The organism is Cellulomonas sp. Root137 (genome assembly GCF_001426725.1).
Lineage (GTDB): Bacteria > Actinomycetota > Actinomycetes > Actinomycetales > Cellulomonadaceae > Cellulomonas.
In genome coordinates, this window is the sequence record NZ_LMFG01000002.1 from 223929 (window position 1) to 280733 (window position 56805).

The following is a 56805-nucleotide window of genomic DNA, read 5'->3' on the forward strand; positions in this document are numbered from 1 at the left end:
GTCCAGCGGGTGGCCTCGGCCGTCGCGAGCGTCGACATGTACTCGGCGAACGACTCGTTCAGCCACAGGTCGTCCCACCAGCGCATGGTCACCAGGTCGCCGAACCACATGTGCGCCAGCTCGTGCAGGATCGTCACCGCGCGGCGCTCGATCGTGGCGTCGGGCACCTTGGACCGGAACACGTACGACTCGAGGAACGTGACCGCTCCCGCGTTCTCCATCGCGCCCGCGTTGAACTCCGGGACGAAGAGCTGGTCGTACTTGGCGAACGGGTACGCGACGCCGAACGCCCGCTCGTAGAAGTCGAACCCGGCGCGCGTGAGGTCGACGATGTTGTCGGTGTCCAGGTGCTCGGCCAGCGAGCCGCGGCAGTAGACGCCCAGGGGGATGGTGCGTCCGTCCTGGCTCGTGAGCTCGCGGTGCTCCGCGTGGTACGGGCCGGCGATGACCGCGGTGATGTACGACGAGATCCGCGGGGTCGTCTCGAACGTCCAGGTCGCGGTGCCCTTGTCGACGCCGCCGTTGCGGTTCACGCCGTCCTCGACGACCTGCGGCACGCCGACCTGCGGGTAGTTGGACACGACGGTCCAGTGCGCTGGGGCGGTCACGGTGAACGTGAAGGTGGCCTTGAGGTCGGGCTGCTCGAACACGGCGAACACGCGCCGGGAGTCGGCGACCTCGAACTGCGAGTACAGGTAGACCTCGTCGTCCACGGGGTCGACGAAGCGGTGCAGGCCCTCGCCGGTGTTCATGTACGCGGCGTCGGCGACGACCAGCAGCTCGTTGCTCGCCGCGAGGTCGTCCAGGCGGATCCGCGAGTCGTCGACGACGTCGGCGACGACCAGCGACCGGCCGTTCAGGGTGACCTCGTGCACGGTCGGTGCGATGAGGTCGATGAAGGTGCTCGCCCCGGGCGTGGCGGTGAACCGCACGCGGGTCCGGGAGGCGAACGTCGTCGGGCTGGTCGTGAGGTCGAGCTCGACCTCGTACGACTCGGTGGCGACGACGGAGGCGCGCTCGCGCGCCTCGGCACGGGTGAGGTTCTCTCCAGGCACGCAGGTACTCCTCGGGAGTCGATCGGTGGGGCTCTTGGCCGGGTCGATCATCGCACGCAGAGGTGTGCGGCCTAGGGTCGTGGCGTGCACGCGACCTACGACGCTGTCATCGTCGGCGGGGGCCACAACGGCCTGACCGCCGCCGCCTACCTGGCTCGCGCGGGACGGACGGTCCTGCTGCTCGAGCGCGCGGACCACGTGGGTGGGGCCACGCTCTCCGCGCGGGCGTTCCCGGGGGTGGACGCGAACGTGTCGCGCTACTCCTACCTGGTCTCGCTCATGCCCCGACAGGTGCGCGACGAGCTCGGGCTCCGGGTCGAGCTCCGTCGCCGCCGGATCTCGTCCTACACCCCGCAGGGCGACCGGGGACTCCTCGTGGACACGGCCGACGACGACGCCACCGCCGCCTCGTTCGCCGACGTCGGCGCCGGCGGTGACGTCGCCGCGTGGCGCGCGTTCGGCGCACGTACCGGCGCCCTCGCCGCGCGGCTCTTCCCGACGATGACCCAGCCGCTGCTGTCCGCCGCGGACGCGCGCCGCCTGCTGGGCGACGACGACTGGCGCGACCTGGTCGACCGCCCGATCGGCGAGCTGGTGGACGCGACGTTCTCCTCCGACCTGGTCCGCGGGGTCGTGCTCACCGACGCGCTGATCGGCACGTTCGCCCGCGCCCACGAGACCGGCGGCAGGCCGAACCGGTGCTTCCTCTATCACGTGATCGGCGGCGGGACCGGCGACTGGGACGTGCCGGTCGGGGGCATGGGCGCAGTCGCGGGGGCGCTCGAGACAGCTGCGCGACAGGCGGGTGCCGAGCTTCTGACCTCAGCCGATGTCACCGCGATCGAGCCCGGCGACGCCGAGGTCGCGTGGACGGACGCGGACGGCGGCGAGCACCGCGTGGGTGCGCGGCACGTGCTGGCCGCGTGCGCGCCGGCCGTCCTCGACCGGCTGCTCGGGCGAGCCCCGGCCGAGGCGCCCGAGGGGGCGCAGCTGAAGCTGAACATGCTGCTCACGCGGCTGCCGCGGCTGCGCTCCGGCATCGACCCGCGCACCGCGTTCGCCGGCACGTTCCACGTCCGCGAGTCGGCGACCGAGCTGGAGACCGCGTACCGGCAGGCCGCCGCCGGTCGCATCCCCGACGTGCCGCCGGTCGAGACCTACTGCCACTCGTTGACCGACGACTCGATCCTCGGGCCCGGGCTGCGCGCGACCGGCCACCAGACGCTCACCGCCTTCGGCCTGCACATGCCCGCCCGGCTGTTCGTCGGGGACCCCGACACGGCACGGGCCGCGGCGCTCGCGGCCACCCTGCGCTCGATGGACAGCGTGCTCGCGGAGCCCCTCGAGGACTGCCTCGCTCACGACGAGGACGGGCGGCCGTGCCTCGAGGTGCGCAGCCCCGTCGACCTCGAGGCCGAGGTCGGGTTGCCCGGCGGGCACATCTTCCACCGCGACCTCGCCTGGCCCTGGGCGGAGCGCGACGACGAGGTGGGCACCTGGGGGGTCGAGACGGCCGACCGGCGCGTCCTGCTCGCCGGGGCGGGTGCGCGGCGTGGGGGTGGCGTCAGCGGAATCCCTGGTCGCGCGGCTGCCATGGCGGTCCTCGGCACGGTCTGAGGGAATAGCCGGGCGCGCCCCTATGGTTGCGCGAGGCATCGACCACCCCGGAGGACACCTGTGACGAGCACGCCCACCGCCCGACCCGTCGTCGACTTCTGGTTCGACCCCGCGTGCCCCTGGGCGTGGATGACGTCACGCTGGATGGACGAGGTGAGCGCGATCCGCGACGTCGACGTCCGCTGGCACGTGATGAGCCTGTCGGTGCTCAACGAGAAGCGTGAGCTCCCGGACACGTACCGCGAGCTCATGGACGACTCGTGGGGAGCGGTGCGCGTGATCATCGCCGCGGCGCGCGACCACGGGGACGCCGTCATCAAGCCGCTCTACGACGCGATGGGCACCCGCCGCCACCCGGGCGGACGGCGCGACACGGAGGCGATCATCACCGAGTCGCTCGCCGAGGTCGGCCTGCCCGCCGAGCTGGCCGACGTGGCCGGCACGGAGGACGTGGACGCCCTGCTGCGCGAGTCGCACGGCGAGGGGATCACCCTGGTCGGCGACGACGTCGGCACCCCTGTCGTGGCGATCGACGGGGTCGGGTTCTTCGGTCCGGTCATCACGCCCGCGCCCACCGGCGAGGCCGCCGGGCGGCTGTTCGACGGGCTCGCCCTGATGACCTCCGTGCCCGGCTTCTACGAGCTCAAGCGCTCGCGGACGGCAGGCCCCGCGTTCTGACTGTGTGGCGGGCCGCGCGGCGCGCGCGATTGGCCCGTCCGGTTCGTCCCGTGTGATCCTGGTCGTCGGCCCGCCCCGCGACCGGGCACGGGCGAGACCACCTCGGGAACGGAGCAGCATGGCCACGGCACGCAACGTCCGGCTCTTCGTCATCGTCGACGTCGTGCTCGTCGTCCTGGTGATCGTGCTGGCGATCGTGTTCTTCAGCGGCGGCGGCGGAGGCGGCGACGCCTCCGACGGCGGGGCCCCGGGCGCGACCGCGTCGAGCACGCCGTCCGACAGCTCGTCGGCGACGTCCGCCGAGCCGCTCGCGTTCGCGTCCCCGACCGGCAACATCGCGTGCACCATGTCCGTCGACGGCGTCACGTGCACCATCGCCAGCTACACCTACGCGCCCCCGGTCGTGGCCGGCTGCACGGAGGTGACCGGCCACGTGCTCGTGCTCAACGCGGACGGCGTCGCGTTCAGCTGCGTGGACGGCCCGCCCCCCGCGGTCGCGGGCGACGACGTGCCTGTGCTCGAGTACGGGTCGTCGACGAGCGTGGGTGACTACACCTGCCGCAGCGCCACCGACGGGGTCCAGTGCATCGACGCGTCCGGGGCCGGCTTCCAGCTGGCGCGTGCCAGCTGGTCCGAGCTGCCCGCCTGACGACGGGCAGCCCGGCCGAGCGTCACCAGATGCGGACGCGGTCCTCCGGGGCCAGGTACAGCGCGTCGCCCGGCTGCACGTCGTAGGCCGCGTAGAACTCGTCCACGTTGCGCACCACGCCGTTGCAGCGGAACTCGTTCGGCGAGTGCGGGTCCGTGGCGAGCCGGCGGATCATCTCCTCGTCGCGGCCCTTGGACTGCCACACCTGCGCCCACCCGAGCAGCACCCGCTGGACGCCGGCCAGCCCGTCGATCACGGGCGCGTCCTCCAGCGGGGCGCCGAGCGAGATGCGGTAGGCGGTGAACGCGATCGACAGGCCGCCCAGGTCGCCGATGTTCTCGCCGATGGTCAGCTCGCCGTTGACGTGGTGCGCACCGTCCAGCTGCACCGGGGAGAACTCGTTGTACTGGTCGATCAGGGCCTTCGTGCGCGTCTCGAACTCGGCGCGGTCGTCGGCCGTCCACCAGTCCTCGAGGCGTCCGTCGCCGTCGTACTTGGACCCCTGGTCGTCGAAGCCGTGGCCGATCTCGTGGCCGATCACGGCACCGATCCCGCCGTAGTTGACCGCGTCGTCGGCGTCGGCGTCGAAGAACGGCGGCTGCAGGATCGCGGCCGGGAAGACGATCTCGTTCATGCCGGGGTTGTAGTAGGCGTTGACCGTCTGCGGGGTCATGAACCACTCGTCGCGGTCGATCGGCTTGCCGATCTTGCCCAGCTCCCGGTCCTGCTCGAACGCGTACGCGCGGCGCACGTTGCCCAGCAGGTCGTCGGGCGCGACCTCGAGCGAGGAGTAGTCGCGCCACGTCGCGGGGTAGCCGATCTTCGGGGTGAACGCGTCGAGCTTGGCCAGGGCCTTCGCGCGCGTCTCCTCGCCCATCCACTCGAGCTGCGAGATCGACTCGCGGTACGCGGCGACCAGGTTGGCGACGAGCTCCTCCATCCGCTCCTTGTGCGCGGGCGGGAAGTGCCGGTCGACGTAGACCTTGCCGACGGCCTCGCCGAGGACGCCCTGGACCAGCGACACCCCGCGCTTCCACCGGTCGCGCAGCTCCTGCGCGCCGGTCAGAGTGCGGCCGTAGAAGTCGAAGTTGGCCTCGACCAGCTCGTCGGACAGGTAGGGCGCACGGTCGGAGATGACGTGGAACGTGAGCCACGCCTGCCAGTCCTCGAGCGGCTCGCTCTGCCACAGGGCGGCGAACGCCTCGGCGAACGACGGCTCGCGCACCACCAGCTGGTCGAACGCGCCGGCGGGGGCGCCGAGGGCGATCACCCACGAGTGCCAGTCGAAGCCCGGTGCGCGCTCGGCCAGCTCGGTCAGCGACAGGGCGTTGTACGTGAGGTCGGCGTCCCGGTCCTTGACCACGTCCCAGTGGCCGGCGGCGAGCTTGGTCTCCAGGGCCACGATCCGTCCGGCCAGCTCGTCGGCCTGCGCGTCGTCGGCAGCCGCGCCACCGAGCGTGAGCATGCGCGCGACGTGCGGGCGGTAGGCCGCGAGCACGGCCGCGTACTGCTCGTCGCGGTAGTAGGCCTCGTCGGGCAGACCCAGACCGCTCTGCACCAGGTGCACGGCGTACTTCGTCGGCTCCTTGGCGTCGTTGTCCACGTAGAACTGCACCGCGCCACCGGCTCCGGTGCGCTGCAGGGCACCCAGCGCGCCGGTCAGCTCCGCCTGGGTCGTGGCGGCCTCCACCAGGGCGAGGTCCGTGCGCAGCGGGGCGGTGCCCGCGGCGGCGACGGCGTCGGTGTCCATGAACGACGCGTACACCGCGCCGACCTTGGCCTCGACGGAGTCGGCCGCGCCACCGGCCGCAGCCGTGGCGCCCGCGTCCGCGATGATGTCGCGCACCTGCTCCTCGGCCCGGTCGTGCAGGGCGCGGAACGAGCCGTCCATGGCCCGGTCGGCGGGGATCTCGTGGCTGGCGAGCCAGCGGCCGTTCACGTGGGCGTAGAGGTCGTCCTGAGGACGGACGTCGGGGTCGAGGGCGGTGAGGTCGATGCCACTGCGCGTCATGGGCACAGCCTACGGACGGGTTGCCGACCGACGAGATCGGTTATGCCGAGGGCGGACCGGGACCTCCGTGCGGTGCGGCAGGATGGGCCTATGCGTATCCATGTCGCCTCCGACCACGCCGGTTACGAGCTCAAGGTCGCGCTCGTCGAGCACCTGCGCGCTGCCGGCCACGACGTCGTCGACCACGGCGCCGACACGTACGACGCCCTCGACGACTACCCGCCGTTCTGCTTCGCGGCGGGGGAGGCCGTCGTCGCCGAGCCGGGCAGCCTGGGCGTCGTCATCGGTGGCTCCGGGAACGGCGAGCAGATCGCCGCCAACAAGGTCACCGGCGTGCGAGCCGCCCTCGCGTGGAACCTGGCGACCGCGCAGCTGGGCCGCCAGCACAACGACGCGAACGTCGTGGCGATCGGCGCCCGGCAGCACTCCGTCGACGAGGCGCTCGCGCTGGTGGACGCGTTCGTGGCCGAGCCGTTCAGCCACGACCCGCGCCACCAGCGCCGGATCGACCTGCTCGCGGACTACGAAGCCGCCCGCTAGCTCACCAGACGTAGTTGCACATCGGCGCGACGGACCACAGGAACGCGGCTGCCGCGGGCTGCAGAGCGCCGGGCGTCACCTCGGCCACCAGTCCCGCGCGGGCCAGAGCCGCGAGCGACCGGCCCCCGAGGTAGGCGGCACCGAGCTCCCGCACGTCGAGCCGCAGGTCGGCCGGATCGTCGGTCCGCGTGACCTCCGCCGGGTACGCGCCGTCGTCCTGCCGGGTACCGGTCGTCAGGCGCCACCGGCCGGCGTTGGCGGGCAGGCGCGTGTCGGTCACGTCGAGCACCACGTCGACCGGTGCGGCGTACCGACGCCCCGCGAGCGCGACGGGGAGGTCGAGCAGGCGGACCCAGAGGTTGTCGTTGACCTTGGGCACCACGGCGCGCGGGTTCTCCAGCAGGAGGAGCAGCGAGTCGTCGACGGGGAGCATCGGTCCCTCGACGGTCGCGGTGAGGTCGAGGTCGAGCAGGAACGACCACAGGCGGTGCGTGGAGGCCGCGTCGAGCGCGACGGCCTCGCGGACCTTGACGATCCCGGCGGGGCCGCCCTCCGCCCAGTTCTCCTTGCGCCGGAACAGCGCGAAGGCCCGCGCGCTCCCGGAGGCGTCGCGGACGGTCGCGATGCGCAGCGGCTCGGCGCCCTCGCGCCACGCGGGCGGGTCGACGAGCACGCGCGTGCGCCACACCTCGGTGTCGCGGGTGATCCAGCCGGGCCGCCCCGCGCCGGCCGCGCGGTGGACCTCGTCGACGAGCGCGCTGTGCAGCGCGACGTCGGCTGTCGCGAGCGTGACCGTGAGCTCCTCGGAGCCGGGGACGTCCCGCAGTGCTGCGCCACGCCCGATCTTCACGCGGACGTCGTCGGCGGCCGAGCCGTACCCGTACCGCCCGTAGATCGTGTGCTCCGCGGCGAACAGCGCGGACACGGGCTCGCCGCGGTCCAGCGACCGAGCGAAGTGCGAGTCGATCATCGCGGTGAGCAGGCCGCGGCGACGCTGGTCCGGTCGGGCACCCACCCAGGTGAGACCCGAGCACGCGATCGACGTCCCGGGCACGGGCATGTCGTGCGCGTACGACGCGTGGACGGCGGCGAGACCCCCGTCGGGGTCCTCGACGGCCTGCGCGCGGTCCCACGCGAAGGTGATCGGCACGATCGCGTCGGTCTCCGCGTTCGAGTCGAAGGCGAAGGCCAGGCGGTCGACCTCGAGGAACTCGTCCTTGCGGTCCTCGGGCACGTCGACGAGGCGGTATCCGGCGGGCAGGGGGCTCATGCCACCCATCGTCCGGCACCGCACGCCTCCGGAGCACCCCCATTTCCCGGTGCGGCGCTCGGGCAATGACCTGCGGATACGCTCACCGGGTGCGGGGGACGCGGCAGGCGCCGGAACGGGGGCTCTACTCGCGCGCCTCGCTCGCAGCGCGCCGCTGGAGCGGACGCTCGCAGGTGGTCATCGTGGCGGTGCTCGTGCTCTGCGCCGCACTCCTGGTGGTCGGCATCCTGCGGCAGCCCGAGTGGTTTCCGCCCTCCGCCTTCCTGCTCCTGATCGTCGTGGCGGTGTTCCTGCTGCGGCTGCGCCAGCTCGCGGTGCTCGGCGCGGTGGTGATGGCGTGCACCTGGGGCCTGTGGGTGTGGGGCGCGCCGACGGTGATCCCGGGTGTCCTCGTGGTCGTCACGGTCGCGGTGATCGCCAGCATCGCGTTCGCGCGAGGGCGTGAACGGCTCGGTCTGCAGGGTGCGCCCGGTGATCTCATGCTGGTCGACCTGCGCGACCGCCTGGCCGCCCACGGGCGCGTGCCGCCGCTGCCCGCCGGGTGGCACGTGGACAGCGAGTTCCGCTCGGCGCACGCCGACGGGTTCTCCGGCGACTTCATGGTGGCGGGCTCGCGATCGGGCAGCTCGGCGCTCGAGATCGTCCTGGTGGACGTGTCCGGCAAGGGGCTGGACGCGGGCGTCCGCTCGCTGCAGCTGTCCGGCGCGTTCGGCGGACTGCTGGGTGCGATGCCCCGGGAGGAGTTCCTCGGAGCCGCCAACCAGTACCTGCTCGACCAGGCGTGGGACGAGGGGTTCGCCACGGCGATCCACGTCGCGATCGACATGACCACCGGCGACTTCTGGGTCTCCTCGGCGGGTCACCCGCCTGCCGTCCAGCTGCACGCCGGGTCGGGTCGGCTCGCACTGCTCGACACGGTCGGCAGCCCTGCGCTCGGGGTCGTCCCCGACATCCGCAGCGAGGCGCGGGCCGGCCGGCTGGACCGCGGCGACGTCCTCATGCTCTACACCGACGGCGTGGTCGAGGTGCGGGGCGGGGACCTCGACCAGGGGATCGACCGGCTCATGGGGGTGGCCGACCGCGTGCTCAGCCCAGGTCGCGGCTCCGCGGCGGCGGTGCTCGCGGGGGTGCGGGCCGGTGACGACGACGACCGCGCCGTGGTCCTGGTCCGCCGCGACTGACCGGTCCTCAGGGCTGGATCGCCTGCGCCAGCCAGTCGGCGTAGCCCGCGCGCCCGCCGTCCGGGCGCAGGTGGATGTCGTCGCCGTACAGCCAGCCACGGTTGGCCGTCGCCAGGGTGTTCCAGTCGAGGACGCGGACGTTCGGGTACTCCGGCCCGACCCGGGCGAAGAGCTCGTTGTCGAACGCGGCCCACGTGCGCGGGACGTGGACGTTCACCAGGAACACCCGCCGGTCCGCGGTGAGGTCCAGCAGCGCCCGCAGGGTCGCCTCGTCGATCGGTCCGTTGGTCCCGCCGTGCACGATCACCGTGTGGCCGAGGGTGCCCGCGGCCGCGGCGGCACGGACCAGGTCGACCATCACGGCGAACTGCCGGGAGACCTCGGCATCCACCGCGATGCCCCGGGCGGCGAGCTCCTCCGCGGCGCCCAGCATCACGGAGTCGCCGAAGCCGGAGGCGCCCCCGACCGTCTCGACGGGCGGGGGCGGCACGGCGGGCGCGACGGGGGTGGTGGTGCTCGGCGTCGGGACCGGGGTGGCTGTCGCGCGGGGCGTCGACGACGCCGGACGGGTCGACGTGACCGCGGGCGCCGCGGCCGGCTCCCACCGGGCGGTCGAGGACGTCGCGGGCACCTGCGCCAGGGCAGCGGTGGCGACCCCGCCGACGACCACCATCCCGACGACGGCCGCGACCACCCGGAGCACGGCACGCGGTCGGTCCGGGCCGGCCGCGCGCACGCGGGCGACCACCCGACCGATCGCGCCCCGGCGCACCGGCAGCTCGACGCACCGGTAGGACAGCTCGGCGATCATGAGCACTGCCGCGAGGCGCAACGGGGTCGCCGCCCACGGCTCCAGCGCTATGTCGACGCCCGGGCGCGTGAGCATGAAGACCGGCCAGTGCCACAGGTAGATCCCGTAGGACCGCTCACCGAGCCAGCGCCACGGCTGCCGGGACAGCGCGCGTCCGAGCAGTCCGGCCGGGTCGGCAACCGCGCCGACCAGGACGGCCGCCAGCAGCGAGAACGCGAGGAACCCTCCGCGGTAGAGGGCGTTGCTGAACTCGTCCACCCAGACGAACGCCGCGAGCACGCCGAGCAGCGCGGCGGCGCCGAGCACGTCGGTGACGCCCGCCTCGAACCGCCGCACCGAGCTGCCGCGCTCGCGCACCCACGAGCCGGCGTGCCGCCACGTCCGCCACGGGGTCCAGACCGCCGCCATGGCCGCGCCCACCAGCAGGCCCATCGAGTGGGTGTCGGTGCCGAAGTACGCGCGGCTCGGGTCGTTGGGCACGGGGGAGGACGTGCGGACGGCGATCACGACCATCGCCGCGGTGGACAGCAGCGCCAGGACGGCGGCGAGCTGCCCCACCCGTGCGCGGCCCGCCCGCAGCGCCAGCAGCGCGACCAGCGGGAACACCAGGTAGAACTGCTCCTCGATGGCCAGCGACCACAGGTGCTGGAGCAGCGGCGGACGACTGGTCAGCTCGAAGTACGACCGGTCCGCGACCACCTGCCACCAGTTCGACACGTACCCCGCGGCCGCGAGGATGTCCCCACGCAGCTCGCGCGCCTCGCTGGGCATCGCGACGGCGACACCGGCCATCGCGACCAGCAGGAGCCCGAGCGCGGGCAGCAGCCGCCGCGCGCGCCGGGCGTAGAACCGCCGGAACGAGAACCGCCCGGTCAGCTCCACCTCGTCGAGGACCAGCGTGGTGATGAGGAAGCCGGACAGGACGAAGAACACGTCCACGCCGAGGAACCCGCCGCGCATCCACGGCGCGCCGAGGTGGTAGACCACGACGCCGGCGACGGCGATCGCACGGACACCGTCCAGGCCGCCCAGGTGCGGCAGCCGCGTGAACGGCACCACGGCTGTCACCCGGGGTGCCGTGCGCGTCCCGACGAGCGCCGAGCGCTGGACGGTGACGGTCATGGATCTCCCGGGTCGGTGCGGCGCGCGGTCGACGCGCGGCGCCTCCCGTGCGGCCAGGCTAGGTCGGCCGGGACGGCGGGCAGCCGTGGACACGCGGGAGGCCGTTCAGTCGTCGGGGAACCAGATCGCGCGGCGCAGGGCGACGCGGGTGCCGTCGGCGCTCAGCGGGGTGTCCTCGTCCCGCAGCAGGGCCAGCGCGCGCGTGGCGTGCCGGGCCGGCGGGCTGCCCGCGGCGTTGACCACCCGCCACCAGGGCACCCCCGAGCCGGCGTGGCTCATGACCTGGCCCACCTGGCGCGGGCCACCGCGACGGACACCGTCCCGCGCCTCGAGCAGGTCACCGACGACCTCGGCGATCGTCCCGTACGTCATGGCGCGGCCTGGGGGGATGGTGGCCACGAGGTCGAGCACGGCCTCCGCGTAGTCGTCGTCCACCGGCGGTGCTCAGCCCAGTGCGCGCTTGGAGCTGATGACCCCGGTGTCGAAGCCCGCCAGGTGCAGCCCGCCGTGGAACCGGGCGTGCTCGATCTTCACGCACCGGTCCATGACGACCGTCAGCCCCGCGGCCTCCCCGTGCCGGGCGACGTCCTCGTGCCACGAGCCGAGCTGGAGCCAGAGCGCCTTGGCACCGACGGCGATCGTCTCGTCCAGGACGGTCGGCAGGTCGTCGTGGCGGCGGAACACGTCCACCAGGTCGGGGACCACCGGCAGCGACTCGAGCGACGGGTACACCGGCCGGCCGAGGATCTCGTCGGCGCGCGGGTTGACGAAGTACACGTCGTACGGGGAGCTGGACAGGAGGTAGGTGGCGACGAAGAAGCTAGCGCGAGCGGGGTTGTTCGACGCCCCGACGATCGCGATGGACTTCGTCGAGTGCAGCAGCGCGAGGCGCTCGGGCGCGCTCGGTCCCTGCCAGGTGCGCGTGCTCATGCGGCGACCCCCGTCCGGGTCCGTCCGGTGGCGCTGGTGAGCGCTTGGTCGAGGTCCCAGAGGATGTCCTCGGCGTCCTCGAGCCCGACGCTGATCCGCACCAGGTCGGCGGGCACACCGGCCGCGGCCAGCTGCTCCGCGTTCAGCTGCTGGTGGGTGGTGGATCCCGGGTGGATGACGAGCGTGCGGGCGTCGCCGACGTTGGCCAGGTGGCTGGCCAGCTGCAGGGCCTCGATGAACGCGCGGCCGATGGTGCGGCCGTCCTTGTCGTCCGTCGCTCGCAGGCCGAACGCGAACACCGCGCCGGGGCCGAGCGGCAGGTAGTGGTTCGCGCGCTCGTGGTGCGGGTGGCTGGGCAGTCCGGCCCAGTTGACGTACGAGACGCGGGGGTCGGCCTCGAGCCACTCGGCGACCACCCGGGTGTTCGCCAGGTGCGCGTCCAGCCGCTGGGGGAGCGTCTCGACGCCCTGGAGCAGCTGGAACGCGGACTGGGGGCTCAGCGCCGGGCCGATGTCGCGCAGCTGCTCCGAGCGGAGCTTGGTGAGGAACCCGTACTCCCCGAAGTTCTCCCACCAGCGCACCCCGCCGTAGGACGCCACCGGCTCGGTCATCTGCGGGAAGCGGCCGCTTCCCCAGTCGAACCGCCCCGACTCGATGACGATGCCGCCGAGCGTGGTGCCGTGGCCGCCGAGGAACTTGGTCACCGAGTGGATGACGATGTCCGCGCCGTGCTCGATCGGGCGGACCAGGTAGGGCGTGGCCAGCGTGGCGTCGACGACGAACGGGATGCCGGCGGCGTGCGCGACCTCGGCCAGCCCGGCCAGGTCCGCGATCTCGCCGGACGGGTTCGCGATGACCTCGGCGTACAGCACCTTGGTCTCGGGCCGGATGGCCGCGGCGTAGTCGGCGGGGTCGGTGCCGGGCACGAACGTGGTGTCGACCCCGAACCGGCGCAGCGTCACGTCGAGCGCGGTGACCGTGCCGCCGTACAGCTGCGACGACGCGACGATGTGGTCCCCGGCGCCGACGAGCGCGGCGAAGGTGATGAACTCCGCGGACATGCCCGACGCGGTGGCGACCGCACCGATCCCGCCCTCGAGCGAGGCGATCCGCTCCTCGAGCGCGGCGACCGTCGGGTTCCCGATCCGGGAGTAGATGTTCCCGTACTTCTGGAGCGCGAACAGGTTGGCGGCGTCGGCGGTGTCCTGGAACACGAACGACGTCGTCTGGTAGATCGGCACCGCGCGCGCACCGGTGGTCGCGTCGGGGATCCCGCCGGCGTGCAGCGCCCGCGTGCGGAAGCCGAAGCGGTGGTCGGGGCTGGTCATGCGGTCTCCTCGGAGGCGCTGGTGCGGGCGGCTGGCAGCACGGTACGCCGTGCGGTGAGTGCGGCGATCTCGTCGACCGCCCAGGGGTTCTGCAGCGAGGTGACGTCGCCCAGCACGCTGCCGTCGAGGATCTGCGCGAGCAGCCGGCGCATGATCTTGCCCGACCGCGTCTTGGGCAGGTCCGGCACCAGGAGCACGTGCTTGGGCTTGGCGACGGGCCCGATCTCGTGGGCCACCTGCGCGCGCAGCTCCTCGCGCAGCGCGTCCGTCGCGGCGAGCCACGCGTCGAGGTCGTCGACAGGTCCCGGTGCCGACGAGGGCACGACGAATGCCGCGACGGCCTGCCCGGTGACGCCGTCGTGCACGCCCGCGACCCCGGCCTCGCCCACCGCGGGATGGGCGACGAGCGCGGACTCGATCTCGATGGTCGAGAGGCGGTGCCCGGACACGTTGACGACGTCGTCCAGGCGGCCGAGCAGCCAGATGTACCTGTCGGCGTCGTACGACGCGCCGTCGCCGGCGAGGAAGTACCCGCCGTGCTCGCCGTGCCCGGCGAACCGCCGCCAGTACGCGTCGAGGTAGCGCTGCGGGTCGCCCCAGATCGTGCGGGCCATCCCGGGCCACGGCCGGTCGACGATGAGCAGCCCGCCCTCGCCGGGGCCGACCTCGACGCCTGAGTCGTCGACGACCTTTGCCGAGATGCCCGGCAGCGGACGCGTGGCGGACCCGGGCTTGAGGACCGTGCTCCCCGGCAGGGGCGCGATCATCGCGGCACCGGTCTCTGACTGCCACCAGGTGTCGACCACCGGTGCGCGGTCGGCGCCGAACGTGCGGCGGAACCACACCCACGCCTCGGGGTTGATCGCCTCGCCGACCGTGCCCAGCAACCGGATGCTCGACAGGTCGTGCCCGCCGGGCAGCTCGTCGCCGAACCACGTCATGAACGTCCGGATGAGGGTCGGGGCCGTGTAGTAGGTGGTCACGCCGTAGCGCTCGATGATCTCGAGGTGGCGCTCGCGGTGCGGGCTGTCGGGGGTGCCCTCGTAGATGACCTGCGTGAGCCCGTTGGCCAGCGGTCCGTAGATCTCGTAGGTGTGCGCGGTGACCCACGCGAGGTCGGCGGTGCACCAGTGGACGTCGTCGGGCTTGGCGTCGAAGTGCGCCCAGTGCGCCCAGGCCGCGTGCGTGAGGTACCCGCCGGACGTGTGCACCAGACCCTTCGGGCGCCCGGTGGTGCCCGAGGTGTAGATGATGAACAGCGGGTGCTCGGCGTCGAACGCCTGCGCCTCGTGCACGTCGGGCGCGGTGTCGACGACGTCGTGCCACCAGACGTCGCGCCCGTCGGTCCACGGCACGTCCTGCCCGGTCCGCCGGACCACCAGCACGTGCTCGACGTGGTCCAGGCCGGCCACCGCCTCGTCCGCGGCGGACTTCACCTCGACAGCCTGCCCCCGGCGGTGCTGCCCGTCGCTGGTGACCAGCATCTTGGCGCCCGTGTCCTGCACCCGGAACCGCACGGCCTCCGCGGAGAAGCCACCGAACACGAGGGAGTGCACGGCGCCGATGCGGGCGATCGCGAGCGTCACGATGACCGTCTCGGCGAGCACCGGCAGGTACACCACGACCCGGTCCCCGGGTCCGATGCCGAGGGCGGTCAGCGCGTTGGCCGCCCGGGACACCTCGCGCTGCAGGTCCGCGTACGTGAGCGTGCGGCGGTCGCCGGGCTCTCCCTCGACGTGCAGGGCCACCTTGTCGCCGCGCCCGGCGTCGACGTGCCGGTCCACACAGTTGACCGCCACGTTCAGCCGCCCGCCGACGAACCACTGCGCCTCCGGGACGGTCAGCCCGCCCTGTCCGTCGTCCACGGGCGGCGACCAGACCAGGGGCGTGTGCCACGGCGTCGCCCAGTCGAGCCGGCGTGCGGCGTCCTCCCAGAACGCGACCGGGTCGGCGTCGGCGCGGTCGAACGCCTCGGGTCCGACGTTGGCGTCGAACGCCGGCGGGGGGTCGTAGGTGCGTGCCTCGGTCTGCAGGGTGGAGATCGTGGAGGTCATGCCCATCTCTTCAGCAGGTACTTCTCGGCCAGCCCGATGAGGCTGTCGGTCAGCTTGCCCAGCAGGGCCAGCGCGATGATCGCGAGGATGATCCGGTCCACGCGCCCGTTGTTGCCGGAGTCCACCAGCAGGAACCCGAGGCCCATGGACGACGCGATGAGCTCGGCGGCGACGAGGAACAGCCAGGACTGCGCCATCGCGAGCCGCAGCCCGGACACCACCGACGGGAGCACCGCGGGCAGCTGCACGCCCGCGAACAGCCGCACGCCGCGCAGCCCGTAGGCCCGGCCGACCTCGACCAGGTGCGCGTCGACGTGCCGCAGCGCGGCCGCGACGGTGGTGTAGACCGGGAAGAAGGCGCCGATCGCGATGAGCGTGATCTTGGAGTCCTCGCCGATCCCCATCCAGAGGATGAGCAGCGGTACCCACGCGAGCGAGGGGACGGACCGGATGCCGCCGAGCGTGGGGGCCAGCAGGGCGTCGCCCAGGCGCGAGAGGCCGACCACGGCCGAGAGCACGAGGCCGATCGCGGAGCCGATGGCGAAGCCGATGAGCACGCGCTGCGTGGAGATCGCGACGTACTGGCCGAGGAGGCCGCGCTGCGCGAGGTCGACGGCGGCGTCCCACACCGACGCGGGGCTGGGCAGCTGGTAGGGCGCGACGAAGCCGGCGCTGGTGACCCACTGCCAGAGCGCGAGCAGCGCGAGCGGGAGGAGCAGGCCGACGACCGTGCGTGTGCCGCGTCGGTCGAGCGGACCCTTCGACGACGGCCGGGGGGAGCCGTTGTCGAACGGGTTGAACGCGCGGTGCGGGCGACCCTCCTGGTCGAGGATCGGCGTCGACGTGCCGGCGACGGGCGGTGCGGACATGTCAGCTCCTGGGAGGGATCCTGCCGCCCCCGAGAGTCCCGGGGGCGGCAGGCGGGGGGTCAGGACGGGTCGGCGTTCTCGGCGAACGACGGCTCGAACAGCTCGTCGAGCGCCTTGTCGACGGCGTCCTGGGTGGGGACGTCACCGTTGGCGACGAAGATCGGGCCGACGACCGCGAGCACCTTGCGCTGCGCGTCGCCGGGGACCGGGTCGAGGTCGAGCGTCGTGCGCTTGGTGATGACGGTCTCCGCGACGGCGGGGTCGATGGCGGCGACCTCGGCCAGGATCGAGACGACCTCATCGGGGTTGGCGATCGCCCAGGCCCGCGCCTTCTCGTACGTGTCGACCACCAGCTGCGCCAGGTCGGGGCTCGTGCCCAGGAACGACTCGGTCGCGTTGAGGAAGCCGTAGGTGTTGAAGTCCACGTTCCGGTACAGCAGCGTCGAGCCCGCGGTCGCCTCGCTGGCGGCCATCAAGGGGTCCAGCCCGGCCCACGCCGCGACCGAGCCGTTCTCCAGGGCGGCCTTGCCGTCCGCGTGCTGCAGGTTCTGCACCTCGACCTGGTCCAGCGGGACGCCGGCCTCCTCGAGCGACTGCAGGAGGAAGAAGTACGGGTCGGTGCCCTTGGTGGCGGCCACCGACTTCCCGGCCAGCTGGCTGACGTCGGTGATGTCGGAACCCTTTGGCACGACGATCGCCGCCCACTCCGGCTGCGAGTAGATGTCGATGGTTTTGATCGGGGAGCCGTTGGAGCGCGCGAGCAGCGCGGCCGACCCGGCCGTGGAGCCCACGTCGACGGCACCCGCACGGAGCGCCTCGTTCGCCTTGTTGGACCCGGCGGACTGGATCCAGTTGACCGTGACGTCGTCGCCCAGGGCCTCCTCGAGCCAGCCCTGGTCCTTGATGACCAGGCTCAGCGGGTTGTAGGTCGCGAAGTCGATGTTGAGCACGTCGGCGCTCCACTCGACGGGGGCGTCGGCCGACGCGGTGGAGTCGGGCTCGGGCGCCACGGCGGGGGTGTCCTCGCCGGCGACGCAGCCGGTGAGCGCCAGGGCGGTCGCGAGGGTGAGCACGGTCGCTGACACTCTGGCGGACACGGCGGTGCGGATGCTCATCGTCTCTCCTGTGTGGGTGACCCGGGGGTGGGTCGGTGGGTGGGGCAGGTCAGATGGAGTGGTGCTTGTCCTGTTCGGCGGGGCCGATGTGGTGGGTCGGGACGCCGAGGCCCTCGAGCAGCTCGGCGCGCAGGCCGGCGAACGTGGCGTCGGCGCGGTCCCGGGGGCGCGTCCCGGGCACGTCGATGACGCGCGCGATGCTGGTCTCGTCGCCCTCCGGGGTGCGCAGGAGCACGACGCGGTCGGCCAGGTAGAGCGCCTCCTCCACGTCGTGAGTCACCAGGAGCACCGTGGTCGGCTCGGCGGCGTGCACCTCGAGCAGGAGCTCCTGCATGCGCAGCCGGGTCAGCGCGTCGAGGGCGCCGAACGGCTCGTCCAGCAGCAGGACCCCGGGGTTGCGGGCGAGCGCCCGGGCGAGCGACGCGCGCTGCGCCATGCCGCCGGACACCTGCCGGGGACGCAGCCCGGCGGACGCGGTCAGGCCGACCAGCTCGAGGAGCTCGGCCACCCGACCGGCGCCGTCCGCCCGCGACGTCCCCGCCGGCAGGCCGAGCGTGACGTTCTGCGTGAGCGTGCGCCAGGGCAGGAGCCGCGGCTCCTGGAACGCGACGGCCGTCCGGGGGTCGGTCCCGCGCACGGGGGAGCCGTCGATGAGGATGTCGCCCGCGTCGGGGGTGTCCAGGCCGCTGACCTGGCGCAGGAGCGTGGACTTGCCGCAGCCGGACGGCCCGACGAGCGCGACGATCTCGCCCGCGGCGAGCTCGAGGTCCACGCCCGCGAGCACGGCGCGCGGGCCGGTGGGTGTGGCGAACGTGCGGCGGACGTCGCGCAGGGTCACCGGGTGGGCGACGTGCGCGGTCGCAGTCGAGGTCAGGGACATGGGGGTCCTGGGGATCGGGCGCGGCCGATCGGGACGGGCTGGGGGCCGGTCTGCCGCGCGAGGGGCGGGCACCGGCAGTCCCTCGGTCAGGCCGAGGGGGAGACGCGGGGAGGCGTCAGGAGCCGGTGCGGTGCGGGGAACAGCACGCGGACCGACAACACATGAGGAGGGACGGACGAGCGGTCATGGCGGTCCGTTCCTTCCTCGTGACGATTCTGGAGTGGGAAGATCCGGATTTCTCAGATGCTGAGATCGCGTATCCACCACGTGAGCGCGAGAGTAGCGCTTCCCGACGACTGTCGGCAACGGCCGTCCACGCACACGCGACCGCCCGCGGCGCCGAGGGGCGTCGCGGGCGGTCTCCGGGTGGCTCAGGCGGTCGGGCGCAGGGCCTCCGCGATCGCCGGCAGGGTGCGCGGGTCGGCCTGCACGAGCATCGTCGTGATCGCCGTGCCCTCCCAGGCGGGCAGCTGGGCCCGGATGTCGTCGACGGTGCCCACCAGGGCGATGTCCTGCACGAGCTCGAGCGGCACGGCGGCGGTCGCGCGGGCGCGGTCGCCGGCCAGGTAGTGGGCCTGGATCTCGTCGCACGCCTCGGTGTAGCCGAGCCGGTCGAGGACCGCGCGGTGGAAGTTGGCCCCCTTGGCTCCCATGCCGCCGGCGTAGAGCGCGATGAACGGGCGGACGCTGTCCGCAGCGGACTCGACGTCGGTGCCGATCACCACCGGCACGGTCGCAACGACCTCGAACGCGTCCACCGGGGTCCGCTCGGGAGCGCGCCGCGCGAAGCCCTCGCTCAGCAGCGTGCGGTACTCGCCGTCCATCCGAGGCGAGTAGAAGAGCGGCAGCCAGCCGTCGGCGATCTCCGCCGACATCGCGATGTTCTTCGGCCCCTCGGCCGCCAGGTGGATCGGCAGGTCGGCGCGCAGAGGGTGCACCGTCGAGCGCAGAGCCTTGCCCAGGCCGGAGCCCTCCTCGGGACCCAGCGGGAGCCGGTAGAACTGCCCGTCGAACGTCACGGGCGCCTCGCGCGCCAGCACCTGGCGGACGATCGAGACGTACTCGCGCGTGCGGGCGAGGGGGCGCGGGTACGGCTGCCCGTACCAGCCCTCCACCACCTGCGGCCCGGAGGCGCCGAGCCCCAGCACGAACCGGCCCCCGGAGAGGTGGTCGAGCGTGAGCGCGGCCATCGCCGCGGCCGTCGGGGTGCGGGCGGAGATCTGCGCGATCGCCGTGCCGAGCCGGATCCGCGACGTGCGCGAGCCCCACCACGCGAGCGGGGTGAGCGCGTCGGAGCCGTAGGCCTCGGCCGTCCAGACGGAGTCGAACCCGAGCTGCTCGGCGCCGAGGACCGCCTCCTGCGCACCCGGCGGAGGGCCCGCCGACCAGTAGCCCGTGTGGTAGCCCAGCCGCATCGTCAGTCCTCCGGTCCGGCGTCGCCGTCGACGCCCGCGCCAGGCTACCTGCTACCCCGGGTATCACCGAGGCGGGGACCTCAGATGTAGATCGCCGGGTCGTCGATCTCGACGTCGAACGGCGCGGCCACCGGGCGCAGCCGGATCGTCGCAGGCACACCGACCGCGATCGCCCCGGCGGGGACGTCGTGGATCACGACGGCGTTGGCGCCGACCTGCGCACCGTCGCCGATCCACACCGGTCCGAGGATCTTGGCGCCGGCCCCGACGACCACGTTGTCGCCGACCGTCGGGTGCCGCTTGCCGTGCCGCATCGACTTGCCGCCGAGCGTGGAGCCGTGGAAGAGGACCACGTCGTCGCCCACCTCGGCGGTCTCGCCGATGACGACGCCCATGCCGTGGTCGATGAACAGCCGCCGGCCGAGGCGTGCTCCGGGGTGGATCTCGATGCCGGTGGCCGCCCGCGCGAGCTGGGAGATCAGTCGCGCGGGCAGCCGCAGGCCGGGCTGGTGCCACATCCTGTGCGCCAGCCGGTACACCCACACCGCGTGCACCCCCGGGTACCCGAGGGCGACCTCGGCGAGCGACCGGGCCGCGGGGTCGCGGTGCCGGGCTGCCTCGAGGTCTTCCCTCAGGGTGGCCAGGAAGTGCAGGTGGTCGGACACGGTGCCTTCGTCCTGTCGGTGGGGTGGGTGTGCTCAGGACCTGTCAGTCGACCAGGTCCGCGTACAGCACGGTCGACAGGTAGCGCTCGCCGAACGACGGGATGATCGCGACGATCAGCTTGCCGGCGTTCTCGGGGCGCTTCGCCAGGAGCGTCGCGGCGTGCAGCGCGGCACCCGACGAGATGCCGACGAGCAGGCCCTCCTCGGCGGCGGCGCGGCGGGCGACCTTGACGGCCGTCTCGGCGTCGACGTCGATGATCTCGTCGTAGACCGTGGTGTCGAGGATCTCCGGCACGAAGTTGGCGCCGATGCCCTGGATCTTGTGCGGGCCGGGGGCGCCACCGTTGAGGATGGGCGACTCGGCCGGCTCGACGCCGACGATCTTCACGCCCGGCTTGCGGGCCTTGAGCACCTGGCCGACGCCGGTGATGGTGCCGCCGGTGCCGATGCCGGCGACCAGGATGTCGATCTCGCCGTCCGTGTCCGCCCAGATCTCCTCGGCGGTCGTGGTGCGGTGGATCTCGGGGTTGGCCTCGTTGGCGAACTGGCGGGCCAGGATGGCGCCCTCGCGCTCCTTGACGATCTCGTCGGCCCGGTTCACCGCGCCCTTCATGCCCTCGGAGCCCGGCGTGAGGATGAGCTCCGCACCGAACGCCCGGAGCAGGAGCTTGCGCTCCTTGGACATGGTCTCCGGCATGGTGAGGACGACGTTGTAGCCGCGGGCCGCGCCCACGAACGCCAGCGCGATGCCGGTGTTGCCGCTGGTGGCCTCGACGATCGTGCCGCCGGGCTTGAGCTCGCCGGACGCCTCGGCCGCGTTGATGATCGCGACGCCGATGCGGTCCTTGACGGAGTTGGCGGGGTTGTAGAACTCGAGCTTGCCGACGACGGTGGCGGGGGCCCCGTCGGTGATCTTGTTGATGCGGACCAGCGGGGTGTTGCCGATGAGCGCCGTCGCGTCGTCGTAGATGCGTGCCATGGTTCCTCTTCGGTCGAGGCTGCCGGGGATGCCGGCAGCGGGTGGGGGACTGACTAGCAGCAGAGCGTCTGGGGTCCGGCGGCGCGCGGGCGCCGGTCGGCCGGTCCGGATCAGCAGGGGATGTCCGGAACGAGGCGGGGCGAGCGCTGGCGCGGGAGACGGTCCCCGGTCCAGGGGATCCTCGCGCGGAAGAGCAGCCAGCGCTCTACAGACAGCGACAACAGGGCAGCGCCACGCAGGCACGCCCGAGGACGGCGGGAGCGGCAGTGTGCACGCGCATCGCTTCGTCCTCCGAGACCGTTCGGTCGGTCGCGTCCCGCGGGTGCGGAACCGCAATCGGCCACGACGCTAGCGTCAACGTCGGCGCGGGCGCAAAGAGTCCCCACCAGTCGGACGGCTCAGGCGAGCCCCACCGCCGCGAGCCACGCCTCTGCGAGCAGCCCGTGCCCGGCGGGCGTCGGGTGCACGCCGTCGGACGCCCACGTCTCGGCGCCCGTCCGTGCCGCCGCCGCGGCGAACAGCCCGTCGGCCGGCACGAGCACCGCGCGACGCTCGGCAGCCACCCGGCGCACCACGGCGATGCGCGGGTCCAGGTCCTCGCGCCATGCGTGCTGCGCAGCGGTGACGGGCACGACGAAGGGCTCGATGAGGACGAGACGATCCACCGTTCCCACGACTGCGCGGAGGTTGTCCTCGTAGTCGTCGGTCGAGGTCGCCGTGCCTGCGTCGTACCGGCGCCAGGTGTCGTTGATGCCGATCAGGATCGACACCACGGTGGGCGCGAGCGCGACGGCGTCCTGGTCCCAGCGCGCCCGCAGCATCGCCGAGGTGTCGCCGCCGACGCCGCGGTTGAGGAACGTGAGGTCGAGGTCCGGCCGCCGAGCTCCCGCGAGCGCCGCCACGATGCCCGCGTAACCGTGCCCGAGGCTGGTGGGGTCGGTGCGGTCGCGGCCCCAGTCGGTCACGGAGTCTCCGGTGAGCAGGACGCGGTCGTGAGGCTGCAGGAAGGTCACGGGGGACACCCCATCACGTCGCGCGTGCGCCGAGGGGCCGTTCGTCAGCGTGCGGACAGGTGCGTCAGGACCGCGTCCGCGACCGCACCCGCGTCGGTCGGCATGCCCTCGAAGTTGGACGACCCACGTCGACGCATCCACCGCAGTCCCAGGAACCACAGGCCCGGCAGGTCCGCTGAGCCGTCGACGTGCCGGGGGACACCACGGTCGTCGAGGAGCTCGGCCGGGAGCCACCCGTGGCTGCCGCGCATGCCGGCGCACCAGACGATGCTGGTCACGTCCTCGTCCCGCAGGTCCAGCTCCGCGTCCTCGCGCACGGGGTAGGAGGTGTCGGCGTCCTCGGCGTCCGCCGAGGGTGCGTCCAGGCCGAGGCGGTCGATCGCGCCGTCGACGAGGGTGCGTGCGCGCTCGGCGAAGGCCTCACCGGCGGCGATGTTCGCCCGGACGGAGTCGTCGACCTGCAGCCGGCCGCCGCCGGCACCGGTGACCCGGCCCAGCAGCGGCAACCCCTCGCGGGCCATCCGGCGCAGGTCCGGCCCTGGCCCACCCGGCACGACGAGCGGGTTCGGCAGGCGGCGCAGCTCCTCGGGCACGTCGGCGGGCCGCTGGTCGAAGAAGCCGGCCGCGGCGAGCCACGCGATCATCGGACGGCCGCGATAGGGCGACGGGAGCCGCCCGACCGGCGACGTCGCGAGCAGCACGCGTCGACCCGCCGCCATCAGGTCACGGACCACCTGCACGCCCGACTGGCCGCTGCCGACCACCAGCACGGTGCCCGCCGGCAGCCCGTCGGGGGAGCGGTACGTCGTGGTCGTCTGCTGGACCACCGGCAGGTCGGCGGCGAACGCCGGCACCCGGGGGACGTTCTCCGCGCCGGTCGCGACGACCACAGCCCTCGCGTGCACCGGTCCGGCCGAGGTCTCCAGCGTGAGCCCGTCGAGCCGCGGCACGAGCGCCGTGACCGCGACGCCCGTGCGGACGGGGCCTGAGGACGCCAGGGACTCGAGCCGCCGGACGACCTCGTCGCGCGGCGTGTACTCGTGTTCCGGCGCCGGGCCGAGCATCGGGTTGAGGAAGCCGGGCGTGTTCAGCCGGAACGAGTCCCAGCGGGACCGCCACGACTCGCCCACCCGTGACCGCTCGAGCACCTCGTGCTCGATCCCGCGCGCGGTCAGCGCGGCGCTCGCCGCGAGGCCGGCGGGACCGGCCCCGACGACGACGCAGTCGACGCTCACTCCGGTGCGGCCACGTTCACCATCCAGTCGACGCCGTACTTGTCGGTGCACATGCCGAACGTGTCACCCCAGGGCGCCTGCTCGAACGGCACGGTGACGGTCCCGCCGGCGCTGAGGCCGTCCCAGTAGCCCTGCAGCTCGGGCAGGTCCTCGCCGCTGAGCGAGCACGAGATGGCGCTCGAGCTCGCGAGCTCCATCACGTCGGGGGTGTCGGCGCCCATGAGCACCATCCCGCCGGGCGTCGTGAGGTTCGCGTGCATCACCTTGCCCGCCTCGGCCGGGTTCTCGCTCGCGCCGTACTCGCCGAACGTGCTCACGTTCAGCTCGCCACCGAACACGGACTGGTAGAACTCCATCGCCTCCCGGGCGGTGCCGCGGAAGCTGAGGTACGGGTTCAGGTGCGTCGCCATGGGGGTCTCCTTCGACTGTGTCCGGATTCGACCACCTTGCCACCGTCCGCCCACACGCAGAAGATCGTCAGCCATGGACCGCCTCGAGGTCGCACACCGACGGCTGCACAACCAGCACCTGTCCGGTCCGCCGCTCCCCGATCCCGGCGCCGTCGTCCGGCACCTCGGCGCCTCGCAGGCGCAGGAGTACGCGATGGCGAGGTGGTCGCTGGGCCAGCGGACCACCGGCGCCGACGACGCAGCGGTGCAGGCGCTGCTCGATTCCGGCGCGATCCTGCGCACGCACGCCCTGCGCGCGACGTGGCACTTCGTCGCGCCCGAGGACGTCCGCTGGATCCAGGCGCTGACGGGACCCCGGGTGCGGCAGCTCAGCCGCTACTACGAGCGGCAGTCGGGGATCGACGAGGAGCTCGTGGACCGCGCGACGGCTGCCATCGCCGAGGCCTTGCAGGGCGGGAACCACCTCACGCGCACGGAGGTGCAGGACGCCCTGGCGCGGGCCGGGATCGAGGCGAGCGGCATCCGCCTGGCGTACCTGCTGATGGCCGCGGAGCTCGCCGCCGTCGTGGTCAGCGGCGTCCTGCGCGGCAAGCAGCGCACCTACGCGCTCCTCGACGAGCGCGTGCCGCCGACCCCGGCACTCGACCCGGACGAGGCGCTCGCCGAGCTGACCCGCCGGTACTTCGTCAGCCACGGGCCGGCCACGGTCAAGGACTTCTCGTGGTGGTCGAGCCTGACGCTCACGCAGGTCCGGCGCGGGCTGGCGCTGGTGGGGGAGACGCTCACGTCGGTCGAGGTCGACGGCATCACGTACTGGTTCGCACCCGCGCAGGCACCGCGCCGCGACCCCTCGCCCACCGTCCACGTGCTGCAGGGGTACGACGAGTACGGGGTCGCGTACACCGAGGGCCGGTCCGCGCTGAACATCGCCGACCTGCGCATCGCCCCCGCGAACACGAACCAGGTGATCCAGCCGCTGGTGCTCGACAGCCAGGTCGTCGGCTGGTGGCGGCGCGTCGTGGAGCGCGCCGAGATCGTGGCGGAGCCGCACCTGGCCGTCGCGCTCGACGACGCGCAGATGCGCGCGCTGCGGGCGTCGTTCGACCGGCTGGCGGCGTTCGTCGGCGTCCCCGTCAGGGTCGAACTCGACAGCTGACCAGAGAGTGTGTATAGTTCAACTTTGGATCTCCCGGTCTGCGTGATGGTGTCAGCATCCCATCACGAAGGATCGGCCCGGATGTGGAACGCGTCGCTACGAGAGCGATGGACGGCCACAGTCCGGGTGGCTGATCTTCGACAGCCCCCAATGGCGCTGGGGGCGGTTCAAGCCGCGCGCAACAAGGACAAGCGGGCGCGGTGGGCGAAGGCCAACAGGTGCTGACGGACATGCGGCCCCGGTGCAGCCCGCGACGAGAGTCGCGGAGCAGCACCGGGGCCGTTGTCGTCCGCTCACCCGGGACACCTTCTCCTCGGTGCAGCAGCAGGTGCACGATGGGCGGGCGGGTGTCGCTGAGCTCCCGTTCCAGCCGACGAGGCGAGTGGTTCCCGATGGTCATCCCGGTCGACGGCGGCGGCCCGCCGGTTCCTCCGCCCAACCCGTGCAACGCACCCACCTGCCTCGACGCGAAGGCCGAGCTGGCGAGCGCGCGGACGGCGTTCGCATCGACGTGCAACGGCCTCAAGACGGTGGCCGCCATCCTGCGGGTCCTCAAGCCGATCGTCAGCATCTCGCTCTGGTACCTGCTGGTGATCATCGTCGTCGCGATCGTCCTGCTCTGGCTGGGCCTCGGGTGGATCTCGGTCATCCTCTGGGCGCTCGTCCTGGCCTACGTCCTCGCCTGGATCCTCTACCTCGTCTTCGCGCGCGTGGCGGGGTCCATGGCGCAGGACCTCGCCGCCCGCATGAAGGACGTCCAGGACGCGATCGCGAAGGTGGTCGCCCAGTGCCCCGCGAACTGTCGCGGCGACCTGTCGATCCCGACCTGCGACGTCCAGATCCCCTGACGCGGCCAGCTCCGGGTCGCCGTGACCACATCGTGATCTGGTGATACTGGACGGGAGAACATTTCTTTCTTAATCTAAGTCGTGAAGTAAGGAGGCTTCATGACGGTGGCAACGACACGCGACCTGCGCCAGCAGAACCGGACCAAGGTTCTGCGCACGCTGGTCCTGTCCGGCGAGACGACGCGGGCGACGCTCGCCGCCGACTGCGAGCTCTCGCCGGCCACCGTCACGAACGTGGTGAACGAGCTGATCGACGACGGGGTCGTCGAGGAGGTCGGTTCGGTCCCCTCGGAGGGAGGCCGTCCGATCGCGCGGCTGGCGCTGCGGGCCGCCGGCGCGCACATGCTGGGTGCCGACGTCGGCGAGCGTGGCGTCGCGGTCGAGCTGTTCGACCTCTCGATGACCCGGCTGGACCGGGAGTTCCGGGAGGCCCCGGCATCCACGGCGGACCCGGCGCAGATCTCCGCCGCCCTCGCCGATGCCGTGGCGGCCGTCCGGGAGCGCAACCCGCAGCTCGAGGCCACGCTGGTCGGTCTCGGCGTCGGCTTGCCGGGTGTCGTGGGCCCCGCGCGCGGCGCGGCCGCGGACCCGACCCTGTACGCGCAGAGCCTGGGCTGGACGCCCACCCTGGTCGCGGACCTCGTCTCCGCACCGGGACTGGAGGTGTTCGCGGACAACGGCGCGAACGCGCTGGCAGTGGCCGAGCTGTGGTTCGGGGCCGCGCGCGGAGCGGACGACGCAGTCGTCGGGCTGCTCGGACGAGGCATCGGCCTGGGCGTCGTCTGCGACGGTCGCCTGGTGCGTGGTGCGCTCGGGTCGGCAGGGGAGTGGGGCCACACCAAGCTGGGCCTGGGCGACGGACCCGAGTGCCGCTGCGGTGCACGGGGGTGCCTCGAGGCGTACGTCGGGGCGCACGCGATCCTCGAGCGCTGGCGGGCGACCGGTGCGAGCGAGACAGGCGAGGGGTGGCGGGCGTTGAGCGCGCTCGTCGCGGCCGCCGATGCTGGTGACGCCGATGCAGCCGTGGTCGTCGACGAGACGCTCGACGTGCTGGCCACGGCCCTGGCGAACCTCGTGAACCTGCTGAACCCGGAACGGATCGTGCTCGGGGGCTGGGTCGGCCTGCGGCTGCTGCCCGCCCGTCGCGACGAGCTGACCGCACGGGTCCGGCGCCTCAGCCTCGAGCGGCCGGGCGGTCAGTTCACCATCGAGCTGTGCCGGTTCGAGGGTGACTCGGTCGCTCTCGGCGCCGCACTCATGCCGTTGCAGGCATTCATCGACCGGCCGCGCGTGCGGGAGCGTGCCGCGGTCCGGTGAGTCGGAACCGGGGCGATCGGCTAGGACAGCCCCGGTTCCTTGGAGAGAACCACCCCTACCAAGAGGAGATAGCTCGATGAGGAGACTACTCGGGACCACCACGGCTGCGCTGTCCAGCGCCGCGCTGGTGCTCACCATGGCCGCCTGCACAGGCGGCGACACGGCGGAGGCCGTCGAGGACGGCGGCTCGGCCACCCTGAAGGTCTGGGTCATGGGCGACGCCGGACCCGCCTTCACGGACCTGACCGCGGCGTTCACGGAGGACACCGGCATCAAGCTGCAGGTGGACGCCATCCCGTGGGAGAACGTGAACGACAAGCTCACCACCGCGGTCGCGTCCGGCGACGGGCCGGACGTCGTGCAGATCGGGCTGTCCCTGCTGCCCACCTTCGCCGACGCGGGCGTGCTCGCCGACCTCACCGACGTCCTGGCCGAGCACCCCGCCCTGGCTCCCTCGAACTTTCCGGACGCCGTCGCCCCGGAGAACCTGAGCACCGACGGCGTCGCGCTCTCGGTGCCGTGGGTGTCGGACACCCGGGTGCTCTTCTACCGCTCGGACATCCTGGCCGAGGCGGGCCATGACGCCGCACCGACGACGTGGGACGACATGCGGTCGGTGGCGAAGGAGCTCGCCCAGCGCGGCGAGGGCCAGTTCGGCTACTACATCCCGCTCTGGGACAACACGTTGCCGGTCCAGTACACGTGGCAGGCCGGCGGTGACGTGGTCGACGCCGACGGCGCGGTGGACTTCCGGTCGCCCGAGTTCGCGGCAGCTGCCGACCACTGGCTCGGCTTCTTCGAGGACGGCTCCGCGCCGACCGCCACCGACTGGGACCAGACCCAGGGCTTCGTGTCGGGCGCCACGCCGATGGTCGTCTCCGGCCCGTACCTGGCCAAGGCGATCCGCGACGCCGCCCCGGAGCTCGACGGGTCGTGGTCGGTGACGACCCTTCCGGCAGACCAGACCGGCACCTCGCTGTTCGCCGGCTCGAACCTGGGCATCTGGAAGACCAGCAAGCACCCCGACGAGGCCGCCCAGCTGCTCGACTTCCTCGCCCAGCCCGACAACCAGATCGCCTGGTACGACGCGGTCGGCGAGCTCCCGACCAGCAGCGCAGCGCTCACCGAGCTCGCGGGCCGAGGTGACGAGCAGCTGTCGGTGTACGTCGAGCAGCTCGACGACGCGCAGACGGTCCCGATGGTCCCGGGCTGGGACCTGGTCGCCAACGAGATGGCCAGCGCGCTCACCGCGATCGCGACCACGGGCGCCGACAAGCAGTCCACCCTCGACGCCTTCTACGCGAAGGCCGACGAGATCCAGTCGAACTACTAGCAGACGCGGTGGGGCCGGTACGGCCGGCCCCACCGCCGAGGTGAGCCCACCATGACTGTCCTCGCTCCACCGCGCCTGCAAGCGCCACCCGTCACACGCCCGTCGCGCCGCCACCGCGGCGGCTGGGTCCCCTACGCGTTCGTCGCACCCGCGATGGTCGTGCTGGTCGCGTTCGCCGTCCTGCCCATCCTGGTGGCCGGGGTGGTCAGCACCACCGACATGGACATCAGCGGCCTGGCCGACCCGTCCAGCGTCTCGTTCGTCGGCCTGGAGAACTACCGCAGGCTGGTCGCCGACCCGCAGTTCTGGAACGCGCTGCGCACCACCGGCGCGTTCACCGTCGTGGGGGTGCCGGTCATCGTCGTCGCGTCGCTCGCGGTCGCCCTGCTGCTGCACCGCAGCGGCGGACGGCTGGCCAGCACGTTGCGCGCCTTCTACTTCCTCCCCGCGATCACCGCGATCGTGGCGGTCGCGCTGGTCTGGGGCTACCTCTACAACAGCCAGTTCGGGTTGCTGAACTACCTGCTCTCGCTGGTCGGGCTGGGCCCCGTCCCATGGCTGTCCGACCCCACCTGGGCGCGGTTCTCCGTCGGCCTCGTCGCCGTCTGGCGGGCAACCGGCCTGAACATCATCATCTTCCTGGCGGCCCTGCAGGGGATCCCGCACGAGTACGACGAGGCCGCTCAGCTCGACGGCGCCACCGAGCTGCAGCGCACCCGCCGCATCACGGTGCCGCTGCTGAGGTTCGCGATCTTCTTCGTGACCGTCACCACGGTGATCAGCTGGCTGCAGTTCTTCGACGAGCCCTACGTGCTGACCCAGGGCGGACCGAACGACGCCACGACCTCGATCTCCCTGTACATCTACGAGCAGGGCTTCCGGTACAACCAGTTCGGGTTCGCCTCGGCCGGATCGCTCGTCCTGTTCGTGATCATCGCGGTCGTCACGGTGGTCCAGCTGCGCCTGCGGGGCTCCGATGACCACTGACACGCGACCCGTACGACCCCGGCGGACGACCCGGCAGCCGTCCCGGCTCGTCACCAACCTCGTCCTGATCGTCGGTGCCGCGGCGACCGCGCTGCCGTTCTTCTGGATGATCTTCAGCGCGCTCAAGCCCCGCTCCGAGGCCGTCGCCTACCCGCCACGCCTGCTTCCCGCCGAGCCGACGCTCGAGTTCGTCCGCTACCTGTTCACGACCCTCGACTTCGGTCGCTACCTGGTGAACACCCTGGTCGTGGTCGCCATCGGCTTCGTCGGGCTGCTGCTCATGGCGATGGCCGGGTACGCGTTCGCCAAGTTCCAGTTCCGCGGCCGCGGCCTGCTGTTCGCGCTGGTGCTCAGCACGATGATGATCCCCGTCCAGGTCACCATGATCCCGACCTACCTGATCCTCGCCCGGATCGGACTGACCAACACCCTCGTCGGCATCGCACTGCCCACGCTGGTCAGCGCGTTCAGCATCTTCCTGTTCCGCCAGTTCATGACCACCATCCCCGACGAGGTGCTCGAGGCAGCCCGGATCGACGGCGCCGGCGAGATCCGCATCTTCCTGTCCTTGGTGCTGCCGATGTCCGGCCCGATCCTGGCCGTGCAGACGGTCCTGACCTTCATCGCCGGCTGGAACAGCTTCCTGTGGCCGCTGGTCATCGCCGGCGACCAGTCCCGCTACACCCTGTCCGTGGGGCTGGCGCTGCTCAACCAGCAGGTCGCCACCAACCCGTCTCTGCAGATGGCGGGCGCCGCCGTGATGGTCGTGCCGATCCTCGTCGTCTTCGTCATCTTCCAGCGCTACATCGTGCAGGGCTTCACCTTGTCGGGGCTCAAGTGAGCGCCCCACCGATCCCGTCCGGGAGGACCCCCATGACCACGCCCACCCGACGCGGGCCGGCCACCTACGACGGGTACGTGCACGCTCACGAGGGCGCGCTGGTCGACGGCACCGGCCGGCCACTCCTCCTGCGGGGGATCGGGCTGGGCACGTGGCTCCTGCCCGAGGGGTACATGTGGGGCTTCGACGGCGGCCCGCAGTCGCCGCGCGAGATCGAGGCGCTGGTGCGCGACCTCGTCGGCCCCGACAGGGCGGGAGAGTTCTGGGTGCGCTTCCGCGACGCGTTCGTCACGGATGCCGACATCGCGAGGATCGCCGGCGAGGGCTTCGACCACGTGCGTCTGCCCATCAACTCTCGGCTCATGCTCGACGACGAGGGCGCCCTGCGCGACGACGCCTTCGAGCTCATCGACCGCACCATCGCCTGGTGCCGGGCGCACGGCCTGTGGGTGATCCTCGACCTGCACGGCGCGCCCGGCGGTCAGACCGGGACGAACATCGACGACTCCCCGAACAACCGCCCCGAGCTCTTCGAGGACGACCGCTACCGCGCGTGGACCGTCCACCTGTGGCGGGCCATCGCCACCCGGTACGCCGACGAGACCGTCGTGGCTGGCTACGACCTGCTCAACGAACCGCTGCCGAACCAGTGGCAGGACCTCTACGCCGACCGTCTGGTCGACCTCTACCTCGAGCTGACCTCCGCGATCCGGCAGGTCGACACGGCCCATCTCCTCATCTACGAGGGCACCCACTGGTCGACGAACTGGAGCATCTTCACGGAGGTGTGGGACCCCAACTCGATGCTGCAGTTCCACAAGTACTGGTCCGCCCCCGACTTCCCGAGCATCGAACGGTTCGTCCGCACCGGCCGCGACCTCGGCCTGCCCGTGTACATGGGGGAGGGTGGCGAGAACAACCCCGCCTGGCTCGCCACGGCGTTCCAGCTCTACGAGGACCACCGGATCTCGTGGAACTTCTGGACCTGGAAGAAGCTCGACACGGTGACGTCCCCGTTCTCGGTCATCCCTCCCGCCGGCTGGGCCGACGTGGTCGCCTACGCCGCCGGTCATGGTGCCAGGCCGTCGCCCGACGACGCGTGGTCGACGTTGGACCGGCTGGTCGACGCGGTGCGGGTGGAGTCCTGCGCGTACCGGCCGACCATCGTCAACGCGTTGCTGCGGCGCGTGCCGGTCGAGCTGCCCGCCATGGGCTTCTCGTTCCGCGGCCCGGGCACGTCGCACCACGTGCGGGCGCGCACGACCCTGCCGGGGCTTCGTGAGGACGATGGCGTCGCGCTGCGGTACGACTCCGACACCGACCTGCACTTCGACCTGATCGACGGGCGGCCGGGCGCGGTCGAGCGCGACGTGGTCGTGGACCTCGACGCGGGCGAGTGGGTGGCCTACGACATCCACGTCGACGAGGGCCGCAGGGCCACCGTGGTGGTGACCGCCGACGGTCCGGTGCCCGACGTCGATCTGGACGGAGTCGGCCTGGGGTCCTCCGCTGCTCCAGGCCGCTGGGAGGACCTGCTCCTCACGGCGGGGCGGCACGTGCTGCGGGTCGTAGCCACCCGTGACGCCAGCTCGCTGCGCCGGATCTCCATCCACTGACGGGGGAGGAGGACCCCACGAGCGCGGTCGACACCCTGGCTGGTCGGGGTGTCGAGCGAGTCGTACTGCCAGTGCCTCGGCAGTACGAGCAGGGGGTGGGAGTCTGCGGACACTCCCACCCCCTTCGTCGGTCACGCCCCTGTGCGGGACGTTGTGCTCTCGTCCCGGCGGGGCGGCAGCTGTTCGATGGGGCTGCGAGCACCACGACGATGACGACGAAGGAGCCACCGGTGCGCTCAGCTACTCCCGAACCCGAGGAGCGGGAGGCAGGTCCGCAGTTGCCCGACGCCCCTGTCGCGCCCATCACGCTCCGCATCGACCGGCTCGCAGCACTGCTCAACGCGGAGCTCGCCGACGACCCGGTGTACGACGGCGTCGAGCTGCAGTGGTTCGACGACGACGTGCACGGCACCGGCATGCTGGCGTTCCTGTCACGGCGCGAGGACCGCACGGTCGACTACTACCTCCAGCCTGGTCTGCGGCTCGACCGTCGCGGCTACGAGATCGGCGGCGGCACGCGGTCGTGGAACGTGACCCCGTTCGATGTCGCGCGTCTGGCCGTCGCCGACGACGGCGTGGACGCGGAGGTCCGCTTCACCGACGTCGACGGCCGCCTCATCGAGCTCCGGGTCGACGACCGTGACGGAGTCCCGCGTCGCCGCGCGCGCCTCCTGGCGCCGGTGAGCGCCGGGATCCGGCGGCCGACCTCGCTCCTGCTGGTCTGGATGAACGCGTTCGACCTCGTGCGCGTGACCGCGACACAGCCCTCCGTCCACGTCGACGGACGGGCCGCCGCGCTCGGGCAGCTTCCGGGCGCGCGGATGCACCGCCGGCACCTGATCAAGTACGCGGCGTCCGTCGCGGTCGTCGAGCTCAACCCCGACTCCGCTGAGCAGCCGACCGGCGGCGGAGTCACCATCGGCACCAGCGGGACGGTCACGGCTGTGTGCGACAACCACACCGCGCAGGTCCGGCTGGCACCGTCGCCGGACCTTCGCACGATGGCAGACGGCGAGCTGACGGAGGGCCGCTGGCACGTGACGATCGACGGTGCCCGCATCACGGGCGGCAGGTGGTCCGCAGTCCGAGACCACGACCAGGTCCACGTCGACCTGGACGGCCTGGAGCGCTGGCGGCCCGGCCCACTGCCGTGGCTGATGCGCCTGGTGACGACTGTCGTGCCGGTGTTCCGCCGGTGGCCGACGACCTACACCTGGCGCGGGACCGCCCGGATCGGAGGTACGCCGTCGGTCACGGGCCGCTGGCACCGCACCGGCGGCCACGACGGAGACTCCTACCGACGCGCCACCGGGTCCTGAGTGTCACGATCGGGCAACTCGGTGAGGGTGCCGCGGCCCGACGGCAGGATCACGCCTCGGCGGGTGTCACCGCGGCCCGCAGGTGGGCGAGCCGATCGTGCAGCGCGGCCGGCACGCGGTCGCCGAACGTCGCGAAGAACTCCTCGGTGAGGTCGGCCTCGCGGGACCACGAGCCGGGGTCCACCTCGAACAGCTGCGCCAGCGCGTCGTCGTCGAGGTCGAGGCCGCGGGTGTCCAGCGCGCCCGGGGCGGGCAGCAGCCCCACGGGGCTGGTCACCGCGCCGACGTCCGTGCGCCGGCCGCGCGCGCGGTCGACCTGGTCCACCATCCACGCGAGCACGCGGGAGTTCTCGCCGAAGCCCGGCCACAGGAACCGGCCCTGGTCGTCCTTGCGGAACCAGTTCACCTGGAACACCAGAGGGCGGTGCTCGCGGTCCAGCCGGGCGCCGACGCGCAGCCAGTGCGCCCAGTGGTCGGCCATGTCGTACCCGCAGAACGGCATCATCGCGAACGGGTCCCGGCGCAGCTCCCCGACCGTGCCCTCGGCGGCGGCGGTGCGTTCCGACGAGATCGTCGCGCCCATGAACACGCCGTGCTCCCAGCTCTCCGCCTGGGCGACCAGGGGCACGTTGGTGGCGCGCCGACCGCCGAACACGAGCGCGTCCAGAACGACGCCCTCGGGGTCGGACCAGTCGGGGGCGATCGTCGGGCACTGCGCCGCGGCGACGGTGAACCGGGAGTTCGGGTGCGCCGCGGGCCGGCCCGACGCGGGCGTCCAGTCCTGACCGGTCCAGTCGACCAAGTGGGCGGGCGGCTCCGGGGTCAGCCCCTCCCACCAGACGTCGCCCTCGTCGGTGAGGGCGACGTTGGTGAAGATCGTGTCGTGGCGGATCGTCTCGATCGCCGACGGGTTGGTCGCCTCGCCGGTACCGGGGGCGACGCCGAAGAAGCCGGCCTCGGGGTTGATCGCGCGCAGCGACCCGTCGGGCCCGGGACGCAGCCATGCGATGTCGTCGCCGATGGTCTCCACCTGCCAGCCCGGCAGCGTGGGGACGAGCATGGCCAGGTTCGTCTTCCCGCACGCCGAGGGGAACGCCGCGGCGACGTGGTACCGCCGCCCCTGGGGCGAGGTCAGCCGGATCAGGAGCATGTGCTCGGCCAGCCAGCCCTCGTCGCGTCCCATGACGGACGCGATCCGCAGGGCGAAGCACTTCTTGCCCAGAAGAGCATTCCCGCCGTAGCCGGACCCGAACGACCAGATCTCGCGCGTCTCGGGGAAGTGCGCGATGTACTTCGTCGGGCTGCACGGCCAGGGCACGTCGGTGTCGCCGGTTCGCAGGGGTGCCCCGACCGAGTGCACCGCGGGCACGAACGGCGCGCCGGCCTCGATCAGGTCGAGCACCTGGCTGCCCACGCGCGTCATCACGTGCATGCTCACCACGACGTAGGGCGAGTCCGTGAGCTGCACGCCCGCCTGGGACAACGGTCCGCCGACCGGGCCCATGGAGAACGGGACGACGTAGAGGGTCCGTCCGCGCATGGCGCCGGCGAACACGCCGTCGAGCTCCGCGCGCATCGCGTCGGGCTCGCGCCAGTTGTTGGTCGGGCCGGCGTCGGCCTCGTCGACCGGGCAGATGAACGTGCGCGACTCGACGCGGGCGACGTCGTCGGGGTCGGACCGTGCCAGGTAGCTGCCGGGTCGCAGCGTCGGGTCGAGGGGGAGGAGCGTGCCCGTGCGCACCATCTGCGCGACGAGCGTCCGCCGTTCGCCGTCCGACCCGTCGCACCAGACGACGGTCTCCGGCTCCAGCAGCCGTGCCGCGGCGTCGACCCACGTCCGGACGTCGCCCAGCACGGCGGCCGACGTCACGTCGGCGAGCATGGTGGTGCGGGTGAGGGCGGCGGGCGACTCGGCCAACGACGTCATGTTCTGTCGATCTCCTTCGGTGCTGCGAGCAACGGCGCTCGTGCACACCCATCGTCACGTCAAGGCACGCCGATCTGCCGCCAAGGCAGCCTGTCAATTTTGGCCGATGTTGACATAGAGTCACGTTGTGGTCGCATCAGAGATCGATCCCGACAGCGGTGGCTCGCACGCAGCGCCGGACGCCCTCACGCTCGGACGGCGGTTGCGTCACCTGCGCACGGCGAGGGGTCTCACGCTCGACGCCCTCGGGCGGCAGGTCGGCGTGACGCCGAGCCTGCTGTCCCTGTTCGAGAACGGACACCGCGAACCGCGCCTCGCCCTGCTGCGCACCCTGGCGGACGCGCTGGGGGTGACGGTCGCCGACCTCCTCGACGCCGAGCCGCCGTCGCGCCGGGCGGCCCTCGAGATCGCGCTCGACCGCGCGCAGCGCTCCCCGGGGTTCGAGCGGCTCTCGCTGCCGCCCGTGCGGCCGGGGCGGTCGTTGCCCCTGCCGGTGCTCGAGCACCTCGTCGGCCTGCACGCCGAGCTCGCCCGCCGCGACCTGGAGGCCGTCGCGACCCCCGAGGAGGCCCGCCGCGCGAACACGCAGATTCGCCTCGAGCGCCAGCAGCGCGACAACTACCTGCCGGACATCGAGCGGCTCGCCGAGTCCATGGCCCGCAAGGCCGGGTACACCGCGGGCGCGCTGACGCACCGCGCGGTGTCGCGGATGGCCGAGCAGCTCGGGCTGGCGATCATCCACGTCGACGACCTGCCGAGCTCCACCCGGACCGTCACCGACCTCGAGCACGGCCGCGTCTACCTGCCGCCGGCGTCGACCCCCGGCGGCCACGGGCTGCGCTCGCTCGCGCTGCAGGCCATCGCGCACCGGGTGCTCGGGCACGAGCGGCCCACGTCGTACGACGACTTCCTGCGGCAGCGCATGGAGACCACCTACTTCGCGTCCTGCTGTCTCATGCCCGAGACGGCCGCCGTGGAGCACCTCCAGCAGCACAAGAAGGAGAAGGACCTCGCGATCGAGGACCTGCGCGACGCGTTCGGCGTCACGCACGAGGCCGCCGCGCAACGGTTCACCAGCCTGGTCACCCATCACCTCGGCATCCCCGTGCACTTCCTGCGGATCGGCGGTGACGGTGCCATCTACCGCGCGTACGCCAACGACGGGCTGCCTCTGCCGACGGACGTGACCGGCGCGATCGAGGGCCAGCTGGTGTGCCGCAGCTGGGGGGTGCGGCGCGCGCTGACCCGGCGCGACCGCACGTCTGAGTCGTACCAGTACACCGATACCCCGGCCGGGACGTTCTGGTGTTCGACGCAGACGGGGTCCGGCACCACCGGGCAGATGGCGCTCACCGTCGGCGTCCCCTTCGCGTCCGCGACCTGGTTCCGCGGCCGGGACACACAGGAGCGCCACCAGTCGACCTGCCCGGACGAGGCCTGCTGCCGTCGTCCACCGGCATCCGCGGCGGCGCGCTGGCAGGACGCGTCGTGGCCCAGCGCGCGGATCCACCAGCAGGTGTTCACCGCGCTGCCCACGGGGGCGTTCCCAGGCGTGGACGCCCGCGAGGTGTACGCGTTCCTGGACCGGCACGTCCCGCAGCGAGCGACCGAGGACCGGGCCTGATCGCTCAGGCTTGACCGCTCAGGAGGCGCAGCGTGTCGTCGCGCGGCAGGTCGAACCACACCGTCTTCCCGTCCGCACCCCTCAGGTCACAGCCCCACCGGGTCGCGTAGGCATCGACGAGCCTCATGCCGTGGCCACCCACGGCGGCGGGGTCGACGTCGCGGAGCCGGGGCGGGCTGGAGCTCTCGTCGTCGACCTCGACGCGCACCTGACCGTCGACGTCGCGCACACGGATCGTGACGTCGCCGGACGCAGGCCCGTGCTGGACCGCGTTGGTGATCAGCTCGCTGCTCAGCAGCTGGAGGAGGGGCGCGTCGATGGCCACCAGGCCGCCGAGCAGCGCCTCGGCGTCGATCCAGTCCCGTGCTGCCGCGATGGACGCACGCCCTGCGACGAAGTGGAGAGCCATGGTGCTCCGGGTTCGCGTGTCATTGATGAGCTCGAGGCGATGATCGCGCCGTGCTTCCCCACGCCTGGCCATCATCTCCCAGGTCGGGCCGGACCGCAGGGGCGGAGACCCCCCGCGGCCGAGACGACGGCGCGACCTAGGCCGACAGAGGACCGACCAGGTCGGCGCTGAGCTGCCAGAGCCGGGTCGCGGCGTCCTCGTCGTAGCTCTGCGCGGACGATCTCTTGGGCTTGCTGTTGGCGAAGAAGAGGCCGGTGACGTGTGCGAGCTCCGGGGCCGACGCCAGGTGGATCGACGTGACTGCGCCCTGCGCGGGAGTCCGCATGAACGGCCGGACCAGGGGAACGAGTGCGCGCTGGACGCGACCGGGGTCGTCCGCGCCGAAGGAGGTGCTGACCACGCCGGGGTGCAGGGCGTTGGCGGTGACCTCGGTGCCCCGGAGCTTCCGGGCCAACGCGTAGGTGAACATGACGTTCGCGAGCTTGGACTGGTTGTAGGCGCGCGAGCCCGAGTAGGACCGCTCGCCCTGGAGGTCGTCGAAGGCGATCCGGCCCTGGGCCTGCGCGTTCGATGAGACCGTGACGATCCGGGCCGGGGCCGTCTGCGCGAGCCGGTCCAGGAGGAGGTTCGTCAGCAGGAAGGGCGCCAGGTGGTTGAGCGCGAAGGTGCGCTCGAGTCCGTCGGCCGTGACGTGCCTGGTGTTCCAGTAGCCCCCGACGTTGTTGACCAGCACGTCGAGCCGAGGGCAGGCGCGCAGCACGTCGTCGGCGAGCTGCCGCACCTGCTCCTGCGACGACAGGTCCGCGACGAACACGTCTGCCAGACCACCGGAGGCGCGGATCCCTCGCGCCACCTCCTCGGCGCGCTCGCGACTGCGGCCGGTCACCGCGACGCGGGCACCGAGCGCGGCGAGGCCGACTGCCGTCGCCCTGCCGATGCCCGAGGTCGCGCCGGTCACGAGCACGGTCGTACCGGCCATCGGGCCGCGGATCGCATCCATCGTGGTTCTCCTGGGTCAGGGGTGGTAGCTGGTGAGGGTGGCAGCGAGGGCGTCGTCGAGCGGGGTCGCGCGAGCGCCGAGCGTGGTGACGACCTGGGTGCTGTCGACGATGAACGGCTCGTCGAACTGGTACTGCATCTCGAGCAGCTCGCGCACCGTGGGGTTGGTCAGGGCCAGGCCGCGGAGCACGAGCGGGGGTACCCGGCGCAGCCTCGTGCGGTGCCCGGCCAGCCGGTAGACGGTCTCGACGAGCTGCCGTGTGGTGCGGGTGTGCGGGTCGTTGGGCAGGTGCCAGACCCGGCCGGGCGCGTCGGGGTGCTCCCCGAGGAGGGCGAGGCCCTCGCCGATGTCGGGGATGTAGGTGTAGGTGTGCGGCTGGTCCGGGTCGCCCAGCACGGTGGCGGTCCTCCCGCGCGATGCCGCCGGGAAGACGCGGTCGCCGAGGTTGGACTGCGCACCGCCGCCGGGGCCGAAATAGTCCGACGCTCGGCCGATCGCCACCTGCACGCGTCCGTCGCGGTGGGCAGCGAGGAGGTCTCGTGCCATCGCGCCGCGCAGCCGGCCCTTGGTGGTGTGCGCCGCGTACGGGCGGTCCTCGGTCAGGGGGTGACCGTCGGGACGTCCGTACATGTAGACGTTCTCCATGCTGACCAGGCGCGCTCCCGCAGCGTGCGCGCCGGCCAGCACGCCGGCCTGCAACGCGGGGAACTGCGCGGTCCACTCGGCGTACGGCGGGTTGAGGGCCTGGTACACGACGGCGGCGCCGGCGGTGACGGCGGTGCAGAACGCGGGGTCGCGGGCGTCGCCGGCGACGACCTCGACGTCGTCGGGGACGCGCGCGTGGCCGGAGCGGTTGACGAGTCGGACCGTCTCGCCGCGGCGGCGCAGGGCGTGGAGGGTGGCCATGCCGATGGCGCCGGTGCCGAAGACGACGTGCCGCGCCGCGGTCATGACGCCACGTCCAGGGGGACGGGGGTGGGCGCGGGGGGGAGGACGGCGTGCGTGGGCACGAGGCGCGCGAGCAGCAGCCCGGAGAGGGCCGAGACGGTCACGGCCCCGTAGGCGCCGAACACGGTGAACTGCTCGTGGACGCCGATCCCGTCCAGCGTGGTGACGGACCACCCCAACGCCCAGAGAGCAGGCATCGCCGCAGCCCAGAGCCAGCGAGCTGGCGTCCGGGCGGGAAGTGCCAGGGCCTGCAACGGGCCCAGGACCGCGCCGGTCAGAGCGCCCATGAGCGCGAGGTCGGGCAGGGACGTGCGGTAGCCGACGATCGTCGCGCCCAGGAGGAGGCCCAGGCCCGTGCCGAGCGCGGTCGCCGGGATCCAGCGCCGCGGATCCAGACGGCGACGGCTCACGAGCGCTTGGGCGGCGCCGATGACGACGCCGGCGACGGTCCCGCCCACCAGGGCGGCGACCGGGCTGTCGACGCGGCCGGCTGCTGCGGTCCCCGCGACACCCGCGATCGGGAAGGCGAGGAACCCTGCGAACCAGGTCCACCAGGTGCGGGTGACGGTCGACCGGGACGGCTGGGACACGGACATGGTGCGTCTCCTGGAGCCTGGTGGTGCCGAGGGATGTTCGGTGGTGGAGGTCATGCGCGGGCGGTCGCGTGGGCCAGGACGCGTGGCGGCGTCGTCGTCGAGCGTGCGCGGGAGACGAGCAGGGTGACCCCGAGCGCGGCGACCCACAGCCCCCAGCCGGTGCTCCCGAGCAGGCCGGCGAGGTCCACGACCGGGAAGCCGGGGAGCGCGGTCGCGAGGATGTCGCCCTGGTTGAGCAGGTAGGCCGCGCTGACCACCAGCCCCGAGACCCCCAGCCAGCGGGGCAGTGCCTGGGTGCGCAGGATGATCACGCACACGATGACCGACCAGGCGATGACGAGCAGTTGGCCCAGGTGCTCGCCGAGCAGCGCCCCGCCGAACTGGTGCTGGGCGGTCCACGCGGCGTCGACCGCGGCCTTGGTGATGGCGTCGCCTCCGACGTAGGCGTCGGCGAGGGGCGGCACGACGAACACCCAGCGCAGGAACCCGATCAGGGACAGCAGGACCGAGGCCGCGCCGAGGTAGGTGCCCACGCGCAGGGCGGGGTCGTCACGTCGCCCCAGCGCCGCGGGGAGCAGCAGGACCGGGACGAGCAGGATCGCGTACGTCCACGCCGTCGCGAACCACGTCCACACCAGGCTCGGACCGCCTGCGACGAACGCCGGCAGGACGACCGCGGCCGGCTCGCGCAGGATGTCCGGCCACTCGAACGACGAGGACAGCACGCTGGCTGCCGTCCCGAACGCGAGTGCTCCGAGCACGAACAACCCGCCGGTGATCCGGCGGAGCCCGACGGTAGTGCTGGTCATCATGTTCCCCTGTCTGCACGCCGTACAGTGTTTGTACGGTGTGCAAACAGTGTACGGTGTGCAACAGGAAGTCAAGAGGCGAGAGGAACCCCGATGTCCGCAGCACCCACGCCAGGTCGGACGGGGCCGCGACGCGCCCTCACCCAGGACCAGATCGTGTCCGCCGCGCTGACCCTGCTCGACGAGAGCGGCCCGTCCGCGGCGTCGATCCGGGGTATCGCGGCCAAGGTCGGCGTGGCACCGAACGCGGTCTACACGTACTTCCCGGACAAGGCCGCCGTCGTCAAGGGTGTCGTCGAGCGCCTCCTCGGAGAGGTCGACCACACCGCGTCCGGTGACGACGCCGGCTCGTGGCGCGACCGCGTGGCCGCCCTGGCCGTGGAGCTGCGCCGCGCGCTCCTGGCGCACCCCGGCGCGGTCCCCTTGATGATCGGTGGTCCGATGGACGGACCCCACGCGCTCGCCCTGAACGAGCGCCTGCTCGAGCTGCTCGCCGACGCCGGCCTGGACCCCGCCGACGCCGCACGTGCTGCCTACCTGCTGATCGTCTACGCCTTCGGATCGATCGCGATGGAGGTGGCCGACCAGCACGGGGTCGCACCGATGCCGCCCGAGCAGGACCGCATCGCCGCCCGCCTGGACGCCTTCGCAGCGATCCCGGCGACGCACCTGCCCCGCACGGCGGCCGCCGCCTCCGTGATGGCCGGCTACGTCTCCGAGGCCCAGTACGTCTGGGGGCTCCACCGGGTCCTCGACGGGATCAGTCCGGGGTAGCTGCTGAGCCACCGCCACCCGGCCCCCGCACGGGATCGACGATCCCGACGGAGACCAGGGTGACGCCCAGGTCGCGGATCCTGGCCAGCAGCCCGTGGAGCTCGGCCTGGTCGGCGACGACGCCGGTGAGGCTCGTCGCCCCGTCGTCGTCGTGGGTCAGGGTCAGGCCGCCCAGCGAGGGCGCCCAGTGGGGGTCCAGGTGTCCCGTGACCCGCAGCGTGTAGACGACGGCCGCACCCGCCCGGTCGGTCGTGCCGACCGGGCGGGCGGGCTGGGGGTGGACCGTCACCTGGCGCCGGCCGCGTCGAGCTGCGCGCCCACCGGGGCGAGCGTCGCCGGCCCTGTCGACGTGCGCTGGTCGCGCCACAGCGAGTAGCCGAGGGCCACGAGCGCGATGCCGTCGGGGATGGCGAACAGCCGCTGGTTGACCTGGGGGAGCAGGGGGATGGCGAGGGTGGCCACCGTGCTGACGGCGAGGAGCACCGAGGCCCAGCGGGCGAGGACGTTCGCGCGGTAGAGCGCGATGCCGAAGAGGAGGCCGCCGACGACGTAGCCGAAGGCGCCGAGCAGGTTGAGGGTCATGAACGAGCCGACGTCACCGGTCGGGGAGCCCCCGGTGGCGATGGCGAGGATGTCGTTGACGTAGCCCGGCGTGCTGTGCGCGATGGCCGGCAGGACGACCAGGCCGATGACCTCCGAGCACATGATGACCAGGTAGCCGCCGGCCGCGACGAGGTAGCCGACCAGGCCGAGGACGCCGATCTGCCTCACCTGGCGCAGGTACATGCCGGTGATCCCGGCGAGCGCCAGGACGGCCATGAGCACCTTCATGCTCTGGCGGACGTGCCACTCGGTCGTCGTGACGAAGTCGGCGTCGAGCTGCGGGTGGTTGATCTGGACGGTGATGAACAGCAGTCCCGCGGCGACGGCCGCGAGGCCGGCCGCCCGGGTGAGCGTCGAGGTGGTGATGGACATGTCCGGCTCCCTGGTTCGGGTCCGTGGCGGGGCGCCGCGGCACGACCTGAACGTAGGAACCGGGCTGGTGGTCAGGCATCACCACCTGAGGTGAGAGGCGATGTGATGCCGCCGGTCCGGCTACAGCACGCCACGCTCGTGTGCGCGCAGGACCGCCGCCCGCCGGCTGGTGACTCCGAGCTTGGTGAAGATCCGCTTGGTGTGGCTGCGCAGGGTGTTGAGCGTGACGAACAGCTCGCGGGCGATCTGCGGGCCGGTCAGCTCGCTGTCCAGCAGCCTGAGCACCTGGAGCTCGCGCGCGCTGAGCTGCTCCACCGACGGGTTCTGGACCTCGGTGCCGGTGCGGTCGTCGCTCGAGGCCGCGACGTCGAGCAGGCGACGCGCGTGCTCGCCGGCAGGATCACGGCGGTCGACGGCTCGGAGCAGCTCCCGCAGGGGGGCTCCCTCGTCCAGGAAGAGACGCACGTACGCCTGCGGTTCCGGTGCCCGGCTCCAGGCCTGGCCGAGCGTGCGCAGGGCGTCCCGGCGGGCTCCCTGCGAGTCCTGCGCCAGCGCCGTGAGCAGGTGGATCTCGAGGAGGCTTCCGTCGCGTCCGGTGCGCTCGGCCGCCTCCTGGAGCCGCGCCAGGAGGCGGATCGCGCGGTCCGGGGCGTCGGGGTCCGGGTGCGCCCGGTGCTGGGCGACGAGCAGCCGCACCAGCGTCAGGTGGTCGAACTCCCTCAGGTACGCGACCTCGTCCGTGGCGGACACACCCCGCTGACGCGCCCAGTCCGCCGCTGGGGCGAGGTTGCCCTGCGCGATCCAGACGCGCGCCCTCATGGCGGCGATCGGACGGAGGTCGGGGAAGAAGCCCGGTCGATAGAGCTGCTCGGCCTGGTGCAGCAGGTCGACGGCCCGCTCCGGATCACCCTCGACCGCGGCGACGCGGCTCATCGACGCGAACCATCGGAACCGGCTCTCGGCCATGGCCGCGCCCTCGCCGAGTGCCGCGGCCTCCTCGAGGTGTCGCGTGGCACCCGCGACGTCCCCGGCCTCCAGGTCCAGCTCGCTGAGCCCCACATGGAGGGCGGGAGTCGCACGCAGGACAGGCCCGTCGTGCGCCGCGCTCACCTCGAGCGCCCGCACGTAGAGGGCGCGCGCCGCGCTGGGCCGACCGGCCACGAGCCACATGTCCGCCAGCACGGGGGTGCTGCTCAGCTCGTCCACGAGGTTGCCCGCCGCGTGCAGGCTGCCGACGGCCTCCGTGAACGTCTCGAGCGCCGAGGAAACGTCGCCCCGGGCCCACGCCGCCAGGCCGAGGAATCCCGATGCGCCCCCGCGTGCGAGATGGTCGTCGGGGCCGGCCAGCTCGAGCGCGCGCCGGGCGTGCTCTGCGGTCCCCGCCACGTCGCCGCGGGCCTGTGCGAGCGAGGCGCGGTGCACCGCGATCGTCGCCGGGAGGGTCCGGAGCTCCTCGGCCTCGGCCGGCGAAGGTGCAGGTCCGCCCGGTGCTCTCGCCAGCGCGCGGTCGGCGTCGTCGAGGCGCTCGCCGACGGCATCGAGATCCCCCGAGATCATGAGCATGTAGGCGAAGAAGACGCTGAGCAGCGGGCTGCGTCGGACCGCCTCGTCGGGAAGCACCCTCAACCAGCCGAGCAGCAGCGCCTCGCGCCGGTGCCGTCGGATGTCAGGGACCGCCAGCTCCATGAGGTGGACCGCGCGGTCGATGTCCCGCGCCGCCAGCGCATGCCTGACGGCCTCGTCGGCCGAGCCGTTCGCCTCGTACCAGAGGCTGGCCCGGCGGTGCAGCTCCGGGACCAGGTCCGGCTGCTCGGCCAGCATCCGCACCCGGAGCACGTCGGCGAACAGGTGGTGGTACCGGAACCACTCGCGCCGGTCGTCCAGGGCGACGAGGAAGAGGTTCTCCCGCTCCAGGGTCATGAGCAGGCGGGTGCCGTCGTCGCCGCCGACGACCGCGTCGCACAGTGCGCCCGTGAGGCGGTCGAGGACGGCGGTGCGCAGGAGGAAGTCGCGCACGGCCGCCGGTTGGTGCGCCAGCACCTCCTCCACGAGGTAGTCGACCAGGTAGCGGTCGGTGCCGGTGAACTGGTCGATGAAGCCGCGGACGTCGTCCCGTCCTCGGAGGGAGAGCGCGGCCAGCTGCAGCGCGGCGATCCAGCCCTCGGTGCGTTGCTCCAGGGCCACCACGTCGTCAGCCGGGAGTCGCAGCCCGGTGGCCTCACCGAGATACGCCGTCGCCTCGTCGAGCGTGAACCGCAGGTCGGCGGCACGGATCTCGACCAGGTCGCCGTGCACCCGCCAGCGCGCCAGCGGCAGATCGGGGTCGACCCGGGTGCAGAGCACGACGTGCGCCTGTGGCGGGAGGTGCGTGAGGAGCAGGGCCATGCCCCGGGCGATCTCGGGGTCGTCCACCAGGTGGTAGTCGTCGAGGACCAGCCAGACCTGACCCGGCGTCGCGGCCAGCTCGTTGAGGAGCGTGGTGAGGACGAGGTCGATCGCCGTCGGGGAGGAGGTGACCAGGTCGAGCGCACGGGAGCACGCGCCGTCCGTCGCGCCCGCGAGCGCGGTGAGGACGTACCTCCAGAACGTCGCGGGGTCGTTGTCCGACGAGTCGAGCGAGAGCCACGCCACGGCGCGCCCGTCGGCGGGAGCGCCCGCCACCCACTCCGCCACGAGCGTGGACTTGCCGAACCCCGCCGGAGCGCACACCAGCGTCAGCCTCGCGTCGACCCCGGGGCCGACACGCTCGAGGAGGCGTGGGCGGGCGACCAGACCCCGGCGCAGCGTCGGGACGTGCAGCTTCGTAGCAATCAGCGGACCCGCCACGCCATCCCCGTTCCAGGAGCACGACCGCGTGCGTACCGCCGCCCACGCTAGTGGCGACGAGGCCTCACGCCCGGGATCGACCGCGGCGCCCCGATCGCGCGCACGACCGAGCGGGGCATCGCCCGGGCTGCGCCCGACCCCAGCCGGTACCGCAGGCTCGGCGTGGAGATGACGGCGCCGCGCCTCACGTCGGCGAGGGCGGTGGCGACGACGTCGTCGGCGTGCAGCCACGCGATCTCCGGCAGCCACGACATGTCGATGCCGGCGCGGTCGTGGAACTCGGTGTGGACGAACCCGGGGCACACGACGGTCGCGGTGACCCCGGTGCCCCGCAGCTCGACCGCCAGGCCCTCGGTGAACGTCCGGACCCACGCCTTGTGCGCGGAGTACGTGCCGAGGGTGATGAGCGCGGCGACCGACGCGACGTTGAGGATGGCGCCGCGCCCGCGCGCGGTCATCTGGCCCGCCGCGGCGTGCGACAGCACCATGACGCTGCGGACCATGACGTCGAGCACGGCCTGCTCGCGCTCGAGGTCGCCGTCCACGAACCGCTGTCCGGCGGCGCCGCCGGCGTTGTTGACGAGCAGCCCGACCGGGCGCTCCGTCGACCGGAGCCGCTCGGCGACGCGCTCGACGTCGCTGCGGACCGACAGGTCCGCGACGAGGATCTCGACGTGGACGCCCGCAGCCCCGCGCAGCCGACCGGCCAGCCGATCGAGCCGCTCGGAGTCCCTGTCGACGAGGACCAGGTCGTGGCGGGCGGTGGCGAGCTGCCACGCGAACTCCTGCCCCAGCCCGGCGGCCGCCCCGGTGATCAGCGCGGTACCCACCGGACCACCGTAGAGGTCCGGTCAGCCGCGGAGCGCGTACGCGACGCCGTCGGTGACCGAGAGCCCGGCCCCGCGAGCGAGCGCCGCGTCGAGCACGTCCGGGGGGAGGGCAGCCGCCACCGCGGCCAGCGACTCCTCGTGCTGCTCGCGCTCGTCGGGAGGCCACTCGCCCCCGGCACGCCCGAGCATCGCGGCCGCCGCCCCGAGCAGGGTGGCTGCGCGCTCGTGGTCGCCCGCGGCCGCGGTCACCGCGGCGAGGCTGTTGAGGGTCCAGGCGATCGGCATCTCGGCGCCGCGTGCGGCGCTGATCCGGAGCGACTGGAGGGCGAGCTCCTCCGCGCGCTCCAGGTTGCCGAGCCGGCGCTCGACCATGCTGAGGTTGGCCGACTCCGACCAGACGACGAACTCGTCGCCCGTCGACCGACCCATCGACAGGCGGGCCGACATCACCTCGCGCGCCGCCTCGAGGTCGCCCGACATCTGCAGTGCCACGCCCAGCACGTGCAGGCTGCTGGACCGCCCGGGATCGCTGTCAGGACGTCCGTCGGTGACCGCGAGCGCCTGACGCAGCAGGCGTACTGCGTGGTCCACGTCGGTGGTCAACGCCACGCGAGCCGACCCGGCGAGGACGAGGGCCTGGAGCGAGCGGTCACCGACCGCCTCTGCCAACGCGAGGGCCGTGGTGAACCGCTGGTTCGCCAGCTCGTACCGACCCGTCCAGAAGACGACGTAGCCGTGGTCGTAGAGCGCCCTCGCACGCGCTGCCTCGTCGCCGGCACCCGTCCCCAGGGCCCGCTCGAACCACGCGTCGCCGTCGTCGATCCGCGAGGTCGAGATCCAGAACGGCACGAGCGCCGACGCCAGGCGGAACGCCGCCTCCGGCTGCCCGACGGCGAGGTGCCAGTCGAGCGCCTCGAGCATCGCGGGATAGCGATCCTCCACCGGACCGTTCGCGGCCGGGTCCTGCTGCCGGGCGCGTGCGCGGGCGTCCTCGGCGACCTCTAGCAGTGCGGCGGCGGTGACGGCATCCACTTTCGGAGCGTACGAGTCACTGAACCGGGGCGCCATCACCTCCGAACCGATGGGCGCGGCGTTCGACTCTCTGCGGGAACTCACGCGCAAGCTGGCAGGCCTTGCCCGAGCCACTCGACCGTGCGGGAGCGGCAACCACCTGACGGCAACTGAGAGATCCCGCAGCGCCCGGGCCGCCACGGCCTCGTCGCCGACGCCGCGCAGAGGTAGGTCGCGCGGTTCGCGACGCACCCGTCGACTGCGGTTGCGAGGGCCACGCACCTGTCCGCCCAATGGTCCCGGGCGCGTGGCTCTGCGGGGTGGTTGCCTACGGTGATGAGGCAGACGCCGATCTACTACTACTCATCGTCGTCCGGCCTGGTCCGCGCGTTCGTCGATCGGCTGGGCCGACCCGCGTTCAACCTGGCTGAGCGCGAGCACCGCCTGGCAGAGGTCGACGGTCCGTGGGTCCTGCTGACGCCGTCGTACAAGACGGGCAACCCTGACAACGACACGATCCCCGAAGCCGTGCGGAGGTTCCTGGCGTCAGCGGTGAACAGGCGGCGGCTGGTGGCCGTGATGGGGTCCGGGAATCGGAACTTCGGGTCGTACTACCAGCATGCAGCGCGACTCGTCGCAACGCGGTCTGGGCGGCCGGTCTTGTTCGAGTTCGAGCTGGCCGGCACCCCATGGGACGTCGAGGAGGCGCGGGGACTCATGGCCGCGCTCGACGAGCAGCTGGCCACGAGCCCCAGGTAGGCCAGGTAGGACACCTGTGCCGCCGATCGCCGGGCTGCTCCCGCGACGCGTCACCGTGCGAGTGGACATCCGGCGCAGCCGACCGGCTGAGCTCGAGGCACCCAAGAGTCGCACCTGCTCGGCGAGTGTCGCCAGGCACGGGGTTGTCGGCCAGGACGAACACCATGAACGTGAGCGCGGCGACCGCCGGGTCTTCGCCCTCAGGCGGAGTCGCCGCCCGATTGCGCGGATGGAGCTCCGTCCGAACGTCAGCTCACTGATCGTGGTCTCCGTGCCAAGTGGTCTCCACTGCTGGACTGGCACTCGCGGGATCCTGCGCCTCAGGGAAGGAGTTCGGCGTACGCGACGATGTTGTCCTCGTAGTGCCCGGTCCTGGTGTTGAAGGCTGCCGTCAGATCGTGCAACACCTGCACTCGCTCGGGCACCAGCACCTCGTCTACCTGGCCGGCCCGCGCAGCTCGTGGATGGCCACCACCCGGTGGTCAGCGCTGCGCACGGCTGCGGAGGACGCCGGCATGCGCGCCGACCGGGTCGGGCCGTTCACGCCCAAGGTGGCACAGGGCGGCCTCGCGGCGGACGCGGCGCTGGGGACAGGGGCGACCGCCTTCGTCGCGCACAACGACCTGCTCGCGATCGGCGTCGTGCAGCGCCTGCAGCAGCGCTCGATCGGGGTACCGGCCGACGTCTCCGTCGTCGGGTTCGACGACATCTTCGCCGCCGACCTGTGCACGCCACGTCTGACGACGCTCGGCGGTGCGCATGCCGACGTCGGGCGGGCGGCGGTCGAGATCTTGCTCAAGGCCGCGGTGCGAGGAACGACGGGTGGTCCACCTGTCCGGGTCGTCCTGCCGACCGAGCTGCGGCTGCGCGAATCCACCGGACCGGTCGCGTGAGGCCGCGGGCGTGCGCCGGAGCCGGGCCGGAAGCGTCCGCCACCCACCCCGAGTTGTCACCACATGAGGAGCGGACGACGGGAATCGAACCCGCACCGCGCGAGCACGTCGTCAGCGGAGCCACTCGCAGCCGTCCCATTCGACGCTGATGCCGCGGTGCGAAGCCGGCGACTCCAGGTGCGCAGCTTCGGCTCCGGCTCCTGGCCCCCACACGGAAGCGCTGACCTAGAGCGGCTCAGCGGGCTTCGGGAGCAGGCGTGTCAAGCGTGCCTTCTTCCGGTTCTCTCGCACGATCCAGCGGACATCGGAGTCTGACGAGGTCTCGAGTTGGGCGAAGGCCGGGAGTCCGTGCTCGGGGTCGCCTGCGATCGCGACGCTCCAGCAGTACCCGAGCCCCTGCCGTAGAGCGCGGACATCCGTGTTGCGCCGGTCGGACATCGGCCGGCGAGCCAGCGAGTCGGTCGCGCTCCGGCACGCGTCGAGGGCGACCAGTGCGGTCTTGTCGTCCTTCAGCAGTCGCGGCTCGCAGATCCCTGCGACGGCGGCACGCTGGACGAGCGGATCGGGGTCAGCCGCCCAGGAGGCCACGACGCCGCGCATGACGGCGCCGTCCGAGTCGCCGAGGCGTTGCAGCGCCATGGCGACTCCTTCGCGGACCCGCCACCTCGCGTCCCGGGCTTCGGCGTGCAGCACCTGAAGAAGGTCGGCCCGTCGCTCGTCGTCGGCGTCGGCCACCAGCCTCCCCAGGGCCGCGGCGGCACACGCAGCGAGGTACTCGTCGTCCGAGCTGACCAGGTCGAGGATCACCCCCGGCGGAGCGACGTCGCCGAAGGCGGCGATCAGCTCCACGTTGGCCCGCGGGCCGGGCAGGCCCGAGTGAGCGGTCAGGAAGTCCCGGATCCCCGAGGCGTCGAGCGGCTTGAGGGCGTCCTGGAAGTCATGCCGTGTGCTCACGGCGAGATGCTCCCACCAGGCAGCTCAGCCGTGGGCCGGGCCGGTCCGATCTCACCGAGGAACAACGACCCGACCGCCGCGAGAGCCGCCAGGGCGATCAGCACGGCACCGGCCACATGGAAGCGGTCCACCGCGAGCGCCCGGGTTGTCGCTCCGGCAACTGTCGCGGCCAGCAGGCTCACGCCGACCGAGCCCCCGACCCGCTGGACGATGCTGAACAGCGTGTTCCCGTCGGCGAGCTGGCTCTCGGTCAGCGGGGCCAGCATGGCCACCAGCAGGGGAGTGGTGACCAACCCGACCGCGACGGCCCTCCCGGACAGGATCGCGGCAACGACCCACAGCGGGGTCGACAGTTCCAGGGTCAGGAGCAGCAGGCTCGCCGCGGCCAGGCCCACGAAGCCGCCGGTCACCAGGGTGCGCAGCGGCACGCGGGGCGCCAGGCGCTGCCCCGCCCACGTCCCGACACCCATGAGCACCCCCTGCGGCAACAGCGCGAGCCCGGTCTGCATCGCGGTGTGGCCCTGCACTGATTCGGTGAAGACGGGCATGAGGAACACCGTGCCGAACGCCACCACGGAGCAGATGACCTGCAGCCCCAGGCCGAGCGCTGCGCGCCGCTCCCGCACCATCGCCAGGTCCACCGGTGGATGCGGGCGGTGCGGCGCCCAGAGCATGTACGTGGCCAGCAGCGCCAGTCCGGCGACGAGGCTGCCGCCGGACTCGAAAGCGGCCCACCCCGACGCGGTGCCCTCGACCGCCCCGAAGAGCGCCAGGACCAGGCCGGTGGCGAGCACGGCGAACGCGGCCGGGTCGAACCGGACGTGGGGGTCTGCCGGTGAACCCACCCCGCGCGGCACCCGCAGCAGGGCCGCGACACCCAGTGCGCCGATCGGCGCGTTGACCAGGAAGATCCACTCCCAGTGCCCGCCGACGAGCAGCAGGCCGCCCAGGGTCGGGCCCAGCGCCGGTGCCAGGAACAGGACGAGCGCGGCCGAGACCGGGATGGCGCTTCGCCGGGCCCCCGCGCTGCCGAGCAGGATGCTCAGCGCCAAAGGAACAAGAGGCGCACCGGCGAGGCCTTGCGCCACCCGCAGCCCGATCAGGACCCCGACGCTCGGGGCGAGCGCACACCCAGCGGACACGACGACGAACGCGACCGCGCTCACGGTGTAGACCCGCAGCGTGCCGAACCGCCGAGCGAGGTAGGACGTCGCGGCGAGCGAGAGACCCAGGGCCAACAAGTAGCCGCTGACCACCCACTGCACCTCGCGCAGACCGGCTCCCAGGTCGTCGGCGATGACGGGCACGGCCACGTTCACGACGCTCGAGTCGAGCATGCTCAGCACCGGACCGACCAGCAGGCCGAACCGGGCGACCGAGCCAAGGGTGACTGTCTCGACGCCTCGCTCGACGCCGGTGCTCGTCACCTGGCGTCGCTGTCGCGGCCGGCGACCTCGACGAGCTCGGCGACGAACGCCCGGTCCCGTCCCAGCCGATCCAGCAGGTGCCCCATCGAGCGCGCGCGCCACCCCGCGGGGTCCTGCACGCTGGCCAGCAGCTGGGTGGCTTGTGCCAGCTGCTCCTCGAGCGCGGCGTCGCGCGCGCTGAGCACCGCGAGCCGTTCCGCCAGCGTCATCTCGTCGAAGAAGCCGACGCGCAGGAGGAACTCCTCGTCCTGGCCGGCCTCGTCGGCGCTGAGCGTGGTGATGAGCTCATGGAAGAGCGCGTGCCCCGCGGCGGTGATGGCGTAGGTCTTCCGGGCCGGACGGCCCTCCGTGGTCTCGACCTGCTTGGTCACCGCGCCCCGCTCCTCGAAGCGGCGCAGCAGCGGGTACAGGGAGTTGTTGCTCAGGGGCCGCAGCGTCGGGCGCTGGACACGCCGTTTGAGCTCGTACCCGTGCACCGGGCCGTTCCGCAGCACACCGAGGATGAGGATGTCGATCACTAGTCCAGTGTGACATAGGTCTGTATGACCTAGCAGGTCACCTGGCCCTGTAGGGAATCGGAGGCTGATCCATCCGGTTCTCCGATGGATCGATCTGGTGCAGGGTGGTCGCTGGACGCGACGGACCGCACATGAGTCACCAGGGAGAGTGCCGAGGATGAGAGTGCTGGGTGTGGACAACGTCTTCGTGGAGGTCGGTGACCTCGACGAGGCCGTGACCTTCTACCAGGACGGCCTGGGGCTGCCGGTGCGGATGCGCTTCGACGCGATCGACACGGCGCTGCTGCAGCTCGGCGGCGAGACGCCCGGCCTGGGGATCCGGGCGGTGCAGGAGCCCCGAGCCGGCGGGCAGAAGGTGTGGCTGGAGGTCGGTGACGCCCGAGCGGCCGCTGAGGAGCTGGCGGTCAGGGGGATCCGCTCGATCGCGCCGCCCTTCGCGATCCGCACGGGGTGGGCGTTCGAGGTCCAGGACCCGTGGGAGAACGTGATCGGGTTCACCGACTACTCACTACGGCCCGAGCTGGGTCGACGGTGATCGGCCGGGAGGCCCACACCCCGTCGGCATCAGCTCGACGAACAGCGACACAGGAAGGGTTCTGGGTGACCGGCAGGATCGACGCGAGCGCGCTGAGCGCAAGCCTGGCGCAGGTGCAGATCAACGTGGGGTTCGCACGGGCGGTCGTGGACGACGTCGTTGACGGATCGGTCTGGGTCTCGGCCGACGTCGGGGTCGGCGCGGCACATGTCATCCACTCGTACGGGATGTCGCTCATCTGGGGGGAGCGGGTCGACGACGCGTTCGAGGAGCTCGTCTCCAGGCTCGTCGAGGGGACGTACTGGACCCGGGACGAGTGGCTGCAGGTCGACCCGCGCTGGGCTCACCTGCCATGGCGCGAGCGGCTCGGCATCGACAGCGTGGACGAGCACGTGCGGGTCAACTTCGACTTCGACCGGGATCAGTTCCTCGCGGGTGGAGTGGACACGGCGACGTCCGACAGCTGGACGCTTCGACCCGCGACAGCCGCTGACTTCGCCCGTCCCGGGTCGGTGATCCCGGTGGAGTTCTGGCGGAACGCGGAGCAGTTCCTGGCCAACGGCGGTGGATGGGTCGCCGAACGCGACGGGGCGTTCGGTGCCATGGCGTTCTCGTCGTTCCGATCGGGTAGCCAGATCGAGCTCGGCATCGAGACGGCGCCGGACGCCCGTAGGCAAGGGCTGGCCACCGCTGTCGCTCGCCGGATGATCACCGACACCCTCCTGCAGGGACTGACGCCCGTGTGGTCCTGCAGGGCCAGCAATGCCGGCTCGTACCGGCTGGCCCGCACGCTCGGGTTCGTGCCCGTCCGGGAGATCCCGTACTTCCGCCTCGGAGTGCGACGACCCGCGTCGCGGCAAGGACGCATCGCGATGCGCTGAGCTCCTGCCGTCGGCCCGATGTCCTCAGCGGCCGAGGGTCGATCCGCCGTTGGGCGAGAGGATCTGGCCGGTGACCCATCCGCCGTCGGGGCCCAGGAGCCAGGCGATGAGCGACGCGACCTCGTGTGTCGTGCCCGGTCGGCCGACGAGAGTCTCGAGGGACTTCCTGCGGATCACGTCGTCGTCAAGGCGCCCGACCCAGAACTCGGTGTCAGGGACGAATCCGGGGGCGACCGCGTTCGCCGTGCCGCCGTGGTGCCCGAGGTCGCGTGCGAGGTCGAACATCCACGCGTGGAGTGCGGACTTCATCGCACCGTAGTGGCCCGCGCCTCGCCCGCGCAGTGCCGCGACGGAGGACAACAGCACGACCCGCCCGGACGCCTCCCGCAAAGCGGGTGTGAGGGCCTCGATCAGCAGCACTGCGGTGAGCACGTTGCTCCGGAACGCTGCCTGCCAGGCGGCCTCGACCGCCGAGAGACCGTCGCCTGGGGCGTGGCGCGGCGACAGTCCGCCGGCCGCGGCGACCACTCCCGCGCAACCGTGCCCGGAGGTGGCGAGGTGGTCGGCGACGCGTTGGGCGCCGTCCGGGGTCGAGACGTCGGCGGTGACGAGGTCGATCGTCCCCGGGTGCGCCTCGGCGAGTGCTTCGAGCGGTCCGGTGCGTCGGCCCACGACGGTCACGTGGCTCGCACCTTCGGCGAGCGTGATCGCAACCGCTCGGCCGATCCCGGACCCGCCACCGCTGACCACCACGGTCCTTGTCATGACCGGCATCTTCGCACCGGCTCGCCGTGCGCGGCGCCGCGCACGGCGACCCTGGTGTCAGTAGGTGAAGGCCGCGAGCTCCTGGCGCAGCTCGGCGGAGAACTGCGCCAGTTCGTGGACGGACGCGCCCATCTGCACCAGCGTCTCGGACGAGTACGCGGCGCCGGACGCGACCCCGGAGATGTTCACGGCGATCTCCTCGGACCCGGTTGCGGCCTCCGTGACCGAGCGTGACATCTCGTTGGTGGTGGACGTCTGCTCCTCGACCGCGGCGGCGATCGTCGTCTGGTAGTCGTTGATCGACGCGATGATCGCGGAGATCTCACCGATCGCGTCGACCGCGTCGCCGGTGTCGGCCTGGATCGCCTCGACCTGGCGGGTGATCTCCTCGGTCGCCTGCGCGGTCTCGCGCGCGAGGTCCTTGACCTCGCCGGCGACGACGGCGAACCCCTTACCCGACTCGCCGGCGCGGGCCGCCTCGATGGTCGCATTGAGGGCCAGCAGGTTCGTCTGCTCCGCGATCGACGCGATCGCCTTGACGACGTTGCCGATCTCCTGCGAGCTGATGCCGAGCTTGCCGACCGTCGCATTGGTGCTCGCGACGACCCCCGTCGCCCGGTCGGCGACCCGAGCAGCGTCGTTGGCGCTCTGCGCGATCTCCCGGATCGAGGCGCTCATCTGCTCCGCGCCCGCCGCCACGGTCTGCACGTTCCGCGACACCTGCTCCGAGGCTGCGGCCACGACGCCGGCCTGGGCGCTGGTCTCCTCCGAACCAGCGGCGACCTGGGTGTTGGCGGCGGAGAGCTCCTCGGCCGCGGCGGCCACGGTGTGCGACATCTCGATCACCTTGGCGATCACCGCTCGCAGCGCGGTCTGCGCGACGCCGAGCGCCGTCGCCATCTGGCCGATCTCGTCCCCGGAGCGCACGGTGGCCCGGACGGTGAGGTCGCCGGTCGCCATCGCGTCAACGGCACGCTTGACGTCCACCACGGCGCGTCGGATCGAACCGGCAAGCATCACCCCGAGCAGGCTCGCCAGCGCGACCCCGACAAGCAGGATCACCACGGTCCACCTGATCGCCGCTGAGGCCTCGGCTTCCACTCGGTCCGTGATGGCGTCCATGGACCCGGTGACCTCCGCGTCGACCTCGGTCAGGTTGCCGATCATCGCGGCACCCAGGTCGGCCGCGCCGCCGGCACGCACCTCCGCGAACAGCGGTCGGTCGTCCGCCATGGCGGCGGCCATGAGGTCGCCGTCCACCATGGCGCGGTAGTCGGTCCACGACGTGGTGAACTCGTCCCAGTTGGTCGGCAGGTCGCCCCCGTTGGCGGTCTGGAACGCGGTCGCGAAGTCGGCGGAGGCCGAGTCCATCGCGGCGTACGCGTCCTGCAGCTTGTCGAACTGCGCCTGCTTGCCTTCACCCTCGTACGCCATCACGAGCGGGATGTACATCCGCACCGTCCACAGCGCGTCCTTCAGCGTCGTGAGCGACGTGCCGACGCTGGCCTGGGTGGCCGCCATCTGTGTGGCGTCGTCCCTGATGTGCTGCACCTGCAGGGCGGCGAACGCACCGAGGGCGCTCGCCGCGACGGCGAAGACGGCGACGAGCCCCAGGATCTTGGTGCGGATCGAGGCCTTGGCGAACCGGGTGGAGAAGGTCATCGGAGGGCTCCTGATGTGACTGTGGCGCCCGAGCGCACCGCAGGTGCGTCGCTGGCGACGTTGCACACGCGGGCATCCGTCCTGATCGGCCGGGGTTCGCGGAAGCTGAGCCCAACGATCGGGTCGGTCTGCGGGCCGCATCGTCGCCGACCCACGGTGACGTGGTCAGCAGGGCACCCGCCCCTGAGGCACCCCCACGGCGAGCGTCAGCGTCAGCGCTGGCGCAGGGCCGGCGCCTCCATCCACGGCACAGCTCGCCCGACGTCGTCGGCGAGCTTCCTCGACGTCCGTGACACACGAGCCACCCCGGGAGCGGACGACGGGAATCGAACCCGCGTAGCCAGTTTGGAAGACTGGGGCTCTACCATTGAGCTACGTCCGCACAGGTCCTGGCTCTGGGAGCCAGGACCGCGGCACCCAGGGTACCGGGTGCGCAAGGACGTCTCGTGCACCCACCTCGCCCGCCAGGGCCGCGGTCGGGTGCGCACGGGGTGTGGCGCAGGTTGGTAGCGCGTCCGCTTTGGGAGCGGAAGGTCGTGGGTTCGAATCCCGCCACCCCGACGGTGTGATCATGGGGCGGTCCGCCGCGCAGAGCGGAGCGGCTCCCACGATCGCCCGCCGGACGACGACACACTGACCCCGTGCTGCACCTGCGGATCGCGGTCCCGGCGGACCTCACCAGCGGCGTCGTCGCCGTCCTCGAGCGAGCGCCCGCGGTGAGCAGCCTGGCGGTCCTCGACGGTGCGTCGCGGCGACCCGAGGGCGACGTCGTGCTCGCGGACGTGGCGCGCGAGGCCGCCAACGACCTCTGCGACGAGCTCCTGGAGCTCGGCGTCCAGCGCGAGGGCACGCTGACGATCGAGCCGGTCGACACCTGGGTGTCGCAGCCCGGGTACGACGCCGAACGGCTCGCCCCGGGCAGCAGCGCGGACGCCGTCGTGTGGATCGACGTCACGCGGCGTGCCTATGCAGAGTCCGAGCTCAACTGGACGTACCTGAGCTTCATGAGCCTGGCAACGCTCATCGCCGCCATCGCCATCGTGCTCGACTCGCAGATCCTGGTCATCGGCGCGATGGTGCTCGGGCCGGAGTTCGTGCCGATCGCCGCGCTCGGCATCGCGCTGGTCCGCCGCCGCTTCCACCTGCTCCGGATGGCGCTCTGGACGCTGGTGGTCGGCTTCGTCCTCGCCATCCTCCTGACCTGCGTGGCGGCGCTCGTGGCCAAGCAGCTCGGCTGGGTGACGCTCGAGCAGGTCACCGCTCCCCGCCCAGGCACGGAGTTCATCTACACGCCCGACAAGTGGTCGTTCATCGTGGCGGTCATCGCCGGGGCGGCGGGGGTGCTGTCGCTCACGTCGGCGCGGGTCGGTGGGCTCGCGGGAGCGTTCATCTCGGTGACCACCGTGCCCGCCGCCGGCAACGTCGCGCTGGGCCTGGC

The 56805-nt window shown here is 72.4% G+C and carries 53 protein-coding genes and 2 tRNA genes (2 of these 55 running past the window's edge); 21 read left to right on the plus strand and 34 right to left on the minus strand.

Annotation, left to right across the window (positions count from 1 at the left end; translation table 11 throughout):
- Positions 1–1055: the 5' portion of an aminopeptidase N gene (pepN, locus tag ASD18_RS13520; RefSeq protein WP_056092766.1), read on the minus strand. The gene continues 1546 nt to the left of window position 1, outside the view; 1055 of the gene's 2601 nt are visible here — the first part of the coding sequence; it begins with the start codon at positions 1053–1055; its stop codon lies beyond the left edge, outside the window.
- 84 nt (positions 1056–1139) lie between these two features.
- On the opposite strand from pepN, the gene ASD18_RS13525 reads away from it, so the two are divergent.
- The 3 genes from ASD18_RS13525 to ASD18_RS13535 all read left to right on the plus strand — a co-directional run bounded on the left by ASD18_RS13525 (position 1140) and on the right by ASD18_RS13535 (position 3999).
- Positions 1140–2672: an NAD(P)/FAD-dependent oxidoreductase gene (locus ASD18_RS13525; protein ID WP_056092769.1), complete on the plus strand. Its 1533-nt coding sequence runs from the start codon at positions 1140–1142 to the stop codon at positions 2670–2672.
- Positions 2673–2732: 60 nt separating this feature from the next.
- Positions 2733–3350, plus strand: a complete 618-nt coding sequence (locus ASD18_RS13530; protein WP_056092772.1) for a DsbA family protein — start codon at positions 2733–2735, stop codon at positions 3348–3350.
- Positions 3351–3468: 118 nt separating this feature from the next.
- Positions 3469–3999, plus strand: coding sequence for a hypothetical protein (locus tag ASD18_RS13535; RefSeq protein WP_056092774.1), 531 nt, complete (start codon positions 3469–3471; stop codon positions 3997–3999).
- A gap of 22 nt (positions 4000–4021) precedes the next feature.
- Here ASD18_RS13535 and ASD18_RS13540 read toward each other — a convergent pair whose 3' ends face one another.
- Positions 4022–6010, minus strand: coding sequence for a M13 family metallopeptidase (locus ASD18_RS13540; RefSeq protein WP_056092777.1), 1989 nt, complete (start codon positions 6008–6010; stop codon positions 4022–4024).
- Between the two features lie 90 nt (positions 6011–6100).
- Between ASD18_RS13540 and ASD18_RS13545 the strand changes: the two genes are divergently transcribed.
- Positions 6101–6550, plus strand: a complete 450-nt coding sequence (locus ASD18_RS13545) for a ribose-5-phosphate isomerase (protein ID WP_056092780.1) — start codon at positions 6101–6103, stop codon at positions 6548–6550.
- 1 nt (position 6551) lies between these two features.
- Here the strand turns inward: ASD18_RS13545 and eis are convergent, their stop codons facing one another.
- Entirely contained in the window at positions 6552–7820 is a 1269-nt protein-coding gene (eis, locus tag ASD18_RS13550; RefSeq protein ID WP_056092784.1) for an enhanced intracellular survival protein Eis, read from the minus strand.
- A gap of 89 nt (positions 7821–7909) precedes the next feature.
- Between eis and ASD18_RS13555 the strand changes: the two genes are divergently transcribed.
- Complete coding sequence (locus tag ASD18_RS13555) at positions 7910–9001, plus strand: PP2C family protein-serine/threonine phosphatase (RefSeq protein ID WP_156388014.1); 1092 nt, start codon at positions 7910–7912, stop codon at positions 8999–9001.
- 7 nt (positions 9002–9008) lie between these two features.
- On the opposite strand, the gene ASD18_RS13560 is transcribed toward ASD18_RS13555, so the two are convergent.
- From ASD18_RS13560 to ASD18_RS13625, 14 genes are all read right to left on the minus strand, one after another.
- Complete coding sequence (locus tag ASD18_RS13560) at positions 9009–10934, minus strand: acyltransferase family protein (protein WP_082574050.1); 1926 nt, start codon at positions 10932–10934, stop codon at positions 9009–9011.
- A 105-nt stretch (positions 10935–11039) separates the two neighbouring features.
- Positions 11040–11369: an MGMT family protein gene (locus ASD18_RS13565; RefSeq protein ID WP_056092793.1), complete on the minus strand. Its 330-nt coding sequence runs from the start codon at positions 11367–11369 to the stop codon at positions 11040–11042.
- A 9-nt stretch (positions 11370–11378) separates the two neighbouring features.
- The gene (locus ASD18_RS13570) at positions 11379–11864 is read right to left on the minus strand and encodes a CoA-binding protein (RefSeq protein WP_056092796.1); all 486 of its coding nucleotides are present in this window, start codon (positions 11862–11864) and stop codon (positions 11379–11381) included.
- Positions 11861–13192: an O-acetylhomoserine aminocarboxypropyltransferase/cysteine synthase family protein gene (locus ASD18_RS13575; protein WP_056092800.1), complete on the minus strand. Its 1332-nt coding sequence runs from the start codon at positions 13190–13192 to the stop codon at positions 11861–11863. Before ASD18_RS13575 ends, ASD18_RS13570 begins: the two co-directional genes overlap by 4 nt.
- Positions 13189–15252, minus strand: coding sequence for an acetate--CoA ligase (gene acs, locus ASD18_RS13580; protein WP_156388015.1), 2064 nt, complete (start codon positions 15250–15252; stop codon positions 13189–13191). The genes ASD18_RS13575 and acs overlap by 4 nt, the downstream gene beginning before the upstream one ends.
- Entirely contained in the window at positions 15243–16115 is an 873-nt protein-coding gene (locus tag ASD18_RS13585; RefSeq protein ID WP_056092805.1) for an ABC transporter permease, read from the minus strand. Before ASD18_RS13585 ends, acs begins: the two co-directional genes overlap by 10 nt.
- 59 nt (positions 16116–16174) lie before the next feature.
- Positions 16175–17230: an aliphatic sulfonate ABC transporter substrate-binding protein gene (locus ASD18_RS13590; RefSeq protein WP_056092809.1), complete on the minus strand. Its 1056-nt coding sequence runs from the start codon at positions 17228–17230 to the stop codon at positions 16175–16177.
- Positions 17231–17279: 49 nt separating this feature from the next.
- On the minus strand, positions 17280–18110 hold the full coding sequence (locus tag ASD18_RS13595) for an ABC transporter ATP-binding protein (RefSeq protein ID WP_056092812.1): 831 nt from the start codon (positions 18108–18110) through the stop codon (positions 17280–17282).
- Between the two features lie 371 nt (positions 18111–18481).
- Positions 18482–19525: an LLM class F420-dependent oxidoreductase gene (locus tag ASD18_RS13600; RefSeq protein WP_056092817.1), complete on the minus strand. Its 1044-nt coding sequence runs from the start codon at positions 19523–19525 to the stop codon at positions 18482–18484.
- Between the two features lie 80 nt (positions 19526–19605).
- Complete coding sequence (gene epsC, locus ASD18_RS13605) at positions 19606–20190, minus strand: serine O-acetyltransferase EpsC (RefSeq protein ID WP_056092820.1); 585 nt, start codon at positions 20188–20190, stop codon at positions 19606–19608.
- A gap of 43 nt (positions 20191–20233) precedes the next feature.
- Positions 20234–21169 (minus strand): cysteine synthase A, encoded by a 936-nt coding sequence (cysK, locus tag ASD18_RS13610; protein ID WP_056092823.1) that lies wholly within the window; start codon positions 21167–21169, stop codon positions 20234–20236.
- 398 nt (positions 21170–21567) lie between these two features.
- The gene (locus ASD18_RS13615; protein ID WP_056093647.1) at positions 21568–22182 is read right to left on the minus strand and encodes an SGNH/GDSL hydrolase family protein; all 615 of its coding nucleotides are present in this window, start codon (positions 22180–22182) and stop codon (positions 21568–21570) included.
- A 44-nt stretch (positions 22183–22226) separates the two neighbouring features.
- Positions 22227–23417: an NAD(P)/FAD-dependent oxidoreductase gene (locus tag ASD18_RS13620; RefSeq protein WP_056092826.1), complete on the minus strand. Its 1191-nt coding sequence runs from the start codon at positions 23415–23417 to the stop codon at positions 22227–22229.
- The gene (locus tag ASD18_RS13625; protein WP_056092829.1) at positions 23414–23827 is read right to left on the minus strand and encodes a VOC family protein; all 414 of its coding nucleotides are present in this window, start codon (positions 23825–23827) and stop codon (positions 23414–23416) included. The genes ASD18_RS13620 and ASD18_RS13625 overlap by 4 nt, the downstream gene beginning before the upstream one ends.
- A gap of 73 nt (positions 23828–23900) precedes the next feature.
- Between ASD18_RS13625 and ASD18_RS13630 the strand changes: the two genes are divergently transcribed.
- The 8 genes from ASD18_RS13630 (at position 23901) to ASD18_RS13665 (ending at position 33244) form a co-directional block, all read left to right on the plus strand.
- Entirely contained in the window at positions 23901–24983 is a 1083-nt protein-coding gene (locus tag ASD18_RS13630) for a winged helix DNA-binding domain-containing protein (protein WP_056092833.1), read from the plus strand.
- Between the two features lie 392 nt (positions 24984–25375).
- Entirely contained in the window at positions 25376–25831 is a 456-nt protein-coding gene (locus ASD18_RS13635) for a hypothetical protein (RefSeq protein WP_056092836.1), read from the plus strand.
- A gap of 99 nt (positions 25832–25930) precedes the next feature.
- Complete coding sequence (locus tag ASD18_RS13640) at positions 25931–27148, plus strand: ROK family transcriptional regulator (protein WP_056092839.1); 1218 nt, start codon at positions 25931–25933, stop codon at positions 27146–27148.
- A gap of 76 nt (positions 27149–27224) precedes the next feature.
- Positions 27225–28481 carry an extracellular solute-binding protein gene (locus ASD18_RS13645; protein WP_056092844.1) on the plus strand — a complete coding sequence of 419 codons (1257 nt, stop codon included), beginning with the start codon at positions 27225–27227 and terminating at the stop codon, positions 28479–28481.
- A 51-nt stretch (positions 28482–28532) separates the two neighbouring features.
- On the plus strand, positions 28533–29468 hold the full coding sequence (locus ASD18_RS13650; protein ID WP_082574055.1) for a carbohydrate ABC transporter permease: 936 nt from the start codon (positions 28533–28535) through the stop codon (positions 29466–29468).
- Positions 29458–30309 carry a carbohydrate ABC transporter permease gene (locus tag ASD18_RS13655; protein ID WP_056092846.1) on the plus strand — a complete coding sequence of 284 codons (852 nt, stop codon included), beginning with the start codon at positions 29458–29460 and terminating at the stop codon, positions 30307–30309. Before ASD18_RS13650 ends, ASD18_RS13655 begins: the two co-directional genes overlap by 11 nt.
- A 32-nt stretch (positions 30310–30341) precedes the next feature.
- Complete coding sequence (locus ASD18_RS13660; protein ID WP_056092850.1) at positions 30342–31925, plus strand: cellulase family glycosylhydrolase; 1584 nt, start codon at positions 30342–30344, stop codon at positions 31923–31925.
- A 278-nt stretch (positions 31926–32203) separates the two neighbouring features.
- Positions 32204–33244: a hypothetical protein gene (locus ASD18_RS13665; RefSeq protein WP_056092852.1), complete on the plus strand. Its 1041-nt coding sequence runs from the start codon at positions 32204–32206 to the stop codon at positions 33242–33244.
- A 49-nt stretch (positions 33245–33293) separates the two neighbouring features.
- Here the strand turns inward: ASD18_RS13665 and ASD18_RS13670 are convergent, their stop codons facing one another.
- Entirely contained in the window at positions 33294–35171 is a 1878-nt protein-coding gene (locus ASD18_RS13670; protein WP_082574056.1) for a phosphoenolpyruvate carboxykinase (GTP), read from the minus strand.
- A gap of 127 nt (positions 35172–35298) precedes the next feature.
- Here ASD18_RS13670 and ASD18_RS13675 point away from each other — a divergent pair, with 127 nt between their 5' ends.
- Positions 35299–36795 carry a helix-turn-helix domain-containing protein gene (locus ASD18_RS13675; protein WP_235522397.1) on the plus strand — a complete coding sequence of 499 codons (1497 nt, stop codon included), beginning with the start codon at positions 35299–35301 and terminating at the stop codon, positions 36793–36795.
- Between the two features lie 4 nt (positions 36796–36799).
- On the opposite strand, the gene ASD18_RS13680 is transcribed toward ASD18_RS13675, so the two are convergent.
- The 5 genes from ASD18_RS13680 to ASD18_RS13700 form a co-directional block, all read right to left on the minus strand.
- The gene (locus ASD18_RS13680; protein ID WP_056092855.1) at positions 36800–37204 is read right to left on the minus strand and encodes an ATP-binding protein; all 405 of its coding nucleotides are present in this window, start codon (positions 37202–37204) and stop codon (positions 36800–36802) included.
- A gap of 136 nt (positions 37205–37340) precedes the next feature.
- Complete coding sequence (locus tag ASD18_RS13685; RefSeq protein ID WP_156388016.1) at positions 37341–38204, minus strand: SDR family oxidoreductase; 864 nt, start codon at positions 38202–38204, stop codon at positions 37341–37343.
- Positions 38205–38219: 15 nt separating this feature from the next.
- Complete coding sequence (locus ASD18_RS13690; protein WP_056092858.1) at positions 38220–39155, minus strand: NAD-dependent epimerase/dehydratase family protein; 936 nt, start codon at positions 39153–39155, stop codon at positions 38220–38222.
- The gene (locus ASD18_RS13695) at positions 39152–39748 is read right to left on the minus strand and encodes a hypothetical protein (protein WP_056092861.1); all 597 of its coding nucleotides are present in this window, start codon (positions 39746–39748) and stop codon (positions 39152–39154) included. Before ASD18_RS13695 ends, ASD18_RS13690 begins: the two co-directional genes overlap by 4 nt.
- 50 nt (positions 39749–39798) lie before the next feature.
- Positions 39799–40560: a DUF4386 domain-containing protein gene (locus ASD18_RS13700; protein ID WP_056092865.1), complete on the minus strand. Its 762-nt coding sequence runs from the start codon at positions 40558–40560 to the stop codon at positions 39799–39801.
- Positions 40561–40650: 90 nt separating this feature from the next.
- On the opposite strand from ASD18_RS13700, the gene ASD18_RS13705 reads away from it, so the two are divergent.
- Positions 40651–41331: a TetR/AcrR family transcriptional regulator gene (locus tag ASD18_RS13705; RefSeq protein ID WP_056092869.1), complete on the plus strand. Its 681-nt coding sequence runs from the start codon at positions 40651–40653 to the stop codon at positions 41329–41331.
- Here the strand turns inward: ASD18_RS13705 and ASD18_RS13710 are convergent.
- The 5 genes from ASD18_RS13710 to ASD18_RS13730 form a co-directional block, all read right to left on the minus strand.
- Positions 41318–41620 (minus strand): hypothetical protein, encoded by a 303-nt coding sequence (locus ASD18_RS13710; protein ID WP_235522398.1) that lies wholly within the window; start codon positions 41618–41620, stop codon positions 41318–41320. The genes ASD18_RS13705 and ASD18_RS13710 overlap by 14 nt on opposite strands.
- Positions 41617–42306 (minus strand): hypothetical protein, encoded by a 690-nt coding sequence (locus ASD18_RS13715; RefSeq protein WP_056092873.1) that lies wholly within the window; start codon positions 42304–42306, stop codon positions 41617–41619. Before ASD18_RS13715 ends, ASD18_RS13710 begins: the two co-directional genes overlap by 4 nt.
- A 120-nt stretch (positions 42307–42426) precedes the next feature.
- Positions 42427–45132, minus strand: a complete 2706-nt coding sequence (locus ASD18_RS13720; protein ID WP_056092876.1) for a LuxR C-terminal-related transcriptional regulator — start codon at positions 45130–45132, stop codon at positions 42427–42429.
- Positions 45133–45179: 47 nt separating this feature from the next.
- Positions 45180–45962, minus strand: a complete 783-nt coding sequence (locus ASD18_RS13725; RefSeq protein WP_056092879.1) for an SDR family oxidoreductase — start codon at positions 45960–45962, stop codon at positions 45180–45182.
- Between the two features lie 21 nt (positions 45963–45983).
- Positions 45984–46994, minus strand: a complete 1011-nt coding sequence (locus tag ASD18_RS13730) for a tetratricopeptide repeat protein (RefSeq protein WP_056092883.1) — start codon at positions 46992–46994, stop codon at positions 45984–45986.
- 315 nt (positions 46995–47309) lie between these two features.
- Here ASD18_RS13730 and nrdI point away from each other — a divergent pair, with 315 nt between their 5' ends.
- Together nrdI and ASD18_RS13740 are read left to right on the plus strand one after the other, a co-directional pair.
- Positions 47310–47732, plus strand: coding sequence for a class Ib ribonucleoside-diphosphate reductase assembly flavoprotein NrdI (gene nrdI, locus ASD18_RS13735; RefSeq protein ID WP_056092887.1), 423 nt, complete (start codon positions 47310–47312; stop codon positions 47730–47732).
- Between the two features lie 398 nt (positions 47733–48130).
- Positions 48131–48625, plus strand: coding sequence for a LacI family DNA-binding transcriptional regulator (locus ASD18_RS13740; RefSeq protein WP_056092890.1), 495 nt, complete (start codon positions 48131–48133; stop codon positions 48623–48625).
- Positions 48626–48850: 225 nt separating this feature from the next.
- On the opposite strand, the gene ASD18_RS13745 is transcribed toward ASD18_RS13740, so the two are convergent.
- Genes ASD18_RS13745 through ASD18_RS13755 form a run of 3 tightly spaced genes read right to left on the minus strand, consistent with a single transcriptional unit; the run spans position 48851 to position 51524 of the window.
- Complete coding sequence (locus ASD18_RS13745) at positions 48851–49579, minus strand: hypothetical protein (protein ID WP_056092893.1); 729 nt, start codon at positions 49577–49579, stop codon at positions 48851–48853.
- The gene (locus ASD18_RS13750; RefSeq protein ID WP_056092896.1) at positions 49576–51006 is read right to left on the minus strand and encodes a DHA2 family efflux MFS transporter permease subunit; all 1431 of its coding nucleotides are present in this window, start codon (positions 51004–51006) and stop codon (positions 49576–49578) included. Before ASD18_RS13750 ends, ASD18_RS13745 begins: the two co-directional genes overlap by 4 nt.
- A complete protein-coding gene (locus ASD18_RS13755; protein WP_056092900.1) occupies positions 51003–51524 on the minus strand; it encodes a PadR family transcriptional regulator in 522 nt (173 codons plus the stop codon). The genes ASD18_RS13750 and ASD18_RS13755 overlap by 4 nt, the downstream gene beginning before the upstream one ends.
- Before the next feature lie 157 nt (positions 51525–51681).
- Between ASD18_RS13755 and ASD18_RS13760 the strand changes: the two genes are divergently transcribed.
- Positions 51682–52059, plus strand: coding sequence for a VOC family protein (locus tag ASD18_RS13760; RefSeq protein ID WP_056092904.1), 378 nt, complete (start codon positions 51682–51684; stop codon positions 52057–52059).
- Between the two features lie 65 nt (positions 52060–52124).
- Positions 52125–52940 (plus strand): GNAT family N-acetyltransferase, encoded by an 816-nt coding sequence (locus tag ASD18_RS13765; RefSeq protein ID WP_056092907.1) that lies wholly within the window; start codon positions 52125–52127, stop codon positions 52938–52940.
- Positions 52941–52964: 24 nt separating this feature from the next.
- On the opposite strand, the gene ASD18_RS13770 is transcribed toward ASD18_RS13765, so the two are convergent.
- The 3 genes from ASD18_RS13770 to ASD18_RS13780 form a co-directional block, all read right to left on the minus strand.
- Positions 52965–53705, minus strand: a complete 741-nt coding sequence (locus tag ASD18_RS13770) for an SDR family NAD(P)-dependent oxidoreductase (protein ID WP_235522399.1) — start codon at positions 53703–53705, stop codon at positions 52965–52967.
- A 57-nt stretch (positions 53706–53762) separates the two neighbouring features.
- The gene (locus ASD18_RS13775) at positions 53763–55367 is read right to left on the minus strand and encodes a methyl-accepting chemotaxis protein (RefSeq protein ID WP_056092915.1); all 1605 of its coding nucleotides are present in this window, start codon (positions 55365–55367) and stop codon (positions 53763–53765) included.
- Between the two features lie 311 nt (positions 55368–55678).
- Positions 55679–55749 (minus strand) — tRNA-Gly (locus tag ASD18_RS13780).
- A 105-nt stretch (positions 55750–55854) separates the two neighbouring features.
- On the opposite strand from ASD18_RS13780, the gene ASD18_RS13785 reads away from it, so the two are divergent.
- Both ASD18_RS13785 and ASD18_RS13790 read left to right on the plus strand, forming a co-directional pair.
- Positions 55855–55928 (plus strand) — tRNA-Pro (locus ASD18_RS13785).
- An 80-nt stretch (positions 55929–56008) separates the two neighbouring features.
- Positions 56009–56805 carry the 5' portion of a DUF389 domain-containing protein gene (locus ASD18_RS13790; protein ID WP_056092916.1) on the plus strand. Its footprint extends 166 nt past the window's final position, so 797 of the gene's 963 nt are visible here — the first part of the coding sequence; it begins with the start codon at positions 56009–56011; the stop codon falls past the right edge of the window.

Bases quoted from the DNA above. Each gene is read 5' to 3' on its own strand.
- ASD18_RS13570 (WP_056092796.1), bottom strand. From the start codon at position 11,864: ATGAGCACGCGCACCTGGCAGGGACCGAGCGCGCCCGAGCGCCTCGCG.
- ASD18_RS13760 (WP_056092904.1), top strand. From the start codon at position 51,682: ATGAGAGTGCTGGGTGTGGACAACGTCTTCGTGGAGGTCGGTGACCTC.
- ASD18_RS13560 (WP_082574050.1), bottom strand. From the start codon at position 10,934: ATGACCGTCACCGTCCAGCGCTCGGCGCTCGTCGGGACGCGCACGGCA.
- ASD18_RS13680 (WP_056092855.1), bottom strand. From the start codon at position 37,204: ATGGCTCTCCACTTCGTCGCAGGGCGTGCGTCCATCGCGGCAGCACGG.
- ASD18_RS13535 (WP_056092774.1), top strand. From the start codon at position 3,469: ATGGCCACGGCACGCAACGTCCGGCTCTTCGTCATCGTCGACGTCGTG.
- ASD18_RS13625 (WP_056092829.1), bottom strand. From the start codon at position 23,827: ATGGCGACGCACCTGAACCCGTACCTCAGCTTCCGCGGCACCGCCCGG.
- acs (WP_156388015.1), bottom strand. From the start codon at position 15,252: ATGGGCATGACCTCCACGATCTCCACCCTGCAGACCGAGGCACGCACC.
- ASD18_RS13590 (WP_056092809.1), bottom strand. From the start codon at position 17,230: ATGAGCATCCGCACCGCCGTGTCCGCCAGAGTGTCAGCGACCGTGCTC.
- ASD18_RS13635 (WP_056092836.1), top strand. From the start codon at position 25,376: ATGGTCATCCCGGTCGACGGCGGCGGCCCGCCGGTTCCTCCGCCCAAC.
- ASD18_RS13645 (WP_056092844.1), top strand. From the start codon at position 27,225: ATGAGGAGACTACTCGGGACCACCACGGCTGCGCTGTCCAGCGCCGCG.
- ASD18_RS13595 (WP_056092812.1), bottom strand. From the start codon at position 18,110: ATGTCCCTGACCTCGACTGCGACCGCGCACGTCGCCCACCCGGTGACC.
- ASD18_RS13685 (WP_156388016.1), bottom strand. From the start codon at position 38,204: ATGGATGCGATCCGCGGCCCGATGGCCGGTACGACCGTGCTCGTGACC.
- ASD18_RS13600 (WP_056092817.1), bottom strand. From the start codon at position 19,525: ATGCGGCTGGGCTACCACACGGGCTACTGGTCGGCGGGCCCTCCGCCG.
- ASD18_RS13705 (WP_056092869.1), top strand. From the start codon at position 40,651: ATGTCCGCAGCACCCACGCCAGGTCGGACGGGGCCGCGACGCGCCCTC.
- ASD18_RS13640 (WP_056092839.1), top strand. From the start codon at position 25,931: ATGACGGTGGCAACGACACGCGACCTGCGCCAGCAGAACCGGACCAAG.
- cysK (WP_056092823.1), bottom strand. From the start codon at position 21,169: ATGGCACGCATCTACGACGACGCGACGGCGCTCATCGGCAACACCCCG.
- ASD18_RS13585 (WP_056092805.1), bottom strand. From the start codon at position 16,115: ATGTCCGCACCGCCCGTCGCCGGCACGTCGACGCCGATCCTCGACCAG.
- nrdI (WP_056092887.1), top strand. From the start codon at position 47,310: ATGAGGCAGACGCCGATCTACTACTACTCATCGTCGTCCGGCCTGGTC.
- ASD18_RS13775 (WP_056092915.1), bottom strand. From the start codon at position 55,367: ATGACCTTCTCCACCCGGTTCGCCAAGGCCTCGATCCGCACCAAGATC.
- ASD18_RS13690 (WP_056092858.1), bottom strand. From the start codon at position 39,155: ATGACCGCGGCGCGGCACGTCGTCTTCGGCACCGGCGCCATCGGCATG.
- ASD18_RS13540 (WP_056092777.1), bottom strand. From the start codon at position 6,010: ATGACGCGCAGTGGCATCGACCTCACCGCCCTCGACCCCGACGTCCGT.
- ASD18_RS13650 (WP_082574055.1), top strand. From the start codon at position 28,533: ATGACTGTCCTCGCTCCACCGCGCCTGCAAGCGCCACCCGTCACACGC.
- ASD18_RS13670 (WP_082574056.1), bottom strand. From the start codon at position 35,171: ATGACGTCGTTGGCCGAGTCGCCCGCCGCCCTCACCCGCACCACCATG.
- ASD18_RS13545 (WP_056092780.1), top strand. From the start codon at position 6,101: ATGCGTATCCATGTCGCCTCCGACCACGCCGGTTACGAGCTCAAGGTC.
- ASD18_RS13655 (WP_056092846.1), top strand. From the start codon at position 29,458: ATGACCACTGACACGCGACCCGTACGACCCCGGCGGACGACCCGGCAG.
- ASD18_RS13770 (WP_235522399.1), bottom strand. From the start codon at position 53,705: ATGACAAGGACCGTGGTGGTCAGCGGTGGCGGGTCCGGGATCGGCCGA.
- ASD18_RS13700 (WP_056092865.1), bottom strand. From the start codon at position 40,560: ATGATGACCAGCACTACCGTCGGGCTCCGCCGGATCACCGGCGGGTTG.
- ASD18_RS13630 (WP_056092833.1), top strand. From the start codon at position 23,901: ATGGACCGCCTCGAGGTCGCACACCGACGGCTGCACAACCAGCACCTG.
- ASD18_RS13575 (WP_056092800.1), bottom strand. From the start codon at position 13,192: ATGACCAGCCCCGACCACCGCTTCGGCTTCCGCACGCGGGCGCTGCAC.
- ASD18_RS13695 (WP_056092861.1), bottom strand. From the start codon at position 39,748: ATGTCCGTGTCCCAGCCGTCCCGGTCGACCGTCACCCGCACCTGGTGG.
- ASD18_RS13715 (WP_056092873.1), bottom strand. From the start codon at position 42,306: ATGTCCATCACCACCTCGACGCTCACCCGGGCGGCCGGCCTCGCGGCC.
- eis (WP_056092784.1), bottom strand. From the start codon at position 7,820: ATGAGCCCCCTGCCCGCCGGATACCGCCTCGTCGACGTGCCCGAGGAC.
- ASD18_RS13660 (WP_056092850.1), top strand. From the start codon at position 30,342: ATGACCACGCCCACCCGACGCGGGCCGGCCACCTACGACGGGTACGTG.